This is a genomic window from Paenibacillus sp. Aloe-11 (genome assembly GCF_000245715.1).
Taxonomy (GTDB): Bacteria; Bacillota; Bacilli; order Paenibacillales; family Paenibacillaceae; genus Paenibacillus; species Paenibacillus kribbensis.
In genome coordinates this window covers 52,049-100,861 of the sequence record NZ_JH601059.1, presented here as the reverse complement: position 1 = coordinate 100,861, position 48,813 = coordinate 52,049, and the positions used below count along the sequence as shown (strand labels likewise).

Sequence of the window (48,813 nt, the reverse complement as noted above, 5' to 3'; positions counted from 1 at the left end):
CGGCCGATTCATCGTCCTGACCGATGTGAACGCCGTCGGCGTCGAGCTCAAGAGCCAGCTCGACATCGTCATTCACGATGAAGGGAACCCCCACACGGCGGCACTGGTCTTGTAGCCGACGTGCCAGTTCAAGCCTGGGGGCGCCTGTTAACGCACCACGGCCCTTTTCTCGGAACTGGACCATGGTTGCGCCGCCGGCCAGAGCCTCCTGCACGACCCAGCCTGGTTCCGCGAGGCAATTCACGCTTCCAAGCACCAGGTACATCTGTAGATGGCGGCGCACCGTCTCTGGCAACATTCTGCTGCTCATAGAAGCATCTCCTGACGACGGCGGAAGGCCCAATGGTTGGTTGGGCCATGTCCCTGTCCAAGCTGCAAAGGTTCCTCAATCGCCGCCTGGATGAAGGCTTTACCATTCGAGATAGCCTCCGATACAGATCTTCCTTTTGCTAATTCGGCGGTGATCGCTGCCGAGAAGGTACACCCTGTTCCGTGTGTATGGACAGTCCGCACCCGCTTGCCGCCCAGTTCGGTAAAGGCGGTTCCGTCAAAGAGCAGGTCAACAATCTGTCCGCTGTTCTCGCTCTCGTCAGCATGGCCGCCCTTGATCACGACGAATTTTGGGCCCATATTGCTAATATGTCTCGCAGCCTCCCGGCGATCCTCCATCGTACGGATGTTGATCCCTGTCAGGGCTTCCGCTTCCGGGATATTCGGTGTAACAACCAGGGCCAAGGGGAGGAGGTCGTCCTGCAAAGCCTGCACCGCTTCCGATTGCAGCAGTGCTGCACCTCCCTTGGCAATCATCACGGGATCGATGACAACCTTCTCCCAGCCGAACCTTCGAATCTGCTCGCTCACAAGACGGATGATGCCCACATCAAACAGCATGCCAGTCTTCAGGGCATCTACGCCAAGGTCTGATCCTACAGCCTCGATTTGCTCCGCTGCCGCCTCTTGTTGCAGTGGATATACTCCGTGAACCCCCAAGGTGTTCTGTACGGTAACTGCCGTAATCGCCGACATGCCGTATACGCCAAGCTCCTGGAAGGTTTTGAGATCGGCCTGAATTCCGGCCCCGCCACCGCTGTCCGAACCGGCAATCGTCAGTGCTCTAGCTACACGAACGTCTGTCATCGCGTACCACCTGCTGTGGTTGTTCCAGCTTCACGAATCGATACATGCCCCTCCAGCGAGCCCGTATGCAGCTTGGCAAGCTCATCGAGAAAGGCAATCTGGAAGCTGCCGGGTCCCTGATCTGCTGTACGCGCGGCGGCTCGGGAAGCGGCTGCACCGTAAAATGCCAAGCCTGCTGTTCCTGCGAGCAGCAAATTAGGCTCAACGGCGGCAAAAGCGCCCAACACAGAGGTCAGCAGGCAGCCTGCTCCGGTTACCTTCGTAAGCAGCGCGTCTCCGCCGTTAATCACTCGTACTTCGACCCCATCGGTGATGACGTCCTCTTTTCCAGTGATGACAACGATGGTATTGAGCGCCCGCGCAGCTCGAACTGCCAGCTCGACATGACTGCTGCTCGGGCTGCCACCAGCATCGACGCCTTTAATCTCGCGGGCTTCTCCGATAAGATGGGCGACTTCGGCCGCATTGCCCCGCACCATTGAGATGTTGACTTCACTCAGGATTCGCAGTGCCGATTCGGTTCTAAAGCGAGTCGCTCCCGCACCGACCGGATCGAGCAGAACCGGAACGCCATGTGCATTCGCCGATTGTCCGGCAATGATCATGGCATCGATCAGCTCGCGGTTCAGCGTACCGATGTTTAAGACGACGGCACCTGCTATTTTGGCCATATCCGCAACTTCCTCGGGGGCATAAGCCATCACCGGGGAAGCTCCCAGCGCATATAGGCCGTTGGCTGTAAAGTTGGTGACCACCACATTGGTCATATTGTGAACGAGGGGGTTGCTGCTGTGTACCTTTGTCAGAAGCTCCGAACAATCCTTTTCCCATTTCAGCATATCGATGATCCTCTCTCATATATTAGATTTTCAATTTGCGACAAGGCTTGTAGACCGATGTAAAAGGGGTCTGGATCGGCCATTCTTCCTGCTTATAAGCCATATCCCAGAACATATATTCCAGCTGGCAGCTTAGCATAAAATGCTCAATCATCCGTTCCCGTTCGGCAGCCGTTGCACTTTCCGCCCAAGCATCCACACGGGCTTGATATTTGGCGGTTACATCTTCAACCTGGTTTCCATAGAAACAAATCCATTCATAGAAAGGGTGGGACTCGTCGGGCTTTACCTCATCCAGCAGCCTGCGACCAATCTCCAGATACGTCCATGGACACGGCAGCAGCACGGCCATGAGCTCGCCCAGACTGCCTTCATGTGCGACCGTCAGCATGTGACGGATATAATGATGAGCCGACGGAGCGAGCGGATACCCCTGCAACTCTTCATAGGTCACACCTGCGACAGCACAGAAATTTTGATGGGGATGAACCTCGCTGCGGAGGATAAAAGAGATCTGTTCATTAAATACAGCCATGTCCTCCCGGCTCGTGCATTTGGAGATCGCGATGCCGTATATCCGTATGTAGGCGTTCAAATATTCAAAGTCCTGTTTTACATAGTGAATCAGCTGTTCCCTTGTCAAACTCCCTTTAGCAATACCTCTCACAAAGGGATGCTCAAAAATCGCTTGAAAAATGCTATCCGCCTGCCGACGGAGCTCTTGTGTAAAGCTCATTTCCCCACCTCCACCAAAATGAAGAGCAGGAAGTCCCGTAAGAATACAGTTCCGGAACAACGCTAAAAAGCCGCCCCGAAAACTGGAGCGGCTTCATCATAGGTCCATGCGCAAAAAGCAAGGGACCTTATATACGAAGGCTCCACTTTCCTACGCTAGTACGAACTAGATCAGGTTCAAAGGGTCCAAGATACGTTCTTGTCTCAGCCATAAGCGGCTCCCCTAGTGGACTTCCTATTCTTTTGACTATTACTGTACATTCGTTCATACATTATGTCAAACCGTTATCCATTCGTTCTGAGGCTGTTTGTGCTTGACCTGGTTACATCAATAGCGAAATCAGCACAGGAAGTGTAACGAGAGATATGACAGCACTGATGACAAAGGAGGAGGCTGTTTCTGATTCCAGACTTTCAAAACGGGTAGCGATCATAGCAGCGACTGCTGAACCCGGGAAGGAAACGAGCAGAACCGCCTTAACGGTATCGGCAGACGACAGACCGCACAGATAGGCAATCAGCAGCATTAATAAAGGCTGCACGATGGTTTTTAACAGTGCGATGGCAAAGGCACTTACGCTAAAACTAATGTTGCGTACGCCAATGGTCACACCGACCGCGAATAAGGCAGCCCCGGACGTAATGTCTCCGATTTGATTAAGCGATTTGCTTAACAAATCTGGTGATTGGAAGCCAAATAAGGTCAAAATCACACCAACCAGCGGCACCAACGCCAGCGGTTCCTTTAAGCCGTGAAGAATGGAGTCCCAGATCAGCCTTCCGAGGGGACCATTCCGTTCCTTGTCTGAATTCCGGCTGGCTACGGTAGCTATAATGGTAGCCGCCGGGTCAAGGACGGCATTGACTACGATTCCGGTAAGTGCAATCGGAATGGCCACGGCTGAGGAGCCGTAGATGGCTCCGAGCACGGGAATACCCATAAAAGCAAAGGTCGGCTGTGCCGAGTTCAAAGCGAACATGGCGGCATCCTTCATCGACTGCTTCCTCGCAAAGCGGGACAGCAGAAGGAGAGCGACAAAAAAGCCGACAATGCCAATGAACAGAGCCAGCAGAAATGTCCATTGCTCAATGAGCGCTCTTCTGTTCGTTGTTGTAATGCCGATGAATAGATGCGCAGGCAGCGCAAATCTGGTAACGAGCGCATTCAGGGCTTTGGAGGAAGAGGCATCGAAGCTTTTGTTATGCCCCGCTAACCATCCCAAAATAATAACGAAAAAAATCGGCACCAAAATATAAAGGATATGTCCGACACTCATAGTTCGATTCTCCTTGCTTGAACTGACGTATCCTGCCTGTCTGAACAGGCATTCCCGTCCCTAATTGAAGCATTAGTGAGGGTGATGGATTGCACTTTCCACGGCTTTGACCTTCACATATTCCGGTTTCCACATCGCATCCCGAATGGCTTGCTCAACATTTGAAATGTGTGCCTGAGCTACCTGATCCTGAATCGCGGCCTTCGCCACCGCCACCGCCACCGCGAACGAGACATCACGTAATTTTCGGATATGGGGCAGCAGCGCACCGCCAGGTTCATTCGAATCTACGCCATTGGCAACGGCTTCTGCTGCGGCTGAAAACATGGCAGGGGTGATCCTTTTAGCTTTGACCACAATCGCGCCCAGGCCAAGTCCCGGGAAAACAAAGGCATTGTTCGCCTGTCCAATCTCAAATTTCGTACCGTTATAGGTGACGGGCTCAAAGGGACTTCCGGTAGCGATCAATGCTTGGCCGTCGGTCCACCGTATCAAATCCTCGGGTACCGCTTCGGCAAGGTTTGTAGGATTGGACATGGGCATGATGATCGGGCGTTCTACATGCTCGGCCATTTCCTTAATAATCTCTTCTGAAAAGGCACCCGCTACACCAGACGTTCCGATCAATAGAGTAGGCTTCACCTGACGGATAACCTCAAGCAGCGGTATTTTTCCGTCATCAGACCGTGTCCATGAGCTGACTTCTTCTTTTTTACGTACATACGGCTTCTGATAATCCAGGACATCTTCCATATCGTCCGTTAACAGCCCGCGGTAATCAAAAGCCCAAAATGGCTTGAATGAATCCTCCTCCGAAAGGCCATCCGCGATCATGGCTCCCCGAATTTGGTCAGCGTTGCCGATTCCTGCTGCTCCCGGACCGAAGACAAGTACTTTTTGCTCACGCAGCGGAATCTTGGTGACACCTACCGCCGAAAGAATCGCAGCCAGGGTTACCGCTCCTGTGCCTTGAATGTCATCGTTAAAGGTGAGAATGCTTTGACCGTATTTGCCTATAATATGGCGTGCGTTCACGCTGCCTACATCTTCCCAATGCAGAAGCGCCTTCGGAAATTGTGTTAACGTTTTGTGGATAAAAGTATCAATAAACTGGTTGTAGGCTTCTCCGCGAACCCGCTTATGGCGGTTTCCGATGTACAGCGGATCATTCAGCAGCTTTTCATTATTCGTGCCCACATCCAGTACAATCGGCAGTACCCGCCCGGGATGAATGCCTGCCGCAGCTGTGTACACAGCAAGCTTGCCAATAGCGATGTTAATTCCCCCGACACCCCAGTCACCGATGCCCAAAATACTTTCGGAATCCGTTACGACGATCAGATCCACATCTTCTCCGTTCAAACCGGAATTATAAAACGCTTGTCCAATGCCGTTCGGGTCATCTATCGACAAATATACGCCTCCGGGACGGTTGTACTCGTGACTATATTCTTGAATGGCGGTTCCTACCGTAGGTGTGTAGACCACAGGCAGCATTTCACTCAAATGGTCGGTTAGCAGGCGATAGTAGAGTACGACATTTCGATTGTGAAGGTCATTGAGCGAAGCATTTTTACGCAGCATGGTGGGCTGTGCCAAAAACTGCTGATACGCCCGTACGCTCTGTTTTTCCAGTGAAAGGACGGTTGGAGGAAGGATTCCTTCCAGCCCCAGCTCTTTGCGTTCTTCTTCTGTAAAAGCGACACCTTTGTTCAAAAGGGGGTTCGCTAGCACATCCTTCCCCCGTAATGAAGTGGATAATGAGCCGTCCCGATTGACATAAAATGCTTCCATCAAACACCCTTCTTTCTCTTCGTATTAATAATTGTTCATTAGGGTTATTCATGACGAAAAATGTCATGCTGCCCATAGTATGGACGTGCCAAATTGTTTTATTCGTCTATTGTTATATGACAAAATAACCATAAATTTTTCTGTAATTGATTACAAAGAACCAATTATTAATTTTGAAAAAATACGATGATTTCATTGTTTTTGGTTCTTATGAATCAGGTCTTAATACTCTATTTTTACAAAATATAAAAATCATTTCTATTCCCCTTATATCCTTATGTATCACGGCATGTCAGGTATTTTATGAAGAAATTATGAAGGATTTGCACGTCGATTTAACGCCTCTAAGCAAACATTTTTAATTCTTTTTCAACAAAATAGAACTATTCGGAGGAAAAGGAGAGGTTTGTGTGGGGCCTATAGCCATTTTTAGCGATCATTACAGGGCTATTGATTATCCCAATGTGATTCATTTTTACCAATCTATACAATGCAGGGACCCTGAGGCAGCTTCAGTCTATGCAGACGCATGTTGTTGCCTGATCGATTACAGGGAACCGGAGGAAGCTGTGCGGATAGCCAATCAAATTCGGAGTCAATTTCCGCAAATGCCACTGCTAGTGTTAACGGATGTAACAGCTCCATTCAGTGATCAGCATATGGTGGAGATCACCGGAATAGGCCGTTTACGCTTGCTATTTTGGCAAGCCAATGACAACGAGAAAGTGCTGTCAGAAATACAAAGCTTGCTCTACCCTGAGTATTCAGCCAAAGGTCAACATATTGCCTTCATTCTGTCTGTATATAACGAGGAGCAACGTTTTGTACACGTCGAGGCATTTGCCAAACGCCTGCAAACTTTTATTCGCAGCCATCTTGTAGAAGGCTCCATTTATCTCATTGATGATGGCAGCCACGATAGCACGAATACCTTGATTAGAGCGCTGAAGGCAACAACGGACTTGTCCGTCAACCGGATTAATCAGAATCTTAGTCCTTTGCTTCAAACCAGGGAGTTGGGGCGCAATACCCGTAAGGCAGGAACGTATCTGGAAGGAATGCGAACCATCGGTGCGGATTACTACGTATTTGTGGACGCGGACGACTCCTTTTTTATTGAGGATATTGCCAGAATGATTAACGTGGTTCGACAGGGCTACTACGATGTCGTGATTGGAACCAAGGATATGACAGCCGAAAATCGCTCTTTATTACGATCTATCGTCAGCTTCGGCAAACGCCTGGTTTCCCGCCCGTTTTTACCGACAGGTGTGGTGGATTCCCAAACAGGGCTTAAAGTCATGAGCTCTATGGCAGTGAAGCGGATGTTTCCGCATTTGAAGGAGCAGCTCGGACTGGCGCTGGATTTGGAAATGATGTTTATCGCCAAGCGACTCCAGCTTCGTGTGTTGCAACTACCCGTCAAATGTATTGACCGGGACGGGTCGCACATTGATGTCTTCAAGGATTCCATTCGTTTTCTACGTTCCATTATTGATATTTGGCGGCTGGATCGGCGGGTGAGATAACAACGTGAACAACCGCTTGCGTCCGTTGATGTTTCCTTTATTTAATGTACTGCTGAACGGATTTAATTTTTTCTTCCACATTGCAGCGAGCTGGTATCTTACCGGACAAGCTTATGGTCAGGCGAACGCGCTGCTGGCCCTCTTTGCACTGTTGTCCGTTTTGGGCTTATCGATTCAGCTATTAACCGCCAAGCTGGTCTCCAAGGGAGACCACAAGCTTCCGCTACGCAGTCTACCGCTGGGTTCTCTCTTGCTAAAAGCTCCTTTGTTACTCACTGTGCTTGCCATAGTCATTCTGGTGGTCTTTCATCCGTTGCTGCGCTCGCTATTAGGCGTCGAATCCGGCCCGTTGTTCATGCTGTATGGCTTGGTAGGGCTGCATATTCTCGTGAGCTCGTGCCGCGGAGATTTGCAGGGCAGGGAACGCATGCTGGCGCTCAATGTGAACTACTACATTGAGGTTTTAGGGAAGCTGGGCCTGTTTTTTGTTTTGGCCGCATTGGGATTAAAGCTGGAAGCCCTGCTGCTGGCAAGCTGTGGGGGAATGTTGCTGTCGCTGCTTCACGGCTGGATCGTTTCGGCTCGAGGCTTATCTTTATTTAGTAATAGTGGAGAACGTGTGCCTTCCGGGCTATGGAAATCACTAGGTCAGGATTTCACGGATAGTCTCATAACGAACTTATTTATTTTGTTCTGCATCTCCATTGACATGTTGTATGTGCAGCATTATTTCCCGGAACAGGCCAGCAGTTATGCCATTGCGCTGAAGTACAGCCAATTAGTCTATTACGTTTCGTATAGTCTGATCGCTGCATTTATTCCTAAGCTCGGTGCGCATGGTCATGACCGTCAAGCCTTGGGGAAGCTGATCGCCGTTTATGGTGGATTAATGGCTGTGGCAGCCATCTGTGTGTATGTAGGTACGACCTTTGTGTTCCCATCATCGATTCCTGTATTGTTCGGATCTTCCTATCAGTCGGCAGAAGCTTTTATTCCATGGGGAGGATGGGTGTACTGGCTGTTCTCCATCGTACTGTTCTTTGTTCATATGCATGTATTGGTGGGCAGACGCAAATCTATGTTCAGCTTGATTGCAGGAGCGGCGGCTTTACTGGCAGCCTTTCATATGGCCCACAACAAGCCTTCCGACTTTTTACTATCTGAGCTGGTGGTGTATGGCGCCATGTCTCTTTACTTTGTGGTAGATGCCTATTTCTATTTGTTCAAAATAAAGATAAGGGGAGATTCACCTCATGAATACAATACATGAACAGGACGGCAAAACCGTAGTTCTATTGCTATCCTGGCGTGACATTCGTTCACCTAAAAGTGGAGGAGCAGAAGTTTTCACCCATGAGATGCTAAAACGCTCACAGCAAGGCCGCTTTCATTTCATTCATTTTTCGCCCCAATTTGAGGGATTGCCTGAGCATGAAATCATAGACGGAATTACGTATATCCGAAAAGGAAATATATACAGCGTTATTTATTTTGCCATGCGTTATTACCGGGCTCATCGCAAGCATATTGATTATGTCATTAATCAGGCGAATACGCACCAGTTCTTTACCCGTTTTTGGGTCGAGGCATCCAAACGAATCTTTTTTATACATCAGCTAACAAGAGAGATATGGTATCAAAATGCTAGATTTCCACTAAATTTTATCGGATTTCATCTGGAGCCGTTGATGCTCAAGCTGGCCCGCAAGGATCGTACACTCACCGTTTCACCGTCTACCCGGTATGATTTGCTTAAGCTGGGCTTTCACCCGGATCGTGTTCATCTCTTGCCGGAAGGCATTGAGTTTGAACACTGGCCGCGTGAACAATTTTTAGCGAAGGAGTCCAGTCCGACCTTTATGTATGCCGGGCGCTTTGTGAAATATAAAGGGATTGATCTGGTCGTTGAAGCCTTTGGACGACTCAAGAAAAAATTCCCGCAGGCTATATTGTGGATTGTCGGAAAAACCGATAAAACGTATGTGGCAGAACAATTAGTGCCGATTATGAAACGGTATGGATTGACTTACGGAGAACCGGATGAGCAAGGACAATCCCAAGCTGATATTACCTTTTTCGGATTCGTTTCAGCAGAGCATAAGCTGGAGCTGATGAGCCGTGCCCACGCGCTTGTATTCCCATCCCTGCGTGAAGGCTGGGGCTTGACGATTACCGAAGCAGCAGCTGTTGGAACCCCCAGCATTGTCAGCAATTCACCTGGCTTGGTGGATGCGACGGATTTTGGGAAAAGCGGATATCTGTGCTTTCACGGTGACATCCGGGGTTTAGCTGAACAGATGGAAAGAGCAGCAAAGGGCGGCGAAGATTACCTGGCCATTCGTGAGCGGGCATATCAGTATGCGTTAAAATTTCATTTTGATCATACCGCAGCTGTGTTTGAGCAGTTGATGGGAGATTGGACAAAGGAGGCGGAACAGAGTGGACAAAGTGGTCATTCTCTTCTCCACATACAACAATGAGCAGACAATAGAGCCATGTTTGCGAAGCTGTATGGGGCAAAATTACAAGGACTTGCATATTGTGATTGCCGATGATGGCTCGGATGACCGGACTGTGGAGGTGATTCGTACGCTGTCGGCAGGAAGCTCAGTACCTGTCACGGTATTGGAGCTTCCCCACGGGGAGCGTGGAGTCGCGAGAGTCAAGGCAGTCGAAGAGGCAAATCGTTTGGGTGCCGAATACATACTTGTATTGGATTCCGATATGATTTTAGCTGAGCATTTGATCCAGCAGAGCATCGACTTTTTTGACGATCATCAGGACATTGGCGCCTTGGTAATTCCTGAGGAGGCGTATTCGGAGGCGGACAATTTTTTTTCCAAAGTGAAAGTCTTCGAGCGCAATGTGATTAACAACGCGGGTGAAACCTTGGGAAAACGCTCCATTGAAGCGGCACGCTTCTGGCGAATGAGCGCTTACGAATCGACAGGCGGCTTTAATGCACAGCAGATTGCTTTCGAAGAAATACAGCCGACCTTACGCTATATAGAGTCTGGCGGACTCATTCGCCGGGCGGTATTTACACGGGTATATCATGATGAAAAAAAGGTATACCTGCAAGATGTATTGCGTAAAAAAGCCTACTATTTCTCGGTGATGGATCGTACAATGTCATCCGAAGAGGGGGGCTTGCGAAAGGCACTGGAGCGCTGGTATTTCTTCCGTCCGGTGCTGTATACATGGGGGAATTTGAAAAGCTATATTCGTCACCCGCTGTTGACGGTGGGCATGCTGTGGATGTATACATGTCTGACTGTGATTGGGGTTGCCGCCGTGTTAAAGGGCGGCAACCGTCACTCAGGCGATCTCGCTAAGGCGGATAAGGCGTAAGGATGAATGGCCCACAGTCAGCGTATCCAGCGTATACAGGTCGGGATCGGAAGATTCCGACTCCCCATACGGTATATACAATGAATGCGCCGTTAACTGAATACCTTCACGGTCAGGATGACGAAGTGAGCTGCCGACAGGATATAGCTCAGCGAGCGCAGCGTGTACAGCAGTTACGACATGCTGATCATCGAGCAGCACATAAGGCCGATAAGGGGCATTCAGAATGCTGTCTATAAATACCGACAAGCCATGAGCCACATTTTGATCTGCATACTGGCTGCTTCGATTGAGCTGGGCCTGATCCAGTGCCTCATACAGTATCTTTTTCAGACTATCGTCATCCAGCTCCAGTGGTTTTGTCAGAAAGCGGAACACGCCGACTTGATTAATTGCCGATAAAATGGACTGTGTATGCAGGTGACCTGACAAAATGATCCGTACGATATGGGGATAGTCCTTCTTGATCATACGAAGGAACGTAATCCCATCCAAACCAGGCATGAGCAGATCGGATACCACTACATCAATGGGGTGCTGTTTCAGCACCTGTAATGCTTCTTTGGGTGTGTTAGCGGTATGTAAGGTGAATGTTTCTTGCATTAATGTCCGTTCTAGCAGGGACAGAACCATAGGGCTGTCGTCAACAAATAGAATGTTTTGGGGTGTCATAGCAACTGCGCAACTCCATTCATGAAGTAAGAAATGAGGAACTACATGTATAATATCAGCGTTTTGGCATTTTTGAAAGATGTCAATGCAGAACGGGCGTTGCGTATTTTTTGTGAACGGTTCGATTCGGCTGAACATGCGCTCTGGGAAAAAGGCATGCGTCTGCTTCATCAGTACCATGCTGTGCGACATACGGGTGTAACCCTGACCGTCTCCAGTGCACTTCAGCACATGGATAATCGTCATGATATTTATGTGGTTGATCTTCGGGAGTATGGCGAAGAAGAGCTGGATGGCTTATATATCGCAAAAACATGCGAGTTGATTTTGCTGACGGACGAAGCACCGGAAACCGCTGCGAGGTTTGCCGCACTCCAGCGCCGGACTCCCCGGCTGCTGTGTGCACGGCTACCGCTGGTCAGCTATGAGCTGGAATGCCTGATGCAGGCTATTCTGGGCCGTCTTGAACAAAATGGAGGGGACAGGGAAGCATGAAGCAATGGGCTTTATTGAAACCGGGTTGGCAAAAGCTGATCCTGTACCTGATCGTTCTGTGCGTGACTGTGTTCTTGGCTGCCGTGCTTCAATGGTTTGTCATACGGCAATTCAGCAGTCACTTGGCAGAAATTCAAAATGATCAGCTCCAGCATGAGGTGCAGGAGATGTCCGCCAGTATAACCGAGCGTTATACTGCATGGCAGGCTGAACTGAAGGAGCTGTCGTCCAGTCTGGGCAGAGATATGCTGAATCAGGGAAAACGCCAATACCCCGAGGGGTTTAAGCGGGAAACCGGGTCCTTTTATGTGCTGGATGAACAGTATCATGTCATTGCCGGGCAAGACAATCGTGAGATGAAAAGCGCGGTTCAACAGGTTAAATGGCTGCAAAATGGCTGTGCCATAAGCCCCTTTGTGACAGAGGATCATCAGCCTGCCCAGTATATGGTATGCAGGATTCAAGGGGCGCAGATGGGCGGCTTCATGGTGCGTACGGTTGATGCTGATATGCTTAGTGGAATTATTAAAAGTAAACCGGTCAATCAGCACGAGGTTTTGTTTTATAATAATCAATTTAAGGTTGTAGCCTCCCGCAATACATCGGATATCAATCGAACGGATATTACGAACGCAACCCGCAGGCTATTGGAGGGCAATACAGGCGTCGTTGAAGATGGCGGAGAGAAACATGGAATAGGGTTCAGCCGCATCGGGGAAGAGGCGCTTTACATATCGGTTGAAGATGCCGGTCAGGACATTGCAGAGCGCATCAGTTCTTTTCGCAAAAAGTTGTTGATGGTCATGGCTCTCATATTGCTTATGCTGTGGGCCATGCTCATACAGTTCCGCAAACGGATTGTGAAGGATGCCATCGTCAATAGTCAGGTGCGTGACCAGCGGCGGGATGAGGATATGCGACAGCAGCAGGACACCTATTATTTACCGTTAATGCAGACGATTGAGCAGCGGCTGCAGGAGCTGCAAGGGCAGACTGCCCGTCTGACAGGCGGTGATGATTTGAAGCTGCTGGGCTTCTATCATGATCTGGCCAACCGCTTTGAAGCGGCTTCCAGCCAGGGAAAAGGAGCATCTCATGAGGAGCTGGAGTACTTCCGGGAGTTGAATGAGAACTTCATCCAGGGCCGTCTCAGACAGGAGTCCTCACTGGGAGAGCTGCTGACGGGAGTACGTACTCTGCGCGATGAGCTGGAAGAAAAGATGCATGACAATAGTGGAATTAGCTTCACAGATATGAATGAGGTATTGTCCGAGTCGCTGAAATGGGCGAACCGTTCATTGAACATGAAGAACATTCAAGTCGTCTTGCGGCAAGAGCCTGTTCCATCGATTGCAGCACAAGCGCCGATGCTGTACAAAACAATTCAGGGGCTGCTGGAAAATGCGGTACAGGCCATGGGTCAAGGTGGGGAGCCGGTAGAGAATCAGGAGCGAGGCCGAACAGGGTTTCGATCCAAGCGCAAGTCTCACATGCTCAAGGTGAGTTCACGGCTTGAAGAAGGAGAAATTATTATTCTTATTGAAGACACGGGCGGCGGGATTGATGATAAAATGCGCTGGAGCTATTTCCAGCCGGATTATTCCCAAAGCTCGCAGGAGCATACGTTCAGCCTGTATCATATGGATGCATACCTGAAGACGATAGGCGGTCGTTTAAAGCTGCGTAATACGGATCAAGGCTTGCAGGCCATTGTTCAATTGAGAAGATAGCCCAAAAATAAACGACAGATCAACAAGAAATTCAAGAGAGGGGGCTAAGCATGAAAAAATGGGTATTTCGCTATCGCTATGATATGGCGGCAATGATGTTGATGCTGATGGCCATTGTTACATATCTTGCTCCCATTTATGGACCAGGGCAAATTGTGTTTAGCGACATTGCCTTTGGAGCCACCTCTCATCGATATCTGGAAGAAATAACAGGGGTATGGAACGAACGCTGGTCTACCTCGACCTTGTTCAATGCTCCACGTATCCTGTATATTTTGCCTTTCTATGTACTTTCACTGTTATTTGACGAGAGCGGGCCGGTCTTGCTGAAATCTTTTATCACGGGTCTGTTATTTATTTCGGCGTTCTCGATGTATGCCTTTGCCAAACGGCTGGTCAGTGTGTATTATTCACCGAGCTTTACGAAAACCCGTATTTTCGCTATTACGGCTGGCTCGCTGTTTTATGCGCTGAATCCATGGGTTATTTTCCGAATACAGCATATTTATTTGCTCTGTGGATATAGTTTGTTTCCGTTAATGCTGAGATTCTTTTTCAGTGCGATTGATCCCAAATTTCAAATTCAACAAATTAAGAACTATCATCCGCATAAGCTGTATCAGCGGAATTGGATCGACCTGTTCCTGCTGGCTGCGGTATTCACCGTTAGTGCCGCGGCCATTCATTATTTTTTCTTCGGCATGATTTATTTGGGCTTGTTCACCATGCTGCTATTGATCAAGCTGACCTGGACCCACCGTAAGGCTGGTCGCACCTATCTACAGCCGTTATACGGCAATTTTTTGCGTAAAGGGATTATTTTTGGCGTATTTTTTGGACTACTCAGCTTTTATTGGTTGTCCCTGTATGTCGGCAGCATGCTGATGGGCGCTCAAGCGTCTCAGCATAATATCAACGTCGTGGATACGTTGTCTCTGTTTAGCCGTAATAGCAGTTTAACTAATGTGGGTTATTTATTGAGCTATTGGTGGCCTATGTTTTCCTTTTCCTCACTGCCTGTCTTATTTTATGTCGGAGGAGGATTTTTGCTGCTATTGATCGGTTATGCGATGGTAACCCGTTCACATAAAAATCCGATCATTCTGATTTTTTCATTGCTTACGGTGATGTTTCTGGTTGCAGCTACCGGGACGACGTTTCCATCCATTGCCAAGTGGTTTGTCATTTTGGTTACGAAGACTCCTGTGATTGGCTCGGTTTTCCGTGATCCTAACAAATTTATTGGTCTGCTCTCTCTTAATTTTGGGGTGTTGCTGACCTTTGGTGTGATTCAGTTTATGGAGTGGTTCGGATCGTCGCCATTGCAGCGTGCATATAAAAAGCTGGCATTGGTTATCGTCGTTTTGTGTCTAGGGGTATATTTTGCTCCCCTGCGTACTCAGTTCATTGAGGGATATTACAAGCCGGTTCAAGTGCCATCGGATTATGCCCAAATGGCTGAAAAGCTGACAGATCCGAATCGTTTTGACAGCAAGGCCTTGTACTTTCCCATTGCCGACAATATGATTCAAAGCTATAACGGAGTGGCCACGCCCAAATGGAATAAAGGGAAGACTGCAACCGAGAAGGCGACTGGAGATTTCCAGGTATATTCTTCTCCCAAAAATACCATCTTCCATCATGAGGGAAATGACCCGGGGATTACGTACTATTTGAATTTTCTGCAATATGTTATGGACAATGGGCTGAGCTCCCGGTTAGGGTCGCTGTTCTCTACCTTCGGCGTGAACCAGTTGGTCTATCATGATGAATATGTGGGACAGGAGAAGCGGCAGGATTTTCATCTTTCCCAGTTGGAAGGTCAGACTGGATTGAAGCGTACCTATAAAAACGGGCTCTTTTCCATATTTAATCTGGATCAGGCACCGCCTTATATGAACATTCTGGCTAGTAAAATTGTGACACCTTACGGGTTTAGCCGATTGGAGAGCTACAGTCATCTGCCTGGCTTTGATTTTAGTCGCTTCGGGGTGCTGTTTAGTACGTTAAAGCCTGAGCTGAACACGATTCAGACGGTCAACAAGGGGGATTATGTGGAAGCGGCCTCCTTTAATGATTTGCTGTTGTCTCAGCTTTCGGCAGCGGATTACTTGAAGCCTTTTGATGCGATTGAGGACGGCAATGCCTTTTTGAAATGGTCCAAAACCTTTGCCTCGACCAACGAATGGCTGTGGTATTTATCCTCCCAAAATATACGGAACTTTCCGTTTGATATGGAAATGGATGCAGGGATTGCAGTCACCTTTGCCAGTAAGAAGCTGGATGTGGCCCCTTATCAGATGAGCAGCATCGAAGGGAAAACAGTCGTGGATTTTGACTCTATGCTGAAGACGGAAACCTTTTTCAAGGCGGATAATCCGCAGCTGTTCAGTGTACAGGCTAATCCCCGTGAGGAACTGAATGATGTACCTACTCTGCATGGTGAGATTATGAAGGGGGACCCGAGTAATATATGGCAGGTCGCCAGATCCGGGCTGCTGGAAGCCAAGGAAAATAATCCGTATCAGTTCCAAATTACCGTTTCCGGGCGCGGGACGAACAAAATGCATGTAAAAATGAGGTTTTACGATAAGCAAATGCGTGAGCTGGGGGTTAGCTATGTTGTGGCGCCTTCAGAGGGATATAATTTTGACGGTGTAAAATTTTACGGGGAATACGTGTCTCCGCCTGGAAGCTATTGGATGCGAATGGATTTGCTAACCCTGCAACGTCCACAGCAAAAAAACTACTGGTGGATTCATGATATCCAGCTACGTGATTTGGGGCAATACAGCAAGCCCAACTCGTTTACAATGCATAAAAAGCTGGATCAACCGCAAGCCTCGAAAGTGTATGCCAGAGTGTTTATGAATAAGGCAGGCGGGAAATTGCAAGTCACACTGCCGGACAGAGTGGTTAACATAAAGACCCAGGATGAGGGCTTGAACCAATTCCAATGGGTCGATCTGGGAGAGCATGCCTTCCCCAAAGGAGATACTCCGATTACGGTTACTAACCTGCAGGGCTTTAATGCGGTCAATCAATTTGCCATTGTACCTATAGACCAGTTGGATAAGCTGGTTTTTCCGGTTGAGCAGGCGTTGAAGCGGGGCAAGCTTTTTTTCACCTTGGAGGCAGAAAACGATTTTAACATTAAAGGGAATGTGCAGACGGAGCGTGCCCTGCCACGGCTCAGTATGGGACGGGGAATCAGCTTTCAGAAAGGTTCATTGAGCAGGGATGTGGAAATTGCCAAAGCAGGCACTTATTCCACCGCTATTCTGGCTGATTTACCCTCCGGATATCATGGGGCGCTGACAATGAAATGGACGAATCAAGAGACCGGAGAGGTACTGACAAGAACGGTTCGTACAGGTGAGGTGTATAAGCGGTTGCCCACCACCTCTTTATCCGAAAATCAGGTTATTGAAACGTTGCCGAATCAGGATGGTTTCTCCAAGCAAATTATTCATGTCCCTGGTCTCCTGAAGGATTATGGACGGGTAGAATTCAGAAATCTGTTCTTACCCAAGGGAAAGTACCGCTTAACACTTGTACTGGACAGCCAGGTGCCGTCATTGAGCAGTTTTGAAGATATTCATCGGATGGCTGGACAGGAAGTGACAGTGATGCCTGAGGAGGACACCACGGAGTCCTTAAGCACCGCTGCGGTAGGCTGTGTAGCGGATATTCGGCCCGGCCAGACGAATCTGTCTTTGTCAGGCGAGGGGCTATCCATTCGTTATGCCCCAAGCTATTCCTGTGACTGGAATATTTATGCGTCCCGGAAAATGAAGGCTGAGCCACTGCAGGAGTATGCGGTACAGTTGGATGCGCGGTCAGAGCAAATTGGAAGTCGGCATATGAAGGTCATTTTCTTGAATAAAGCCTCTCAAATTCTCCAAACCTCATATATTGACGAGGTCGAGGAGAGAGATAAGGAGCAATGGAATCATTATGATCAGATTGTGAAGGCTCCGGCAGGAACCGCCTTTATGCAGTTTCAGATTTTGGCACATTCGCATAAGAAGCAGTCAGGCTTGTTTCAAATGAAGAACTATTCCATCATTCCTTATCGAGCGATGATTACAGTGGATCAATTCACGTTGTTTGAGGGAACAGATATGGATACCTTTTTTATAGCACCATATGCTTCGGAAAGCATTCAGGCTACTCGTGAAAATTCCATGGAACGCAGCTTTACGCTATATAACCCATCGCATCAGCAGGTGCTGATCCGGGAGACCGAGTCACCCAACCCGCTATGGGAGTTTAGGCTGGGAAACGAAAATCAGCGTGCTCGTCTTTCTGTGAATGGCGTGACTACCGGATTCATTACGAGTGGCAACGGAAAGGGGAAAGTTATCGTTATTCTGGCTTCCGCCTATCGTTTCGGCTGGGTACTGTTCTCCATCGGGATACTCGGTGGAGCAGCTTGTTTTCTTCCTTATCGGCGATGGAAAAAGCGAAAGCTTCCATAAGAAGCAAGCTGCTCAGGGGGGAACTGGTAGCATGATACGGCTACATCTCGTATTTGTAGCCTCTGCCCCAGACAGTGCGGATATGCTGAGGATTTTTAGGGTCACGTTCTATTTTTTTGCGAAGGCTGGAAATATGTACGTCGATGGTACGATCCAGATAAGCGCCATCTCCGCCTTTGATCCGATCCATCAGCTCGCTGCGGGTAAAGACTTTTCCTGGATTGGAGGACATCTCTTTTATAATGGAAAATTCGATTTGAGTAACTTCAATTTCCTGGTCATCGACTAACAGGCTATGACGGTAATCATTCACCCAAACTCTTACCTTTTTAATCTTTGGGGTTACCGTTTGCGCTTCAGTGGGCATGTTGCTGCCACTGCGGCGCAGCAGGGCTTTGATGCGGGCATTCAACTCTCTCAGACTGAAGGGCTGGCATAAAAAGTCATCCGCTCCGTCATCCAGAGCCTTTATCCTAATATTCAACAAGGTGTTATTAGAGATGACTAGCATAGGAACCGTTGTAAATTGACGGATTTGGCCGATCAGTCCACATTCGACCTTACCGGAAAACATCAGATCGGTCACAATGATATCAGGCTTAAAACGCATAAGTGTAGGAATGGCAAGTTTACAATCATAGATAATCTCGGTGAGATAACCTTCCTCCTGAAGATGTAAAGCAATCATATCTGCCAAACTTTTTTGATCTTCAATGATAAATATTTTTATGGGCATAACTCACATCTCCTGTATAGACAATAGCGTTGCATAAGTATGTATTTTTCACAATAATACATACTTATGTATTCGGCAGAAATGCGAAAAACGAACAGTCTTAATTAGAAGAAAAAAATTTAATTTAGAGAAAGAAGGTTGCGTCTTTGCGAATGATCTTATTATCCGGGGGTTCGGGTAAACGTCTTTGGCCCTTATCCAATGTGAACCGTCCCAAGCAGTTTCTTTCCATTCTGCGTCATGACGAACGGCCCGAAAGCATGCTGCAACGAATATGGCGGCAGTTAGATGAAGCGAATTTGGCTGATGAGGCCTATTTTTCAACAAGTGGGACTCAGGCCGAGCTGATTCGGGGGCAAATTGGCGAAGATGCAGTGGTCATAGAGGAACCGACTCAGAGGGATACCTTCCCGGCCATTTCACTGGCTACAGCCTACTTGCATGACGTTGCAGGTGCCTCACGCGATGAAATCGTAGGCGTCATGCCGGTGGACGGATATGCGGGAGATGAATTTTTTGAGCATCTGCGCAGACTTCCTTCTATCTTAGAGCAGTCGGGGAGTGATATCGCACTGATGGGAGCGGCTCCGACCGAGCCCTCAGATAAATACGGGTACATTGTGCCTTCGTCATCCCCTTCGTTTGACCAGCCATTTTATAGAGTTAGCTCATTTGTAGAAAAGCCTGATCTCATCCGTTCGGAAGCGTTGATCCGTGAAGGAGCTTTATGGAATTGCGGGGTGTTTGCTTTCAGGCTAGGTTTTTTGTTGGATATACTTGAGCAAAAGGGTTTGCCAGCAGACTATAAATCTCTTTCGACAAATTATGCAGACTTGCCCAAAACCAGCTTTGATATTGCGGTAGTAGAACATACACGCAAGCTCTCCGTGCTTCCGTACCATGGAGAGTGGAGGGATTTGGGAACCTGGGATTCGTTGGTGCGGGAAATGAGCTCAGAGCTGAGCGGCCCCGGCTATATTTCAGAAGCTTCACATGACTCGCATATTATCAATGAACTGGAGATTCCGGTCAGCATCTGGAATGTTCCGGGCATTATCGTCGTTGCCGGGCCGGATGGCGTGTTGGTTACGGATCGACAATCTTCTACAGGCATTAAGGATATGGTGGCCGAAATTGAAATCGGTCCGCGCTTTGAAGAGCGCTTCTGGGGAAAGCAAACCGTGTTATCCCATCAACAGTCAGCAAGTGGTTTGCAGACAGTGACCAAACGAGTCGTTATTTCGGCTGGAAGATTTATCAGCTATCATGAGCATCAGTTCCGTAAAGAAGTTTGGACCATCGTCTCAGGCACCGGAAGCGTGTGTATCAATGGCGTGACACAGACAGTCAGCCCTGGTGAGGTTATCGTCGTAGAGCCCGGTGCGAAGCATTTTATAGGCGCAATAGAGGGAGATCTGGAATTTATCGAGTCACAAATCGGGCATATCGTATCAGAAACGGATATTAGCCGATATGAATTTCCCGACCCGCTGGACACTCATTCCCTATAGAGTGCTTACAATATAAGACTTGGATGTAGATGAACGAGGTATGAGAGGGGAGTACAGGAGGGGCCAGGACCTATTTTTTGTGAGTGGATGATTTGTATGCTTTCCCCAGAAAAAGGTATCCATGCGCTAGGCGCGTGAATACCTTTTTTTGCATGAACAGCTTGTTCGTATATCGTAATGCGTAACGAAGCACGAGGCTTATTGAATAAGCTTTTTGGAAATCAGCCACTCTTTTACGGCATCCGTACTGAGGTCTCTTTCAGGTGTCCATTCTATTTTATCAACCAGCTTGCCCTGTCTGAATTCTGCAATCGTAGGAGTGTATTTAACGTTGTAATCCGCTTTGAATTTATTCCATTGGGGTTTGTCCTTATGAATTTTATGAACGTTCAAAAATGTAATTTTCGAGCCCAGATTGTATTCCTCGATCATTTTATTAAATTTCGGCTCAAAGCGGTTGCAGTCACCGCAGCTGGGTCTGCCGACATAGATGAACACACTTTGATCCTGCTGGATCAGTTTCTTGAAACCATCCATAGTAACCGCATTCAAATAGTCATATATTTCGGGATAATTGCTTTTGCTCGCTTGAATCTCTTTGTCTTTCTGTTGAATCACTTGCTCCAGGCCCTGAAATTTGAATACGGCAGAAATCGCAATAGCAATAAGAAGCAATACAATGACACTTAATCCGGCGATATATGCTTTTTTCACAGAAATCCTCCTTTTTTTACAATCTAACGCATAGTATAAATGATATTTCCATTTTTGACTGTAACACTTGTCTCACTATGTAAGAAAAAAAGGGATTATGTCGCAAAAGCAAAAAAAATGGCTGTTTGGGGCAGCTCTCGTTTTTTTAGTAGGATCGACCTGGGAACTGGAGGTGAACGCTCCGCGAACTGACCGTTGTTCCAATCGCTGTTGTACCCGGATTTTTCTATTCCCCTTAGCGGTGAAAATCCGGGTACAAAGGCGAACGCTAACGCTTTTCCACAATCGTTCCGTCCTCTCCGCTGCTTTAAGCGGAAAAAGTTCTGTACATTCCTTCTAAATCAAAAACGAAAAACAGCGATTCTCCAACCAGAGAATCGCTGTTTTGCAGTCTTGTTATGATTTTTAAAATAACAAGGAGCGTCTATTTCGTAGAAAATTCCACTTAGGGTACAACCCCTTTTGTTAGACTACCACAGTCAACAAGTAATCTTCGCGTTTTACTTCAGATTCCATCGTGGTCAGTACATCCAGATATTGTGCAGAATTGGTTACAATAACTGGTGTAGCTGTTGGATAGCCCGCAGCTTTAATTTGCTCGATATCAAATTCCAGCAGCAGCTGTCCTTGCTTCACCACATCGCCTTCTTTTACGCGCTTGTCAAAAAATTGCCCTTTCAGCTTCACTGTATTGACACCCACATGGATCAAAATTTCTGCTCCGTCATTGGATGTAATACCGATAGCATGTCCGGTTGGGAATACCGTCGTAATCGTTCCGTTTACAGGAGATGTCAGTACACCTTCTGTCGGGTCAATCAGAATTCCTTTCCCCATGGCCCCTGAGGCAAAAGCAACATCAGAGGATTGATCCAAAGGCAATACTTTACCTTGCAAAGGACTTACGATAATTTCCTTCTCGATTGCAGCTTCTTTTTTCTCTGGTGCTGTTGCTGTCTTGGCTGTTTCTTCTTTTGGATCATCAAAGCCCAAGATCATAACCAGCAAGGCTGCAAGCCCAAAGGCAACGAGCAAGCCGATGACAAGCCACAAGAAACCAGTTCCAAAATAAGTAGGCAAAGCCAGCAAACTAGGCAGGGAGAAGGATTTTGCAGTCGCTCCGCCAGAAGCGATAATAGCCCCCCCAATACCGCCGGAAATACAAGCATAGATAAATGGCTTTTTCAATTTCAATGTTACGCCATAAATGGTTGGTTCTGTAATCCCAAAAACAGCCGCCAGCGTGGAGGAGCCTGCCAAAGCCTTCATTTGCGTGTTGCGGGATTTCAGGAATACCCCCAATGTTGCACCAGCTTGAGAAAGTACGGCTGCTGTAAGCATCGGAAGCATCGTATCATAACCCAATGTTGAAATATTAGACAGCATAATAGGAACGAAGCCCCAATGCACACCGAAAATAACAAATACTTGCCAGAACGCCCCGGCAACCGCACCAGCGATCAATGGGCTTAAATTGTATACCCATGTAAAACCGCTTGCCAAGCCTTGGCTGACCAGGTTCCCTACGGGACCAAAGGCCAAAAACGTCAATGGAACAACGACCAACAGTGAAAGCATCGGTACGATGATGTTTTTAACCGATTGATGAACAAAGGAATTAAACCAGCGTTCCACATAAGATTGCACCCACACCGCCAGAATAATGGGAATGACGCTGGAGCTGTATTTAATCAGAATGATTGGAATGCCGAGAAAAGCCAGTTTGGCCGGATTGTCCACCGCTGTAATAACAGCCGGATAGACGAGTGCTCCGGCAACTGCGACCGATACAAAGGCATTTGTTTTAAATTTACGGGACGATGTAATAGCTAGAAATACGGGCAAGAAATAAAATACGCTGTCCGAAGCTGCGTTTAGGATCAGATACGTACCGCTTTTATCATTAATCCAATGGAGTGACAGAATTAATGCCAGAATCCCTTTGAGCAAACCTGCTCCGGCAAGAGCGCCCAAGAGAGGAGAGAAAATGCTGGAAATGATATCAACCGCTTTACCGAGAAAATTCGTTTTTTCGGAAGATTCTTCCTTTTTCGCATTTGGATTTTCCGCATCCTGCAAATTGGTTTCTGCCATCATGTGTTCAAATACTTGACCTACATTGTTGCCGATAACAACCTGGAATTGACCGCTGCTTTCCACTACCGTAATAACACCTGGCGTTGCTTCCAGTGCAGCTTTATCCGCTTTGGTACGATCTTTTAGCTTAAATCTCAAGCGTGTAGCACAATGGAATACCGAATTGACATTCTCTTCGCCACCAACGAGGGTCACTATTTCTTTAGATAGCTCTTTATCGCTCATGTTCAGAACTCCTTATGGGTTATTCTTTGCTATGGATAGGACTTTCTGTTTACCTCATGTTGCTAAGATGCGCCGGCGTGCATCCTTTTAACCTTGTAAACAAGAAAAACCTAAACTCGTGGTGAAAACAAACGCACCCTCTCTTATAGAGGAACGTTGATTTCACCATCAGTTTAGGTTTTGCCTGCCTTACCAGTCACAATCCATGAACGATGAAGGTATGAAGTTTTTAGTCTGTTATATTATTTCGTTCCGTCACACGATGAATATGAATGGTCAAATATACATATTCATCCTTGCTTAAATATTGATCGTATGTTTTTTCCAGGTACTCATTGATCTTTTGGGCACAGGCAAAGGCTTCGGTATACGTCTGCTTCACCTGGTTGTACAAAAATTCCTCGCCACTGTGAATGACCTCCTTGCGGATGACCCGCATCGCAAAATATTGCAGGTGTGTCAAAAATCTGGAGTAGCTAAAAGAAGACTCATCCAGCACAATGCCGTAATGGTACGTGATAATGTTCAATATATGCTGAACGATCTCGGTCATTTTCAGTGTAGACTTCATTTCGTTACCGTCGATCCGTGCATTCACCATATGCAATGCGATAAATCCCGCTTCATCTTCGCCCAGCTTGACTCCAAGCGTATTTTCGATTTTTTGCAGCGCGTCCAGCCCAACTGCAAATTCTTTTTTGTAGAAGCGTTTGATTTCATACAGCATCGCGTTTTGGAGCGCCAGTCCTTTTTCCTGCCGTTGTACGGCAAAATGAATATGATCAGTCAGCGTCAAATAAATATTGTCGCTTAATTCCGTATCCAGCACTTCCGCTGCATGCTTTACGATTTCATTCACGACCTCCAGATGAGATACGGGAATATCGTTTAGCAGCTCGGTAAGTTTGGCCGTGAACTCGTTTTCATTTAACATGAAAATCTTATCTATTTTATCATCATCGACGTGGTCGCCAGCCACCTTTTTGAAGGAAATGCCTCTTCCCATCACGATGACCTCTTTGCCTTTATCATTTTTAGTCAACAGGACGTTGTTATTGAGCACCTTCTCAATAATCATTGAAGTTCCCCCTTCCATCCTTTACCAATAAAAAATGCCCAAGCACAATTCAATACTATTGTTAGCAATAGCACTCAATTGAACTCAGGCATTGCCCGCATCACCGGTCACAATCCTTCGATATAGTGCTATTGTAGCACAAAAAAAAGCGATTTCAACATATTTTATTCTCTTTCGACAAAAAATATTTCACATCAAGGTCGTTTTGCCTAATTTACAAGTAACGTTACCTATGTAGTTGTACGTTCAATCAGGCTGTATTCCAGCGAATGAAGCTCCATTTGGCGGCCGATTAACTGAGGCGATAGCATAAAAAAGGCATTTTGCGCCTGACCCATAATGGGATTTTGAACGGTTGTAATTCCCATCGTATGCGCCAGCTCAGTGTTATCAAACCCAATAATTGCCAGATCTTCAGGAACACTAAGCGACTGTCTGCGTGCTTCACAGAGAATGCCAACTGCCACATAATCGTTAGCACACAAAATAGCCTCTGGGAACTCATCCCGACGTTGCAGCAAATCACGAACGACCTGTTCGCCGTCACGGATATTATAGATGGAGGAATGATTCCAATGTTGCAAAATAGGGAGGTTATGCTCACTCATGATATGCTCATAGGCTCGTTGTCTGCTTTGGGTATTGATGCTGCTCGGGCGGCCAAAGGCATTGGCTATTCGAGTATAGCCTTTTTGAATCAGATGCTGTAGCGCCAGCATGTATCCTTCATACTGATCCATAGCGACGGAGTGAATATCGGTATGCTCCATCCGTTGCCATGACACGATCGGGCCATATTTGCAGTAGGTGCTTAACAAATCGGTATCATTCACACAGGAAATGATGACCAGCGCATCGACTCTTTTTCTTTTCAAATCCTCAAAGGCCTGAAGCTCTTTCTTTTTATCTTCTCCAGAGGTATAAATGATGGTTTGAAAGCTGTACTGGCCCGCAATTTCTACAAAGCTATCCAGAAAGGCCAGAACAATCTCATTAATGGTTGAAGTAATAATGCCAATTTGTAGCGTTTGACCCTTGGATAAGGAAATGGCATTCCGATTGGGGACGTAATCCATCTCTTGCATGATTTTCAAAATTTTTGTTCTAGTTTCGTGACTGACATGAGGTGACTGGTTTAACACTCTGGATACTGTAGCTTTGGAAAAGCCCGCCAGTTTGGCAATTTGATCAAGATTCGACATGATGCTTCTCCTCACATAAGAAAAAATACTTGACATGAAACGCGTTACAAAGATTAGTATGCTAATGAGGGCATTACGTCTATTTTAAAGCATCTTTAAGTGTATTTCAAAGAGAATGGTCCTCATTATACGGTTGTTCTTGCAAAATCGAAAGCGGAGCCTTTAGGAAACGGGGGATTTGCAAAATGACGATTCAAGTTGCTTATTTGGGATTTGGCAAAAGTACAACCCGATATCATCTGCCCTATGTCCGACTCAGGGACACCTTTCAAGTATCGAGAGTGTATACACGCCAGGTGCGGGAGGAGATGAAGACAGCCTACCCGGATATACGTTTTTCGGATCAAATCATGGATGTTCTCAATGACCCGGAAATATCGCTTGTCGTCGTATGTACACCATCTGCCACACATTATGAATACGCCAAATTGGCATTATCACACGGCAAGCATGTGCTGGTGGAAAAGCCTTTTTGTGAAAGTCTTGAACAGGCGCGTGAACTGATCGAATTGGCCAAGGAAAAGAACCTGATTGTCATGCCTTATCAAAATCGCAGATTTGACAGCGATTATCTTGCTTTCAAGGAAGCGCTCTATTCCGATAAATTGGGAGATATTGTGGAGATTGAATCCCACTACGATTATTTCCGTCCTGATGCCAGTGTGCCTGGCGGCAATCCAGTCAATGGAATGTTCTACGGACTCGGCGTACATACGCTGGACAGACTCATTGCCTTATTTGGCAGACCGGAGCAGATCGGATATGACATCAAGTCTGTTCGCGCCGCTCAAGGTGCCGACGATTATAGTGAAACTGTTTTATATTATCCAGATAAAAAAGTCATTGTTAAAACCTCTCTTGTTGTGTGCCTGCCATATCCGCAGTTCACCATACATGGTACAAAAGGCAGCTTTGTCAAATGGGGAGATGACCAGCAGGAAGCCTGGCTGAAAGCAGGCAAAACCCCGGATGCCGAGGGTTTTGGTCTGGACGATCCAGCCTCCTACGGCAAGCTTAAATACGTACCTTCTGGCAGCAGTGAAGCTGTCGAAGAATTATTGCCTACGCCGACAGGAGATTATGGACGACTGTACGACTCGCTGTATGAGTCTATCGTGCACGGTACACCCAAGCTGGTTCCGGACGAGGATATTTTGCTTACGATAGAGATTTTGGAAAGCGGCTTTAAGCAGCCTTCCCCGTCCATCGTTGATTTCCGGCGATAGACCTACCATCAGGAAAGGAAGTTACAACCTATGAAGCTTGGAATGATTGGAACTGGCTGGATCAGCCAGGAGTGGGTTAAAGCCGTAAAAGAAGCTGGAGAATGGGAGATTACAGCCCTGTTTGTCCGTAATCGGGACAAGGGTGAAGCGTTTGCAGCAGCATGCCAGCTTGATAATATTACGTTGTATGACAGTCTGGAAGAGATGGCTAAATCCGATATTGATGCCATTTATATCGCTACGCCAAATTCCTTGCATATATCGCAGGCCCGTCTGTTTCTGGAGCATGGCAAGCATGCGATTGTTGAAAAACCAATCAGCCTGACCGAGCAAGAATTGCGGGATGCGTACGAACTGGCTGACCAGAATGGCTGTTACTTGCTGGAAGCAGTCCGTCATATTCATGAGCCAAACTTTTTGCGGCTGAAGGACAACGTGAAGCGTGTGGGCAGCATCCAGGGAGGCTCCTTGTATTCCATGCAATTTTCCTCCCGGTACGATCAATTGCTGTCAGGAGATGTTCCCAATATTTTTTCCTTGTCTTACGGCGGGGGAGCATTGTTGGATTTGGGGGTTTATTCGCTCTATTTTGCCATTGATTTGCTCGGAGCACCGACATCAGGTGTGTACCGTGCCAAAAAGCATGAGAATGGTGTGGACTTAGGTGGTCCGATCCTATTGTCGTATCCTGATTTTACACTGGTGATTCAACTGGGGAAAAATGCGGTGACCACCAACCGTGTGGAAATCTACGGCGATCAGGCGACTCTCATCTCCAGCGGTGTCTCCGGTATTACGGAGGTGTCTGTACTGGACGTTCGCACCAAGGTAACGGATACGGTAAGCACCCCGGAAACTCATCATTTCATGTTTCACGAGGCGCGGGAATTTTACCGGATCATCACCGAACAGGATCAGGCTCGTTATGACGAGTTAAAGTCATTGAGCATCGAGGTTCAGAAAATCAGCAATGAGCTGCGTCATCAAAATGGTATTTATTTCGAGGATGAGCAGAAATAGTGTAAAAGAAGTTTGAATATATAAGAAGAGAGGTTTTTAGACGATGGCGAAAACGCAAAAAGGCTTTCCAAAAAACTTCCTGTGGGGCGGGGCAACTGCGGCCAACCAATTGGAAGGAGCTTTTGACGTAGATGGAAAGGGATTGTCCAGTGCAGATATGATTGCCTATGTCCCCAAAGCAGAACGCAAGAACGATCATGCTATCGAGATTTCGTCCGAACGTCTGGAAGACATCCTGGCAGGTAAAGTAAACGCCCGTTTTCCAAAGCGTGAAGGGGTGGACTTCTACCACCACTATAAAGAAGATATCGCCTTGTTTGCAGAAATGGGCTTTAAGGTATTTCGCATGTCCATCCACTGGTCGCGGATTTTCCCGAATGGTTATGATGCCGAGCCGAATGAAGCAGGATTGCAATTTTACGACAATGTATTTGATGAGCTGCGCAAGTATGATATTGAGCCTTTGGTGACATTGTCACATTATGAAACACCGCTAGGTCTGACGCAAAAGTATAATGGCTGGCTGGGACGCGAAGTCATACAGCATTACGTGAATTATGCCGAAACGGTATTTACACGCTATAAGGATAAAGTAAAATACTGGCTGACCTTTAATGAAATCAATGTAATGACTATGAGTCCGTTCACAGGCGGCGGTGTGGTGATTGACCGTGTAGAAAACAAACAGCAAGCGATATATCAAGCATTGCATCATCAATTTGTAGCAAGCGCACTGGCGACCAAACGGGGACATGAGATCATCCCGGGCGCTCAAATCGGCTGTATGCTGGCCCGTATAGAAAGCTATCCACATACGTGTAACCCTGAGGATATACTGAAAGCCCAGCATGAAAATCAGATGAACCTGTTCTTTACGGACGTACATGCCCGTGGGGAATATTCCAACTACATGAACCGTTATTTTGAAGAAAATAATATTGTTCTGCAAACAGAACCCGGCGATGCTGAAATTTTGAAAAATAACACGGTCGATTTTATCTCCTTCAGCTATTACATGACTTTGACCGTATCTGCGGGCCCGGAAGGCGAGAAAGCAGCAGGCAACCTGATTGGCGGCGTGAAAAATCCGTATCTGCAGTCCTCCGACTGGGGATGGCAAATCGATCCGATCGGGCTGCGTGTTACGCTGAATACGTTTTATGACCGCTATCAAAAGCCGCTGTTCATCGTGGAAAATGGCTTGGGTGCGTATGATAAGGTGGAAGAAGACGGTTCTGTGCATGACACCTATCGCATTGATTACTTGCGTCAGCATATTGCCCAAATGAAGGAAGCGATTGCCGACGGTGTTGATCTGATCGGTTATACGAGCTGGGGGCCTATCGACCTTGTAAGTATGTCTACTTCTGAGATGTCCAAGCGCTACGGATTTATTTATGTCGATCTGGATGATGACGGTAATGGAACACTCAAACGCTCCAAAAAAGACTCCTTTAACTGGTACAAAAATGTAATTGCAACGAATGGTGAAGAGCTGTAATTTTGTGTAACTTCATATCTTCTTGGACGGGTGCAACAGAGTACATCGTAAGGATGCGCTATGCTGTGCCCGTTTTTTTGTGCAGACGGATGACTGTATCTCAGAGGGCTTCACAAATTTTTCACTTGTAATAAACTGAAAGCTTTCTGTATAATAAAAAACAATTTCATATGTCTGGTTGATGTTTGCGGGAGATGGAACGAAGGTTCCGACCGAAGGGGCAAAACTCTCAGGTGCTTGGCTGATTACAGCAAGCGGGACCGTAAACGGACAGAACTCTGGAGAGACCCTTAATTGGGCGCCGAAGGTGCACGGCAGAGAACATCTGCTTAAACTCTCAGGCAAAAGGACAGAGACGCGAATAACCTGTGACAGGGGATGCCCTATTTTTTTATAAGCTATGTAGTGGCAGCAACCTGCGCAAAAGGGTTGTATTTTTTCGTGCCTTTAACCTCTCCAGGAGTCGAATCAGCTGATTTGACTCTTTTTTGTTTTTTAATATGCTGGAGGAGCGGGTTGAAATGAATTTGGTACATGTGTTAGAAACGATTAGCAGTTGGATATGGGGAGCGCCGCTTATCATTCTCGTGATGGGAACGGGATTGTGGCTGACCATACGTTTAAAAATGCTGCAGGTATTTCGCCTGCCTTTGGCGATCAAGCTGATCGGCAAGGCCCCAAATGAAGGCAGCGGAGATGTAAGCAGCTTTGCGGCCCTGAGCACGGCGTTGGCGGCTACAGTTGGCACAGGAAGTATTGTCGGCGTAGCGACGGCGATTAAGCTGGGCGGGCCGGGTGCCTTGTTCTGGATGGTCGTGGCTGCCTTTTTCGGGATGGCGACGAAATATGCGGAAGGTGTGCTTGCGGTAAAATACCGGGTGAAGGATCGGAATGGACAGTTTTCCGGTGGCCCGATGTATTATATTGAAAATGGTCTGGGACGCCGCTTTAAACCGCTGGCGATGCTGTTTGCCTTTTCGGGCATGCTGGTGGCGCTGTTCGGCATTGGAACGTTCCCGCAGGTCAAAGCCATTGTGTCTTCGACCGAAAACAGCTTTGGCGTTCCGCCGATTGTAACGGCGTTGATAATTGCTACCCTTACAGCACTGGTTACCATTGGAGGACTCAAAAGCATTGCCAAGGTATCAACCAAGGTCGTTCCTTTTAAAACAGGCTTATACGTGCTGATTTGTATCATCGTACTGATTCGGTTTGCGGACCAGCTTCCGGCCGCAATCGCACTTGTGCTGCACTCCGCGTTTTCGACTACGTCTGCGACGGGTGGCTTTGCCGGGGCTACCATTATGCTGGCGATGCGCAGCGGGGTAGCCAGAGGTATTTTTGCCAATGAGGCCGGACTGGGAAGCGCACCGATTGCAGCCGCAGCCGCCAAAACCAAATGGCCTGCGGAGCAAGGGCTGATCTCCATGACAGGCGTGTTTATTGACACCATGGTTATTTGTCTAATGACCGGGCTGACACTGTTGGTAAGCGGTGTGTGGAGCGGACCTACTGATGCGGGCCTGATGACTCAGCAAGCCTTCTCCAGCGCGTTCCCGCTTGGCGCAGAGCTGCTCACGATCATTCTGATTATGTTCGCGTTCACGACCATGCTCGGCTGGAATTACTACGGGGAACGCTGTGTTGAATATTTGCTTGGCGTCAAGTGGATTAAGCCATACCGATATCTGTTCATTGCCCTGGTTGCCGGAGGCGCGTTCATCAAGCTGGATGCCATCTGGCTGCTGGCAGATATCTTTAACGCAATGATGGCCTTTCCCAACCTGATTGCACTGCTCGGCTTGTCAGGCATCGTAGTCGCAGAAACCCGAACCTATATGGATTCCTTGTATTCTAATAAGCAAAAGGGGATTCTTGCAGGTGCCAGTGTAGGCGCAGCTATCCAGGTAGAAGAAAAAGGACAGACAGTCAATTCATAAAAATGGAAAGTCATAACATTCAAAAGGGAGTGTCTTCAGCCATCACAGGCTTGAAGACACTCTCTTTTTGAATGTTACAGTGATGCACGCAAAAGAGCCAATTGCTCATCATTAATGCCGTAGTCAGCCAGTGGTATCTAAATCGTCAACGCTGAGCAATATTCTGGAAAAATATAATGATGAATTCGAAAAACGATTTCTCTATATCGGTGTGCAGCTCCCCGGGAGGATAGGACAGATAGATTGTGCGCATACATCGAGGCTCCCTGATTTGAAGCAGCTTGATGTCTTCGGTTACGACGTTCTTCCACAGGATAGAAGGAATAAAGGAGATGCCAAGCCCGGTTTGGATCAACCCTCTTACCGTAGCTGGATCATCACTTTCAAAGACGATGTTCGGTTCAAAAGGGGTGTGGGCAAAAAAGCGGTCCGTTGTTTTCCTAAGCGAATGACCAGGTGTAAGGCTGATAAACTTCTCATGCTCTAGATCTTTCAGGAATACGGTGTCCTGAGCGCTCAGAGGGTGAGATTTTGGCACGCCAAGCAAAATTTCCTCCTCCAGCAGGATGGCATGCTCGTTGTCCGCCAATTCTTCGGACGTAATCGCAAAATCGTATGCCAGTCCTTTCTTCATCATCGCAGGGTGCTGGGTCAGGTTAAATCTAATTTGCGGGTAGAGATCGCGAAACTTGCCAACAAGTTCGGGCAATAGCATAGAGCCGACGGCGACGTATAACGTAATGACCTCTACCTTTTCGTTCTTCATTTCTTTGACTTCGGATATGCCTTGCTCTAGCGCTGATAGCGACTGGTTCACTCTTTTCAGAAACTTCTTCCCATATTCATTCAGTACGATATGTTTTCCTTCGCGGTCAAATAGCTGCACACCCAATTCCGTCTCCAGGTTTCTAATCATTTTACTTAGGGCAGGCTGTGAGATATACAGCTCGTTTGCGGCACGTGTGACATGTTCATGCTTCGAGGTCACTTGAAAATACTTAAGCTGCAAAAAATCCATAGTGAAGTAATCCCCTTTATAACCATTAGGTTATCGATCATATGTGAATATATATATTTTACAGGTATTTGCTCACTTCTTACAATTGACAATGTAGAGAAGATGAATCCGCTAAAGGTGGTGAGATTCTGAATATCGTTTTTACATTTCCCGGCCAGGGGTCACAGGTTCCTGGAATGCTCCAGGATGTACCCGAGTATGTGAAAAAGGCAACAAGTGTTATCGGAACTGAACTACGCGACGATGAGGTGGCTATGGGCTCAACCGTCTGGATTCAGGCGGCACTCTTCGTTAAGGAGACGGCAATAGCCTACCGATTGATCGAGCAGGGTATCCGGCCCCAATTCGTGGCAGGCCATTCCATTGGTGCATTTCCTGCAGCGGTCATCGCGGGGGTTCTCTCGTTCGAGGATGCGCTGCGGATCGTATGGCTCCGTGCCCGGTTGATGGAAGAGGCTTTCCCCGAAGGCTATGGAATGGGTGTGATTATTGGGCTTACGAAGGCAGAGGTTCAACAAGCCGTGGATCTTTCTCATAGCGAGACGATGCCTGTCTATCTCTCGAATATGAATGCAGAGCAGCAAATCGCCATATCCGGTTCATTGGAAGGGATAAATAAAGCTTTTATGCATGCGAAGGAGTTTGGGGCCGCTAAGACAGTGCTTCTGAAGGTTCCGATTCCTTCACACTCCCCGCTGATGTCAGAGGTAGCCAATAAGCTATTGCTGAAAATGAACACTTTTTCCATGCGGGACGCTCAAATACCATATTTGGTGAATCATACGGGGAGAAAGACGACAGCCAAGGAAAAAATTGCGGAGGACCTTGCCCTAAACGTAGCATATCCCGTCCGGTGGATGGATATGGCGGCTGTCTGCGTCGAATCGGGAGCTAACTGTTTTATCGAGATGCCGCCGGGTAATACGCTTTCCAGACTTGTCAAGCAAGCCCACAAGGATACCCGGCAAATCGCCGTGTGCGAGATCGGTCTGGAAGCGACTCAGTATCTGATTAGAAAATGGAAGGAGCAAGAAGAATGAATAAAGTACTGCGATCCTGGTCACAAAAACGTGATAAAAAGCAGGAAAAGTTAGGAAAGGTGGAAAAGTGGCTGGACGGAAAATACATCGACTCCTCCCGAATCGTCGACCTGATGGAGGCGCTAATCGAGCCAGGCGCAAAGGTCGTCCTGGAAGGAGATAACCAGAAGCAAGCGTCCTTCCTTTCCCAAAAGCTGCTGGAAGTCGATCCTGGCAAGGTGCATGATCTGCATATGATTATGTCCAGTATTTCAAGACCCGAACATTTGGATATTTTCGAGAAAGGCATCGCCGGGAAGCTGGACTTCTCCTACAGTGGCTCCCAAAGCCTGCGTGTTGCGCAAATGATTGATGACGGGACGCTTAAGCTCGGTGACATCCATACGTATTTGGAATTGTTCGGACGTCTCTTCATTGACCTTATTCCAGATGTGGTGTTGGTAGCGGCAGACAAATCAGATCGCGAGGGCAATCTGTATACCGGAAACAATACGGAAGAAACTCCGACGATCGTGGAAGCGGCCGCTTTCAAGGATGGGATCGTGATCGTGCAGGTCAATGAAATCGTGGATGAGCTGCCGAGAGTCGATATTCCAGCCTCCTGGGTCGACGTCATTGTACAAGCCAACAAACCGTACGCACTGGAAGCACTGTTTACCCGTGATCCGCAGAATATTACTGAACTGCAAATCCTGATGGGCATGATGGCGATCAAGGGCATTTATGGAAAACATCAGGTGCAGTCGCTTAATCACGGCATCGGCTTTAATACTGCGGCGATTGAGCTTCTGCTGCCGACCTATGGCGAGCAGCTCGGCCTGAAAGGGAAGATTGCCAAGCACTGGGCCCTGAATCCGCATCCGACTTTGATTCCGGCGATTGAATCCGGCTGGGTCGAAAGCATTCACAGCTTTGGAGGCGAGGTCGGTATGGAGAAATACATTGCGGCTCGTTCAGATGTGTTCTTTGTCGGCAAGGACGGGTCTATGCGCTCCAACCGCGCGATGTGTCAGGTTGCAGGCCAATTCGCTGTAGATATGTTTATCGGATCAACGTTACAAATGGACTGCGCGGGCAATTCGTCTACCGTTACTTCCGGCAGACTGTCCGGTTTTGGAGGAGCGCCGAATATGGGACATGATCCTCGGGGACGGCGACATGCGACTCCTGCCTGGCTTGACATGATCGAGCGTCCGACGGAGCTCTCCAAAGGCCGGAAATTAGTCGTGCAGATGGTTGAAACATACGGTGCCAACAAAAAGCCGGTATTTGTGGATTCGCTGGATGCCATCAAGGTGAAGGATGAATCCGGCCTTGCCATTACGCCGGTTATGATTTACGGGGATGATGTTACCCACGTCCTCACCGAGGAAGGCATCGCATACCTCTACAAGACGGACAGCATAGAGGAGAGAAAGAAAGCACTCGCGGCAATTGCGGGCGTAACGCCTTTAGGGATGGAAAGTAATGAGAGCGATGTAAGCCTGCTGCGTGACAGAGGGATCGTGGCCTATCCGGAGGATCTTGGAATCATGCGCAGACAAGCCAAACGCTCGCTGCTGGCAGCGCAAACGGTCAACGATCTCGTAGATTGGTCAGACGGATTGTATGATCCACCGGCTAAATTCCGGAGCTGGTCTTAAAGCCATGCTCACGACGAAACATTCGGCTTTCGCGACTTCTCTGGCTGCTAAAGCTGTAAAGGCATTGACGGAAGAGGCTCTGCTTACGCCCAAGCCTGGACTTGTCGATGCCAGAGACAATGGCTCTCATACAGATATGTCCATCGATCTGATGCTTGCATCCGCGAGAGCATTGGAGGATACGTTTCGGGAAATAGCCATTGTGTCATACCTTCACCCGGTGAACCAGTCTTTGCGCGAGCAGATAGCTCTAATCGGGCGGGAGGGCGAAAAGGTGATGCTCCGTGCAACGAACGGTGTCAATACACATAAGGGTGCCATTTGGGCCCTTGGTCTTTTAACCAGTGCACGGGCAGCCTTTCCAATGGAACGGGACCCACATCAGATTATGAGCATTGCAGGAACAATCGCATCGTTCCATGATCGGTACCGCCCGATGCAGCGGACGAATGGAGAATCGGTTAAGAAGAAATACGCGATCGTGGGGGCAGAGGAAGAAGCGAAGCTAGGCTTTCCGCACATCCGGGACAAAGCTTTGCCTGCTTTGCTGCGTGCCAGGGCTTGTGAGAAGACAGAGGTTGAAGCACGCATAGAAGCTTTATTGGCCTTGATGGCTAGTGTGGATGATACCTGTATCCTACACCGCGGTCAGTTGTCGGATCTGATGGCAATTCAGAGAATGTCCGCAGCGTTCCTTGCAGCAGACGGATTTAGAACCCAGTCGGGCAGAAAGCTGTTTTACCGATTGTCTGAGTATTGCAATGTTAGACAACTCTCACCTGGAGGCAGTGCCGATCTGCTAGCTGCCACATTGTTTCTCATAGATTGATACTTTTACTTGGAGGTGTTCCTGAAGGATGGAAAAATTACAGTTTCAATATCAAACAACAAAGCCCATCCGTAAGCCGGCACATATCGGTGTTGTCGGTTCGGGGGATTTGGAGATTATTGTAGAGCCTGTGGAAGGCCAGACCACCAGCGTTAGCATTTTAACAGGCAGTGATGGATTTGGACAAGTATGGGAGAATGTGCTGACCCGTTTTTTTAACCGTTATCCGATTACTGCCAATATTACGGTTCATGACTTCGGAGCCACTCCGGGGGTAGTCATGCTTAGATTTACGCAAGTGCTGGAGGTGCTTGACTATGCAGAATAGTTTTGTAGAGCTGAATGGACGCGAGAGAGCCAGAGCGTTATTGGACGAGGGGACTTTCCGGGAGTTGCTTGGGCCGTTGGACCAAATCCAATCCCCGCACCTTGAGCCGCAAGGCATTGTTCCTCAGAGTGATGATGGAATCATTCTAACTCTTGGCGAAATACGAAAGCAGAAAGTCTTGATCATTTCGATGGAAGGCGCTTTTCAAGGAGGGGGCATTGGAGAAGTCAGCGGTGCCAAAATTTCCGGAGCGCTCGAACTGGTACTGAAAGAGAATGAGAGAGGGAACAAACTATATCCCATCATGATCTTCGATACAGGGGGCGTTCGTCTACAGGAAGCGAACTATGGGTTGTTGTCGATTTCGGAGATTGCGACCCAGATCGTCGGCCTGCGTAAATACGTTCCAGTTATCGGGCTGGTTCCGGGCCGCGTAGGGGCATTTGGGGGAATGTCCATTACTGCAGAATTGTTTACCACTCTGATTGCTACGAAGAAAGCGCGCCTCGGTCTGAACGGGCCGGAGGTCATTGAGCAGGAAGCAGGGGTTATGGAGTTCGATTCAAGCGACAAAGCCTTGATTTGGAACACAATCGGAGTCAACCAGCGCTTCCAAACCGGATTGATTGACGAAGTGGTGGAAGATACGACGGATGCAGTTATCGAAGCGATTGATACTGCGCTCAAGGCACCGGCAAAGCCTGCTAAAACAGAGCAAATCGATTTCTATCTGACCCTGTTAAGCAATCTTGATCCTACAGAACCTTGGACACCTGAGCGCTATCGCGAATTTTACAAGCAGATACAGCCTGTGCAGCAGCCTGTCCCGCTGGCAAAAGAGGGCGCGGCCGATATTTCGGACAGTAGAGGCTATCGCTGGTTCTCCCGCTTGACGGGCATTACTCACCCAGTCAGCGATGTTCCTTCCGTACTTGCGGCCGATGTGGAAAAGAACGGACAATTGTGCAGATATGTCGCCATTGTTCCGGATGCCTCCAACCGATTCCCGCGTGTCAGAAACGGCGAGGTCGGTATGCTTGAAGGCTGGACGGTGGCTCAAGTCATCAAGGACGCAATCCGTCAGGATGAGAAAAAAGAAACCAAACGTCCGATCATTGCCATCATTGATGTACCGAGTCAAGCCTACGGCTATAAGGAAGAAATGGTCGGCATCAGCCTTGCCCTCGCTGCAAGTGCAGATGCTTATGCAACCGCTAGATTAGAGGGTCATCCGGTCATTGGTGTGATCGTCGGCAACGCGATTTCCGGAGGCTTCCTCGCGCATGGGCTGCAATCGAATCGTTTGATCGCACTGGATGACAGCAAGGTTAATATTCAGGCCATGTCCAAGGCTTCTGCTGCCCGAATCACCAAGCGGACGATTGCCGAGCTTGATGAAGCTACCAAGAAAGTTCCAGCCATGGCCTACGATGTGCGCAGCTACAGTACTCTGGGAGCACTATATTCGCTGCTGAGCGGAATCCAGGCGGACGATCCACAGAACAGTGATGTAGCCATTGTGGAACGGACCATTTCCGAGGCTATTGAGAGTACGAAAGGAGCGCCTCGTGACCTTAGCTTCCGCTTGCAGACCAAGGAAGCTCTGGCAGGTGGGCGTACGGCAACTAATAACGTGCGACAAGCGCTTTCGGAGCAATGGTAATTCGGCCACATGATCTGATCGAAGTGTCCAATTTGAAATATCTCTCCTTCTACGAAGACAAGGAGTGGGTAACCGCCTCGCTGAGGCGGGCCCCCTTTGTAGTCGTTCGCAGGGCTGGACTATTAGCAAATAGTCATATTCCTGTCGGAATACGTGGAACAGAGCGAAATCAACGGGAATCTGCCTTGCTTGACCCGGAGGGCGTGTGCCAGCTCGTGTCTCCTTATGCGATAGCGGAGCGCCAGATGTGGAACTGTTTATCTGCAACAAGACGGCAACAGCCTGTCCTGCAGGTGCTGGATTTATTAGTAGAAATCATGCTGGATTGGCGCTGGGGACCAGTGGGAAGTGCAGGATTCGAAATAGTAACGCAATACCCAACTGTGAAGGAAACGAGTGATCTTGACCTTGTTATAGATGGTTCCGAGGTTATTGATTATGCAGCAGCTGAAAGAATTGTGCACAAGTTGGAGCATCTGGGTGTTCGAATTGACATTCAATTGGAGACAAGAGACGGTGCCTACGTTCTGCGCGAAATTCTTGAGAGACGGGCCAGTACTGTGGTGCTGCGAACTTCTTCGGGTCCCAAGCTCGTTCGTAATCCTTGGCAATAAGGAGCTATAATCAACGGCAAAAGGGAGGAATGCACGACCATTTGATGTATGCAAACATAAGCTCTCAAAGGGGAAGTGCGTATTATGGAAAACACTACAGCCCAAAAAGTTAATATTAATGAAAGCGACATCTTAAAGGTGTTTGCCGTCAGCGGAGCGATCTTGCAAAGCGTTCTGGGGATGTTTCTGAAGTATGCACACACTAACGATAACCTGGCCTTATTAGGTGTCATTTTCAATATAGTAAAGTATACTGCGCCAGTCTTTATCTTTGCCATTGTATATGGGATGGTGAAAAGTAATCAGCATACGAAGGTATCCCACTTTTACAAGGAAAAATTCGGTGAGCTCGTGATTCCTTATTTACTGTGGGCAGCGGCTGGCTTAATTTTCTTCCCGGAAATTCAGGTTAATCAGCACGTTACATCATTCTGGACGCTCATCGAGTCATTTGTGCTCGGTAATGCATCATCACAGTTTTGGTACACGGTGATGATGTTGCAATTTCAATTGCTGATGCCAGTCCTTATTTTCATCTGCTACAAATACCTGGCTAAGCCTAAGCGGGTCATTCCGCTGCTTATTGTGAGCTTCGTGATCTTCGGAGCGTGGCTATGGATGTACGATACCTTTGTATTCCGAGGAGCATATTCGATTAGTCTGCGTTACCTTGACCGCTTTTTCGTTAGTTATTTTATTTATGCTTTACTAGGTGGAATCGCTTGGGTATATAAGAAACAGTTCGACGGAGTGCTGCGCCGGATTCAGTTCATACTCATTCCGGCAATGCTTCTTATTCTCATTTGGACAAATCACGAATTTTTCGGTTTTGGATTTGAGGATATGTCCTTCGGAAATCTGATTTATCTGAAGCCGTCCATGACCTTGTACAGTCTGGTCGTGATATTCCTGATTTACATGCTGGCAAGGCATCTGATCAGCTTGAATTCCCGTTCACTTCCCTATTACAAATGGTTATCTACTTACGCGTACCGGGCCTTTACAGCGAATGTGTTCATTCTGGTCATCGTGCTGCGTTTGTTTGGTGACTTGATAGGCCAGCTTCCTTTCTTCGTGGGGCTTCTGTTGGTTTATCTGACGACTGTAGCCTGCTCCTTCGGCGTCGTCTATGCCTTTGCGCAGCTAAAGGTGTGGGCTGAGGGGGTATTTCTGAGACAAAAAGGAGCACACAGCAACAATCACTAAGATAAGTGCTAAAAAATAAACAATACATGTAACATCGTGTATATGACATCATAATTTAGTTGTATTTCAGTTATTAGCAGATTGACGGCAATCCAAAAGGGTATCTCGATGATTGTAGAGATACCCTTTTTGTGAATCTGAACTTACTTACATCAACCGCTGTATTTCATCTTTCAGCGTTTCGGACCGGGTACCGAAAATGACCTGTACTGCACCGTTGCCAAGTCTGATGATTCCCGAAGCCCCAAGCTTTTTGAGGGCATGGTCGTTTATAGCATGGTCGTTTTTGACAACCAGCCGCAGCCGTGTAATACATGCATCAATGCTTTGGATATTGTCCGAACCGCCAAGCTGGGCCAGTATTTTTTCTGCATAGCTCGTTTGGCTGTCGAATGGGGCTTCGGGCTTTTCAATGGGTATGGCTTGGTCCGTATCCAAAAGGAGGCTGTCTTCTACATCGTCTTCACGCCCGGGAGTTTTGAGATTGAATTTGACAATGATAAACCGGAACAGGAAATAATATACGATGGCAAAAGCCAGACCGACTGCAATCATTCGCAGCGGGTGGGTGGACAGCTTCATGTTGATTAAGTAGTCGATGAGTCCTGCTGAAAAAGAAAAGCCGAGTTTGACATCCAGCAGGTACATGATCAGGCCACTCAGACCTGTAAGCAGCGCATGGACGCCATAAAGCAGCGGTGCAATGAACATAAAGGAAAATTCGAGTGGCTCGGTAATTCCAGTCAAAAACGATGCGAGCGCAGATCCGATGAAAATAGAAGCGACCGCTTTGCGTTTTTCAGGTTTGGCTGTATGGATGAATGCAAGGGCGGCTGCCGGGAGAGCGAACATCATAATGGGGAAGAAGCCGGACATGAATAGACCCGACGATTTATCGCCTGCAAAGAAACGGGTCAGGTCACCATGAACAACCTCGCCAGCCGCATTCGTATAGTCGCCAATCTGAAACCACGCGATAGAGTTTAGTACATGGTGCAGACCGAGCGGAATCAGCAGCCGATTGGCAATCATGAACACCATCGATCCTATGCCGCCGAAGCCGACGATCCAGTTGCCGAAGGTTGCAATCGCATCTTGTACCGGGCTCCAGATCATACCGAGCAGAACGGCTAAAATCATGGTGGTGAAGGCGGTAATCATGGGGACGAAACGTTTGCCGGAGAAGAAGCCGAGCCAATCCGGAAGCTGGATGTTATGATATCTTTTGAACAGATAAGCGGACCATCCACCGATAAAAATACCACCCAGCACCCCCATATCCAGCTTAACATCATCGGGGATATATGCGAAAATGCCCGGTACTGCCGCTAAAATTCGGGTCAGTACCATATAGGCGATGACTGCAGATAGTGCGGCAACCGCATCGCCTGCCAAGCCGATAGCAACACCGATGGCAAAGATTAATGCCAGGTTGCCGAAGATGGCGCCCGCGCCTTCGTTCAAAAAAGGAGTGACATAATGATTCAAAAAGCCGCCTACCGCAGAGCCAAGCGGAATATCCGTCTCATAGTTGATCAGAGCCAGCCCTTGCAATATTCCTGCCGCGGGTAGCGTGGCTACCGGAAGCATTAAAGACTTTCCGATTTTTTGCAGTAATTTCAGCATAACCTTCTTCCCTTCATCGTTCAGTTTGTGAGTAACATGTTCTCTCTGAAATATTTACCAACAACTCAAAAGAGCCGCCAAGCTGCCCATTTTTTTACATCATAAAGCGAGGAATCTGACATGGTCAACGATTATTTGGATACATAGAACAATGTAAATTTGTAGTTGACATCGCTTACATGCTTATATAATATCAAATTTAAGTTAATAATCGTGACGGAGACAGGAGAGCCACGCAGACATCCCATGCTAAACACGGGAGCGGTTTGTGATGGCTTTTCTTTTTTTGACACGCAATGAAAGCGATTAAAAATCGGGTGATCTATTGGGAGGTAGGTTGTATGTCGCCATACACAGCCGAGTTTATAGGGACGATGATTCTGATTGTCCTGGGTAGCGGAGTGTGCGCAGGGGTATCCCTGAAAAAATCATTTGCCCACGCTTCCGGCTGGATTGTCATCGGAATGGGATGGGGGCTTGCGGTTGCTATTGCAGTGTATGCCGTAGGTCAAATCAGCGGAGCGCATTTGAATCCGGCGGTGACGCTGGCGTTGGCATTTCAGGGTGTCTTTCCATGGCAAGACGTTCCCGGCTATATTATGGCTCAGGTTCTTGGTGCCATGGCAGGTGCTGTGATTGTGGTTTTGCATTATTGGCCCCATTGGAAAGAGACGGAGGACACAGCCACCAAACTTGGTGTATTTGCCACAGGACCGGCTATGGATCATCCATTCGCCAACGTACTTAGTGAAATGATAGGTACTTTCATCTTTGTTCTTGCTTTACAGTCGCTTGGCGCAAATTCATTTACAGAGGGCCTGCATCCGTTGATTGTGGGTTTTCTGGTAGTGAGTATCGGTTTATCCCTTGGCGGGACGACGGGCTATGCCATTAATCCGGCGAGGGATTTTGGCCCGCGTCTTGTACATTATTTACTACCGATTCCCGGCAAGGGGGCATCTGACTGGAAATATGCGTGGGTGCCCATTGTAGGACCGCTGCTGGGCGGCTCTTTCGGAGGGCTGTTCTACCAGGCTGTATTTAAAGGATATGCAAGTCCGGCTTTTTGGATTATGCTAGGCATCATTGTGATTGTACTACTGGTTACCTTCCGTTTCAGTCGTACTTATAAAAGCTCTATCACCAACAAACTAACCGTATAAAATGGATTGATTTACAGGGGAGAGATGAACGATGGAAAAATATATTTTGTCACTGGATCAAGGAACGACAAGCTCAAGAGCGATTTTGTTCAATAAAGAAGGAGATGTGGTGTATTCCGCTCAACGGGAATTTCCGCAATATTTTCCCCACCCCGGCTGGGTGGAGCAGAATGCAAATGAAATCTGGAGCTCCATTCTGGGAGTCATCGCATCCTGTCTTTCCGAATCCGGGGTAAAGGCAAACCAGGTTGCCGCCATCGGTATCACTAACCAGCGGGAATCGGTAGCTGTTTGGGACAAAAATACGGGATTGCCTGTGTACAATGTGCTCGTATGGCAGTCGCGCCAAACCTCGGACATCTGCGAGGAATTGAAGCGGCAAGGGCATGAGGAGCTGTTTCACAGTAAAACAGGGCTGCTGATCGATCCGTATTTTTCCGGCACCAAAGTGAAGTGGATACTGGACCATGTGGAGGGTGCGAGGGAAAAGGCAGAGCGGGGTGACTTGTTATTCGGCACGATTGATTCGTGGCTGATCTGGAAGCTTTCTGGTGGAACCGCGCATGTGACGGACTACTCCAATGCAGCCCGGACGCTGATGTATAACATTTATGAGCTCAAGTGGGATGAAGAGCTGCTCGACATTCTCGGTGTGCCCAAAATCATGCTGCCTGAGGTAAGACCTTCCTCTGAGGTCTATGCGCACACGGTGGATTATCATTTCTTTGGTCAGAATATACCGATTGCCGGTGCAGCGGGTGACCAGCAGGCAGCTTTGTTCGGTCAGGCTTGTTATGAAAAAGGGATGATCAAAAATACTTACGGCACAGGTTGCTTCATGCTGATGAATACGGGGGATCAGCCTGTGGAATCCAAGCATGGTCTCATTACGACCATCGCATGGGGGCTGGAGGAAGGTAAAGTGCAATATGCGCTGGAGGGAAGCGTGTTTGTAGCAGGTTCTGCGATCCAGTGGCTGCGCGACGGTCTGCGTATGTTCCGGGAAGCGAAGGATAGTGAGCCCTATGCGGCCCGTGTATCCTCTACAGAAGGGGTGTATCTTGTACCTGCTTTTGTCGGACTGGGCAGTCCCTACTGGGATAGTGAGGTGCGTGGAGCGATGTTCGGACTGACACGGGGAACTACAAAAGAGCATTTTATCCGTGCCACATTGGAGTCACTCGCTTATCAGACGAAGGATGTGCTTACGGCGATGGAGATCGATTCCGGCATTGCTGTGAAAATGCTGCGGGTGGATGGAGGAGCTGTACTGAACAATTTTCTGATGCAATTCCAGAGTGATATTCTGGATGCTACGGTGGAGCGGCCTGTTATTCATGAGACGACGGCACTGGGTGCCGCATGTCTGGCAGGTTTGGCGATTGGATACTGGAACAGCATGGATGAGCTTCGCAAGCGTGTGAGGGCGGAACGTACTTTTGTCCCTACGATGGATGAGACAACGCGAGCCAGCTTGTATGAAGGCTGGAAAAAGGCCGTGAACGCAGCGATGGCCTACAAATAGCTTCTCAGATTAAAATACAAATGCCGCGCAAAATGGGCACTTTGAGAAAAAGTGTCCATTTTGCGCGGCACAGTCATGTAGCTCTGAGGTATACTAGCCCTTGACCAGCGCAGGATTCCAATTTTGCCGGGCTCCGCAGGAGCTGCGAATGACTAGCTCTGGTTCTACTTTAATACATTTCGTTTCCATCTGTTTGTTCATCAGGTCGAACAGCACCATAGCGGCTAGTCGGCCTATTTTTTGTTTGTCCTGTTTTACAGTGGTCAGTGGAGGATCGGTGTAACGACAGGCTTCTATATCATCACATCCCACTACAGCTATATCCTCGGGTACTCTCAAGCCACTTTCCTTAAAAGCACGGATGGCACCAAAGGCAAGCAGGTCGGTAGCCGCAAAAATAGCCTTTGGCAATTCTCCTTGCTGTATCCACGCCTTTGCGATCTGGTATCCATCTTCCGCTGCGTAGTCTTTAGCATACACAATCCATTCGGGTTTGACATCAAGACTAAACCGTTTTAGTGAAGTGACGAAGGCTTCTTCTCTCTCTTTAATGACCAAGGATGGGCGTTCAATGCCTATAAAACCCATATCGCGGTAGCCATTCATGTAAAAATGCTCAACAACCTTCATGGAAATTTTCTGATTGTCGGACATAATATAGCAGGAACTGGCTCCGGTTAGTTCAATATCAACGCCGATGCAGGGGATGGGGCTGGCATCGAGGTCAAAAACGCTCTTTTCCACCTCATCTCCAGCAATAATAATGCACCCGTCCACTGAAAAATATTTCGAACGAGCCAAATAGTCTTCTCCATTATCCAGAAATTTTTCATTTGAAAAAAACAGCAGATCGTAACCGAGCAAGCCAATCTGTTTTTTGAAGACATTAATGATATCTACAAAAAAAGGATGGCTAAAATCAACATTTAGCTTGCCAGCGAATATAACGCCTACCAGATTGGATTTTTTGGTAGCAAGCGTTTTGGCCGAGGAGGAGGGTCTATAGCCTGTTTCCTCCATTATTTTAAGTACCCGCTGCCGGGTTTCCTCACTGATATCCGTGTAATTGTTGATGATTTTCGAAACCGTTGCCACCGAAACGCCTGCCATACTGGCTATTGTTTTTATATTCATGAAATCCTCCGAAGCTAAACTAGTTTAGTTGATTTGTTTTTGCAATCTAAATTTAATGGTTACTCGTATTCTATGCTACCTCATAGAGGAGAGTCAACCGCGCTCTTAGGAGAATAGTTTAGCACATCATGGGAATGTAAGTTTATTTTGGAGATGGTTTATGTTTTTTTTGATATTTTGCAAATCTCTATTTACAAATACAGATCATTCGTTACATAATGGTAAATGTAGGATACGAAACTGCTTTCGTAATGTATGAATGCATTTATTTTAAGATTATATGGGGGGATTCTGCAATGTTAAAAAAAAGTTTTTCATTACTTCTTGTAACCGCTTTAATTGTTGTGTTGGCCGCTTGTGGTAAAGGTAGCGAAGCTGCACAGGACGGGAATAAAAAGGTCACATTAAAGATTATTCATTGGCAGCAGGAGAATATTAATAACTATATAAAGGAATTTAATAAAAGGTTTGAAGAGAAGTACCCGGATGTTCAGGTGGAGTATACGACGGTACCTGCTGACTCAACGTATGATCAACTGATGCAAACACGTATGAATGCTGGTTCATCCGGTGATGCTGACATAATTCCTCTGAAATTCAGCTTCGTAGGCGCACCGCAGGAATGGTCCAAGGGAGCAGCTGATCCAATGTGGAAGCAATGGATTGATGGAGGACTAATAGCCGATCTGTCAGATCAGGCTTTTATAAAAAACTATAATCCTACAGATGTCAAAAATGCCATGACCTATAAGGATAAGGTATATGGTGTGAATATGGGTAAGGTGGCCCTGACAGGTTTGTTCTACAACAAAGAGATTTTTGAAAAATATAATCTTGCTGTGCCCACAACTTGGGATGAGCTGGTACATGTGATGAAGGTGCTCAAGGATAACGGCGTAGAACCGATTGGTTTTGGCGGTAAGGATGTATGGCCTATTAATCTTGCTGTCCAAGGGCTTCAGGCCTCTATTCATGATGATCAGTTGGAATATATCAAAGGGCTGTGGACAGGAAAGACGAAGCTGACAGACCCCGTCCAGCTTGAGGTGCTGGAAAAAACACAAATATTGATGAACAATGCCATTGGTGGATTTATGGGGATTGACTATGGAACCTTGCCAAGTTTGTTTGCTACAGGGCGTGTAGCTATGATTGCGGATGGCACGTGGGATGCAACTACGATCCAGACAGCCAATCCAGCGATGAAATTTGGTTATTTTCCGATTCCGGGCAGCAATGATCCTGCCAAAAATAAAAACCTTGCAGGCAAGTATGATATGACATGGATGGTAGTGGAAAAGTCGCCCAACAAGGAATATGCGATCAAATGGCTTGAAATGCTTTCCGAGAAGCAGAACTACACGGATTTTGTGAACGCCGCCGGATTTTTGCCAACACAGCCTGACGTGAAGATAAGCAGTGAATTTGTTAATGAAATCCAGCCTTCCTTGGAAAACTTCAAGCTCTCCTGGGATCAGCTGTTTATCAATCGTAAAAATGTTGGACAGTACATCAAGGATGCCAGCGTACATGCGGAATTTCTGGCACCTGCGGGTCCGCTCAAGACACCATTGGAGCTTGCCCAAAAATCTCAGGCAGATTGGGATGCGGCAGCCCCTAAATAAATCAATAGGCTTTGCATGAGCGCAGATTGGCAACGGTAAAGCTCCCATAATAATGTAAAAAGGTGTGAGGCCCATGTATCCCTTCGGAAAGGGCACGGCCCGGTTAATGCCGTATCTCTTGCTGAGTATTCCGGTGCTGCTCTATTTGCTTCTTGGCTTTGGTCCCTCCATGGTGACCGTACTGTTTTCCTTTACAGATGCATCAGGTGTTCCGGGACAATCATGGAATTTTGTCGGATTCGAGAATTATACGACCTTCTTTACCTCCTCTGATTCAGGAGATCGTATCGCTTCTATTGGTCGTTCCTTATATTTTGCCGTAGCAGTGGTTGTGATTCAAAATGCAGTAGGGCTGTTCATGGCCGTCCTTATTAATAAAAAGCTCAAAGGTGATGTGTTTTACCGCGCTGTGTTTTTCCTGCCTGTTGTGCTTGGGGTAACGGTATCCGGTCTGATCTGGCAGCTGATTGCCAATCCGCTTGGCGGTCCTGCGCAAGCCATGATGAACTTTTTTGGAACCAGCTCCAACTTTTTCGGGGATTATGATATTGCCTTTGAACTGATTATTTTCGTGCAAATTTGGATGTACATGGGTTACTCAATGACTATTTTCTTAGCCGGACTGCAATCCATTCCCAATGATTTATATGAAGCAGGGTATATGGACGGTGCTTCCGGGTGGAAAGCGTTCGAAAATATTACCTTTCCGATGATTGCGCCGTCCTTCACCGTCAATATGCTGCTGTCCATTATCGGAGCCTTGCAAACCTTTGACATTATTTATGTGCTGACAGGCGGTAAATTCAACACGACGACACTTGCATTTGATGTGTATGCAACAGCCTTCGGCTCCGGTACGGCAGATTATGGCCTTGCTTCTGCAGTAGCTATGATCCAGTTCCTGTTCGTGTTTACGGTATCCATGATTGCCCTGTATTACTTGCGCAGAAGGGAGGTAGAAATGTAATGAGCAGCTCCAAAGGAACAAAACTATTGAGCTACATTATCGTACTGCTCATGCTTTCCCTATATTTATTTCCGCTTTTCTACCTCTTTAATGTATCGATGAAGACTCAGAGTGAGTATTTGATTGATCCTGTGGCTATAGCCCAGGGTCTGCGCTTGGAGAATTTCATGGATGCCTGGGAAAAAGGGAACTTCTCTCAGTACATGTGGAACAGCATTTTGTATACAGGAGCATCTACGCTATTAACGTTGGTAATATCCGTGTTTGCGGCTTTTCCACTGGCGCGGGGATACGTCAAGTTCAGCGCCTTCTTTTATGTGTTTTTCCTGATATCCATGTATCTCCCGAACCCGTTGATTCCGCAATTTGCCCTCATTAATAGTCTGGGACTGTACAATACGCAGCTTGGTTTTATTTTGCTGAAAACAACGGGGACCGGCATTGCCTTCCTGATGTTTGTAGGATATATCAAGTCTGTGTCCCGAGAGCTGGATGAAGCGGCTGCAATGGACGGGTGCGGGTATTCCCGCTATTTGTTTACGATTCTTGTACCACTGATGAAGCCGGTGCTGGCGACAGGCATTATTTTGACAGCAATCGGGGCGTGGAACGACATTATAGGTCCTACCATTTATTTGTCTGATCCTGCGTATCAGCCGGTGACCAAGGGGTTGTTCTCCTTCTACGGACAATACATGAACAACTGGCCGCTACTGGCTTGCGGTATTCTGATTGTTACACTACCGCTGGTTATTTTGTATATTTTCCTCCAGCGCTTTATTGTCGGCGGTGCAATGGCCGGAGCTGTGAAGTCTTGATTCCTGAAAGGATGATACCGAATATGAGTGAGAATACCTTTTTATTTCCAGCCGCGTTTATGTGGGGAACCTCAACCTCTTCTTATCAAATTGAAGGTGGTGCTGCTGAGGGCGGAAGAACGCCTTCCATTTGGGATACGTTCTGTCAAGTGCCGGGGAAGGTGATAGACGGTGACAGCGGAGATATGGCTTGTGACCATTTTCATCGCTTTAAGGAAGACGTGCAATTAATGAAGCAGCTTGGCTTTTTACATTACCGTTTTTCCGTGGCCTGGCCGCGCATTATTCCCGCACCCGGCGTGGTTAACGAACAGGGGTTGCTCT

Annotated in this window: 38 protein-coding genes, 2 pseudogenes and 2 riboswitches; of the genes and pseudogenes, 25 read left to right on the top strand and 15 right to left on the bottom strand. The window is 47.5% G+C overall.

The window, feature by feature from the left end:
- From WG8_RS28760 to WG8_RS18575, 6 genes and pseudogenes are all read right to left on the bottom strand, one after another.
- Positions 1 to 244: pseudogene (locus WG8_RS28760) on the bottom strand (thiamine phosphate synthase); the annotation flags it as partial.
- A 62-nt stretch (positions 245 to 306) separates the two neighbouring features.
- Entirely contained in the window at positions 307 to 1,137 is an 831-nt protein-coding gene (gene thiD, locus WG8_RS18595) for a bifunctional hydroxymethylpyrimidine kinase/phosphomethylpyrimidine kinase (protein ID WP_007431768.1), read from the bottom strand.
- Complete coding sequence (thiM, locus tag WG8_RS18590) at positions 1,134 to 1,976, bottom strand: hydroxyethylthiazole kinase (protein ID WP_007431767.1); 843 nt, start codon at positions 1,974 to 1,976, stop codon at positions 1,134 to 1,136. The genes thiD and thiM overlap by 4 nt, the downstream gene beginning before the upstream one ends.
- A 22-nt stretch (positions 1,977 to 1,998) precedes the next feature.
- On the bottom strand, positions 1,999 to 2,712 hold the full coding sequence (gene tenA / locus WG8_RS18585) for a thiaminase II (RefSeq protein WP_007431766.1): 714 nt from the start codon (positions 2,710 to 2,712) through the stop codon (positions 1,999 to 2,001).
- 130 nt (positions 2,713 to 2,842) lie between these two features.
- Positions 2,843 to 2,946, bottom strand: a riboswitch (TPP riboswitch).
- Between the two features lie 88 nt (positions 2,947 to 3,034).
- The gene (locus tag WG8_RS18580; RefSeq protein ID WP_007431765.1) at positions 3,035 to 3,988 is read right to left on the bottom strand and encodes an AEC family transporter; all 954 of its coding nucleotides are present in this window, start codon (positions 3,986 to 3,988) and stop codon (positions 3,035 to 3,037) included.
- A 72-nt stretch (positions 3,989 to 4,060) separates the two neighbouring features.
- A complete protein-coding gene (locus WG8_RS18575; RefSeq protein ID WP_007431764.1) occupies positions 4,061 to 5,782 on the bottom strand; it encodes an NAD-dependent malic enzyme in 1,722 nt (573 codons plus the stop codon).
- A 410-nt stretch (positions 5,783 to 6,192) separates the two neighbouring features.
- Between WG8_RS18575 and WG8_RS18570 the strand changes: the two genes are divergently transcribed.
- The 4 genes from WG8_RS18570 to WG8_RS18555 are packed head-to-tail and all read left to right on the top strand — an operon-like array spanning position 6,193 to position 10,662.
- A complete protein-coding gene (locus WG8_RS18570; protein WP_007431763.1) occupies positions 6,193 to 7,311 on the top strand; it encodes a glycosyltransferase in 1,119 nt (372 codons plus the stop codon).
- Between the two features lie 4 nt (positions 7,312 to 7,315).
- Positions 7,316 to 8,581, top strand: a complete 1,266-nt coding sequence (locus WG8_RS18565; protein WP_007431762.1) for a hypothetical protein — start codon at positions 7,316 to 7,318, stop codon at positions 8,579 to 8,581.
- Positions 8,565 to 9,791 carry a glycosyltransferase family 4 protein gene (locus tag WG8_RS18560; RefSeq protein WP_007431761.1) on the top strand — a complete coding sequence of 409 codons (1,227 nt, stop codon included), beginning with the start codon at positions 8,565 to 8,567 and terminating at the stop codon, positions 9,789 to 9,791. The genes WG8_RS18565 and WG8_RS18560 overlap by 17 nt, the downstream gene beginning before the upstream one ends.
- On the top strand, positions 9,751 to 10,662 hold the full coding sequence (locus WG8_RS18555) for a glycosyltransferase family A protein (protein WP_007431760.1): 912 nt from the start codon (positions 9,751 to 9,753) through the stop codon (positions 10,660 to 10,662). The genes WG8_RS18560 and WG8_RS18555 overlap by 41 nt, the downstream gene beginning before the upstream one ends.
- Here the strand turns inward: WG8_RS18555 and WG8_RS18550 are convergent.
- On the bottom strand, positions 10,630 to 11,334 hold the full coding sequence (locus WG8_RS18550) for a response regulator (RefSeq protein WP_007431759.1): 705 nt from the start codon (positions 11,332 to 11,334) through the stop codon (positions 10,630 to 10,632). The two genes, WG8_RS18555 and WG8_RS18550, sit on opposite strands and share 33 nt — an antisense overlap.
- A 45-nt stretch (positions 11,335 to 11,379) precedes the next feature.
- Between WG8_RS18550 and WG8_RS18545 the strand changes: the two genes are divergently transcribed.
- Genes WG8_RS18545 through WG8_RS18535 form a run of 3 tightly spaced genes read left to right on the top strand, consistent with a single transcriptional unit; the run spans position 11,380 to position 18,040 of the window.
- A complete protein-coding gene (locus WG8_RS18545) occupies positions 11,380 to 11,829 on the top strand; it encodes a hypothetical protein (RefSeq protein ID WP_007431758.1) in 450 nt (149 codons plus the stop codon).
- Positions 11,826 to 13,559, top strand: coding sequence for an ATP-binding protein (locus tag WG8_RS18540; RefSeq protein WP_007431757.1), 1,734 nt, complete (start codon positions 11,826 to 11,828; stop codon positions 13,557 to 13,559). The genes WG8_RS18545 and WG8_RS18540 overlap by 4 nt, the downstream gene beginning before the upstream one ends.
- Before the next feature lie 50 nt (positions 13,560 to 13,609).
- A complete protein-coding gene (locus tag WG8_RS18535; RefSeq protein WP_007431756.1) occupies positions 13,610 to 18,040 on the top strand; it encodes a hypothetical protein in 4,431 nt (1,476 codons plus the stop codon).
- Between the two features lie 40 nt (positions 18,041 to 18,080).
- On the opposite strand, the gene WG8_RS18530 is transcribed toward WG8_RS18535, so the two are convergent.
- On the bottom strand, positions 18,081 to 18,776 hold the full coding sequence (locus tag WG8_RS18530; RefSeq protein ID WP_007431755.1) for a response regulator transcription factor: 696 nt from the start codon (positions 18,774 to 18,776) through the stop codon (positions 18,081 to 18,083).
- Between the two features lie 152 nt (positions 18,777 to 18,928).
- Between WG8_RS18530 and WG8_RS18525 the strand changes: the two genes are divergently transcribed.
- Positions 18,929 to 20,287: a sugar phosphate nucleotidyltransferase gene (locus WG8_RS18525; RefSeq protein ID WP_007431754.1), complete on the top strand. Its 1,359-nt coding sequence runs from the start codon at positions 18,929 to 18,931 to the stop codon at positions 20,285 to 20,287.
- A 198-nt stretch (positions 20,288 to 20,485) separates the two neighbouring features.
- On the opposite strand, the gene WG8_RS18520 is transcribed toward WG8_RS18525, so the two are convergent.
- The 4 genes from WG8_RS18520 to WG8_RS18505 all read right to left on the bottom strand — a co-directional run bounded on the left by WG8_RS18520 (position 20,486) and on the right by WG8_RS18505 (position 25,603).
- Positions 20,486 to 21,001 (bottom strand): thioredoxin family protein, encoded by a 516-nt coding sequence (locus tag WG8_RS18520; protein WP_007431753.1) that lies wholly within the window; start codon positions 20,999 to 21,001, stop codon positions 20,486 to 20,488.
- A gap of 465 nt (positions 21,002 to 21,466) precedes the next feature.
- Entirely contained in the window at positions 21,467 to 23,323 is a 1,857-nt protein-coding gene (locus WG8_RS18515; RefSeq protein WP_007431752.1) for a beta-glucoside-specific PTS transporter subunit IIABC, read from the bottom strand.
- A 229-nt stretch (positions 23,324 to 23,552) separates the two neighbouring features.
- The gene (gene licT, locus WG8_RS18510; protein ID WP_007431751.1) at positions 23,553 to 24,401 is read right to left on the bottom strand and encodes a BglG family transcription antiterminator LicT; all 849 of its coding nucleotides are present in this window, start codon (positions 24,399 to 24,401) and stop codon (positions 23,553 to 23,555) included.
- Positions 24,402 to 24,631: 230 nt separating this feature from the next.
- Positions 24,632 to 25,603 (bottom strand): LacI family DNA-binding transcriptional regulator, encoded by a 972-nt coding sequence (locus tag WG8_RS18505; protein ID WP_007431750.1) that lies wholly within the window; start codon positions 25,601 to 25,603, stop codon positions 24,632 to 24,634.
- A 185-nt stretch (positions 25,604 to 25,788) separates the two neighbouring features.
- Here WG8_RS18505 and WG8_RS18500 point away from each other — a divergent pair, with 185 nt between their 5' ends.
- From WG8_RS18500 to WG8_RS18485, 4 genes are all read left to right on the top strand, one after another.
- On the top strand, positions 25,789 to 26,829 hold the full coding sequence (locus tag WG8_RS18500; protein WP_007431749.1) for an oxidoreductase: 1,041 nt from the start codon (positions 25,789 to 25,791) through the stop codon (positions 26,827 to 26,829).
- Positions 26,830 to 26,859: 30 nt separating this feature from the next.
- Complete coding sequence (locus WG8_RS18495; RefSeq protein WP_007431748.1) at positions 26,860 to 27,849, top strand: Gfo/Idh/MocA family protein; 990 nt, start codon at positions 26,860 to 26,862, stop codon at positions 27,847 to 27,849.
- Positions 27,850 to 27,892: 43 nt separating this feature from the next.
- Positions 27,893 to 29,350, top strand: coding sequence for a glycoside hydrolase family 1 protein (locus WG8_RS18490; RefSeq protein WP_007431747.1), 1,458 nt, complete (start codon positions 27,893 to 27,895; stop codon positions 29,348 to 29,350).
- Positions 29,351 to 29,618: 268 nt separating this feature from the next.
- A riboswitch (glycine riboswitch) is annotated at positions 29,619 to 29,713 on the top strand.
- A 158-nt stretch (positions 29,714 to 29,871) separates the two neighbouring features.
- On the top strand, positions 29,872 to 31,290 hold the full coding sequence (locus WG8_RS18485) for an alanine/glycine:cation symporter family protein (RefSeq protein ID WP_007431746.1): 1,419 nt from the start codon (positions 29,872 to 29,874) through the stop codon (positions 31,288 to 31,290).
- 145 nt (positions 31,291 to 31,435) lie between these two features.
- Here WG8_RS18485 and WG8_RS18480 read toward each other — a convergent pair whose 3' ends face one another.
- Positions 31,436 to 32,308 (bottom strand): LysR family transcriptional regulator, encoded by an 873-nt coding sequence (locus WG8_RS18480; protein ID WP_007431745.1) that lies wholly within the window; start codon positions 32,306 to 32,308, stop codon positions 31,436 to 31,438.
- 125 nt (positions 32,309 to 32,433) lie between these two features.
- Here WG8_RS18480 and WG8_RS18475 point away from each other — a divergent pair, with 125 nt between their 5' ends.
- The 7 genes from WG8_RS18475 (at position 32,434) to WG8_RS18445 (ending at position 39,631) form a co-directional block, all read left to right on the top strand.
- Positions 32,434 to 33,348: an ACP S-malonyltransferase gene (locus WG8_RS18475; RefSeq protein WP_332309839.1), complete on the top strand. Its 915-nt coding sequence runs from the start codon at positions 32,434 to 32,436 to the stop codon at positions 33,346 to 33,348.
- Positions 33,345 to 34,991 carry a malonate decarboxylase subunit alpha gene (mdcA, locus tag WG8_RS18470; protein ID WP_007431743.1) on the top strand — a complete coding sequence of 549 codons (1,647 nt, stop codon included), beginning with the start codon at positions 33,345 to 33,347 and terminating at the stop codon, positions 34,989 to 34,991. Before WG8_RS18475 ends, mdcA begins: the two co-directional genes overlap by 4 nt.
- A gap of 4 nt (positions 34,992 to 34,995) precedes the next feature.
- The gene (locus WG8_RS18465; RefSeq protein ID WP_007431742.1) at positions 34,996 to 35,820 is read left to right on the top strand and encodes a triphosphoribosyl-dephospho-CoA synthase; all 825 of its coding nucleotides are present in this window, start codon (positions 34,996 to 34,998) and stop codon (positions 35,818 to 35,820) included.
- A 28-nt stretch (positions 35,821 to 35,848) separates the two neighbouring features.
- Positions 35,849 to 36,148, top strand: a complete 300-nt coding sequence (locus WG8_RS18460; protein ID WP_007431741.1) for a malonate decarboxylase subunit delta — start codon at positions 35,849 to 35,851, stop codon at positions 36,146 to 36,148.
- Positions 36,138 to 37,811, top strand: a complete 1,674-nt coding sequence (gene mdcD, locus WG8_RS18455) for a biotin-independent malonate decarboxylase subunit beta (RefSeq protein ID WP_007431740.1) — start codon at positions 36,138 to 36,140, stop codon at positions 37,809 to 37,811. Before WG8_RS18460 ends, mdcD begins: the two co-directional genes overlap by 11 nt.
- Positions 37,805 to 38,425, top strand: a complete 621-nt coding sequence (locus WG8_RS18450; RefSeq protein ID WP_007431739.1) for a malonate decarboxylase holo-ACP synthase — start codon at positions 37,805 to 37,807, stop codon at positions 38,423 to 38,425. The genes mdcD and WG8_RS18450 overlap by 7 nt, the downstream gene beginning before the upstream one ends.
- Positions 38,426 to 38,509: 84 nt before the next feature.
- The gene (locus WG8_RS18445; protein ID WP_007431738.1) at positions 38,510 to 39,631 is read left to right on the top strand and encodes an acyltransferase family protein; all 1,122 of its coding nucleotides are present in this window, start codon (positions 38,510 to 38,512) and stop codon (positions 39,629 to 39,631) included.
- 147 nt (positions 39,632 to 39,778) lie between these two features.
- On the opposite strand, the gene WG8_RS18440 is transcribed toward WG8_RS18445, so the two are convergent.
- Positions 39,779 to 41,257, bottom strand: a complete 1,479-nt coding sequence (locus WG8_RS18440; RefSeq protein WP_007431737.1) for a PTS transporter subunit EIIC — start codon at positions 41,255 to 41,257, stop codon at positions 39,779 to 39,781.
- Positions 41,258 to 41,598: 341 nt separating this feature from the next.
- Here WG8_RS18440 and WG8_RS18435 point away from each other — a divergent pair, with 341 nt between their 5' ends.
- Both WG8_RS18435 and glpK read left to right on the top strand, forming a co-directional pair.
- Positions 41,599 to 42,420, top strand: coding sequence for an MIP/aquaporin family protein (locus WG8_RS18435; protein WP_007431736.1), 822 nt, complete (start codon positions 41,599 to 41,601; stop codon positions 42,418 to 42,420).
- A gap of 31 nt (positions 42,421 to 42,451) precedes the next feature.
- A complete protein-coding gene (glpK, locus tag WG8_RS18430) occupies positions 42,452 to 43,945 on the top strand; it encodes a glycerol kinase GlpK (RefSeq protein WP_007431735.1) in 1,494 nt (497 codons plus the stop codon).
- A 93-nt stretch (positions 43,946 to 44,038) separates the two neighbouring features.
- Here the strand turns inward: glpK and WG8_RS18425 are convergent, their stop codons facing one another.
- On the bottom strand, positions 44,039 to 45,079 hold the full coding sequence (locus WG8_RS18425; protein WP_007431734.1) for a LacI family DNA-binding transcriptional regulator: 1,041 nt from the start codon (positions 45,077 to 45,079) through the stop codon (positions 44,039 to 44,041).
- Between the two features lie 296 nt (positions 45,080 to 45,375).
- Here WG8_RS18425 and WG8_RS18420 point away from each other — a divergent pair, with 296 nt between their 5' ends.
- The 4 genes and pseudogenes from WG8_RS18420 to WG8_RS28755 all read left to right on the top strand — a co-directional run.
- Positions 45,376 to 46,704: an ABC transporter substrate-binding protein gene (locus WG8_RS18420; protein ID WP_007431733.1), complete on the top strand. Its 1,329-nt coding sequence runs from the start codon at positions 45,376 to 45,378 to the stop codon at positions 46,702 to 46,704.
- Between the two features lie 73 nt (positions 46,705 to 46,777).
- Positions 46,778 to 47,671 (top strand): carbohydrate ABC transporter permease, encoded by an 894-nt coding sequence (locus tag WG8_RS18415; RefSeq protein ID WP_007431732.1) that lies wholly within the window; start codon positions 46,778 to 46,780, stop codon positions 47,669 to 47,671.
- Complete coding sequence (locus WG8_RS18410; protein ID WP_007431731.1) at positions 47,671 to 48,489, top strand: carbohydrate ABC transporter permease; 819 nt, start codon at positions 47,671 to 47,673, stop codon at positions 48,487 to 48,489. Before WG8_RS18415 ends, WG8_RS18410 begins: the two co-directional genes overlap by 1 nt.
- A 23-nt stretch (positions 48,490 to 48,512) precedes the next feature.
- Positions 48,513 to 48,813: pseudogene (locus WG8_RS28755) on the top strand (family 1 glycosylhydrolase); the annotation flags it as partial.

What these genes read in the sequence shown, in the direction of transcription:
- thiD (WP_007431768.1), bottom strand. Translation starts at nt 1,137, where the DNA reads ATGACAGACGTTCGTGTAGCTAGAGCACTGACGATTGCCGGTTCGGAC.
- thiM (WP_007431767.1), bottom strand. Translation starts at nt 1,976, where the DNA reads ATGCTGAAATGGGAAAAGGATTGTTCGGAGCTTCTGACAAAGGTACAC.
- tenA (WP_007431766.1), bottom strand. Translation starts at nt 2,712, where the DNA reads ATGAGCTTTACACAAGAGCTCCGTCGGCAGGCGGATAGCATTTTTCAA.
- WG8_RS18580 (WP_007431765.1), bottom strand. Translation starts at nt 3,988, where the DNA reads ATGAGTGTCGGACATATCCTTTATATTTTGGTGCCGATTTTTTTCGTT.
- WG8_RS18575 (WP_007431764.1), bottom strand. Translation starts at nt 5,782, where the DNA reads ATGGAAGCATTTTATGTCAATCGGGACGGCTCATTATCCACTTCATTA.
- WG8_RS18560 (WP_007431761.1), top strand. Translation starts at nt 8,565, where the DNA reads ATGAATACAATACATGAACAGGACGGCAAAACCGTAGTTCTATTGCTA.
- WG8_RS18550 (WP_007431759.1), bottom strand. Translation starts at nt 11,334, where the DNA reads ATGACACCCCAAAACATTCTATTTGTTGACGACAGCCCTATGGTTCTG.
- WG8_RS18545 (WP_007431758.1), top strand. Translation starts at nt 11,380, where the DNA reads ATGTATAATATCAGCGTTTTGGCATTTTTGAAAGATGTCAATGCAGAA.
- WG8_RS18540 (WP_007431757.1), top strand. Translation starts at nt 11,826, where the DNA reads ATGAAGCAATGGGCTTTATTGAAACCGGGTTGGCAAAAGCTGATCCTG.
- WG8_RS18535 (WP_007431756.1), top strand. Translation starts at nt 13,610, where the DNA reads ATGAAAAAATGGGTATTTCGCTATCGCTATGATATGGCGGCAATGATG.
- WG8_RS18530 (WP_007431755.1), bottom strand. Translation starts at nt 18,776, where the DNA reads ATGCCCATAAAAATATTTATCATTGAAGATCAAAAAAGTTTGGCAGAT.
- WG8_RS18525 (WP_007431754.1), top strand. Translation starts at nt 18,929, where the DNA reads ATGATCTTATTATCCGGGGGTTCGGGTAAACGTCTTTGGCCCTTATCC.
- WG8_RS18515 (WP_007431752.1), bottom strand. Translation starts at nt 23,323, where the DNA reads ATGAGCGATAAAGAGCTATCTAAAGAAATAGTGACCCTCGTTGGTGGC.
- licT (WP_007431751.1), bottom strand. Translation starts at nt 24,401, where the DNA reads ATGATTATTGAGAAGGTGCTCAATAACAACGTCCTGTTGACTAAAAAT.
- WG8_RS18505 (WP_007431750.1), bottom strand. Translation starts at nt 25,603, where the DNA reads ATGTCGAATCTTGATCAAATTGCCAAACTGGCGGGCTTTTCCAAAGCT.
- WG8_RS18500 (WP_007431749.1), top strand. Translation starts at nt 25,789, where the DNA reads ATGACGATTCAAGTTGCTTATTTGGGATTTGGCAAAAGTACAACCCGA.
- WG8_RS18495 (WP_007431748.1), top strand. Translation starts at nt 26,860, where the DNA reads ATGAAGCTTGGAATGATTGGAACTGGCTGGATCAGCCAGGAGTGGGTT.
- WG8_RS18490 (WP_007431747.1), top strand. Translation starts at nt 27,893, where the DNA reads ATGGCGAAAACGCAAAAAGGCTTTCCAAAAAACTTCCTGTGGGGCGGG.
- WG8_RS18485 (WP_007431746.1), top strand. Translation starts at nt 29,872, where the DNA reads ATGAATTTGGTACATGTGTTAGAAACGATTAGCAGTTGGATATGGGGA.
- WG8_RS18480 (WP_007431745.1), bottom strand. Translation starts at nt 32,308, where the DNA reads ATGGATTTTTTGCAGCTTAAGTATTTTCAAGTGACCTCGAAGCATGAA.
- mdcA (WP_007431743.1), top strand. Translation starts at nt 33,345, where the DNA reads ATGAATAAAGTACTGCGATCCTGGTCACAAAAACGTGATAAAAAGCAG.
- WG8_RS18465 (WP_007431742.1), top strand. Translation starts at nt 34,996, where the DNA reads ATGCTCACGACGAAACATTCGGCTTTCGCGACTTCTCTGGCTGCTAAA.
- WG8_RS18460 (WP_007431741.1), top strand. Translation starts at nt 35,849, where the DNA reads ATGGAAAAATTACAGTTTCAATATCAAACAACAAAGCCCATCCGTAAG.
- mdcD (WP_007431740.1), top strand. Translation starts at nt 36,138, where the DNA reads ATGCAGAATAGTTTTGTAGAGCTGAATGGACGCGAGAGAGCCAGAGCG.
- WG8_RS18450 (WP_007431739.1), top strand. Translation starts at nt 37,805, where the DNA reads ATGGTAATTCGGCCACATGATCTGATCGAAGTGTCCAATTTGAAATAT.
- WG8_RS18445 (WP_007431738.1), top strand. Translation starts at nt 38,510, where the DNA reads ATGGAAAACACTACAGCCCAAAAAGTTAATATTAATGAAAGCGACATC.
- WG8_RS18440 (WP_007431737.1), bottom strand. Translation starts at nt 41,257, where the DNA reads ATGCTGAAATTACTGCAAAAAATCGGAAAGTCTTTAATGCTTCCGGTA.
- WG8_RS18435 (WP_007431736.1), top strand. Translation starts at nt 41,599, where the DNA reads ATGTCGCCATACACAGCCGAGTTTATAGGGACGATGATTCTGATTGTC.
- glpK (WP_007431735.1), top strand. Translation starts at nt 42,452, where the DNA reads ATGGAAAAATATATTTTGTCACTGGATCAAGGAACGACAAGCTCAAGA.
- WG8_RS18425 (WP_007431734.1), bottom strand. Translation starts at nt 45,079, where the DNA reads ATGAATATAAAAACAATAGCCAGTATGGCAGGCGTTTCGGTGGCAACG.
- WG8_RS18420 (WP_007431733.1), top strand. Translation starts at nt 45,376, where the DNA reads ATGTTAAAAAAAAGTTTTTCATTACTTCTTGTAACCGCTTTAATTGTT.
- WG8_RS18415 (WP_007431732.1), top strand. Translation starts at nt 46,778, where the DNA reads ATGTATCCCTTCGGAAAGGGCACGGCCCGGTTAATGCCGTATCTCTTG.
- WG8_RS18410 (WP_007431731.1), top strand. Translation starts at nt 47,671, where the DNA reads ATGAGCAGCTCCAAAGGAACAAAACTATTGAGCTACATTATCGTACTG.